The organism is Paraburkholderia jirisanensis (assembly GCF_054782355.1).
The window spans coordinates 539,920-596,323 of the sequence record NZ_BAAGSQ010000025.1 but is presented as its reverse complement, the minus strand read 5'-3'; the positions used below and the strand labels follow the sequence as shown (position 1 = coordinate 596,323).

The 56,404-nt window shown below is 64.2% G+C and carries 51 protein-coding genes (2 of these 51 running past the window's edge); 27 read left to right on the top strand and 24 right to left on the bottom strand.

Translation table 11 applies throughout. The features are described from left to right. From ACYVNQ_RS14430 to gcvA, 6 genes are all read right to left on the bottom strand, one after another. Positions 1-323 carry the 5' end (the start) of an HlyD family type I secretion periplasmic adaptor subunit gene (locus ACYVNQ_RS14430; protein WP_460903173.1) on the bottom strand. It extends 1,057 nt beyond the left edge of the window, so only the first 323 of its 1,380 coding nucleotides appear in the window; it begins with the start codon at positions 321-323; its stop codon lies off the left edge, out of view. Further along, a complete protein-coding gene (locus ACYVNQ_RS14425) occupies positions 320-2,083 on the bottom strand; it encodes a type I secretion system permease/ATPase (protein ID WP_460903172.1) in 1,764 nt (587 codons plus the stop codon). The genes ACYVNQ_RS14430 and ACYVNQ_RS14425 overlap by 4 nt, the downstream gene beginning before the upstream one ends. Continuing rightward, positions 2,083-3,546, bottom strand: coding sequence for a TolC family outer membrane protein (locus ACYVNQ_RS14420; RefSeq protein WP_460903171.1), 1,464 nt, complete (start codon positions 3,544-3,546; stop codon positions 2,083-2,085). Before ACYVNQ_RS14420 ends, ACYVNQ_RS14425 begins: the two co-directional genes overlap by 1 nt. A gap of 206 nt (positions 3,547-3,752) precedes the next feature. Continuing rightward, entirely contained in the window at positions 3,753-4,334 is a 582-nt protein-coding gene (locus ACYVNQ_RS14415) for a VOC family protein (protein ID WP_460903170.1), read from the bottom strand. A gap of 110 nt (positions 4,335-4,444) precedes the next feature. After that, on the bottom strand, positions 4,445-5,740 hold the full coding sequence (locus tag ACYVNQ_RS14410) for a LysR substrate-binding domain-containing protein (RefSeq protein ID WP_460903169.1): 1,296 nt from the start codon (positions 5,738-5,740) through the stop codon (positions 4,445-4,447). Positions 5,741-5,761: 21 nt separating this feature from the next. Continuing rightward, entirely contained in the window at positions 5,762-6,721 is a 960-nt protein-coding gene (gene gcvA, locus ACYVNQ_RS14405; RefSeq protein ID WP_460903168.1) for a transcriptional regulator GcvA, read from the bottom strand. Between the two features lie 427 nt (positions 6,722-7,148). Here gcvA and ACYVNQ_RS14400 point away from each other — a divergent pair, with 427 nt between their 5' ends. After that, positions 7,149-8,564 carry an MFS transporter gene (locus tag ACYVNQ_RS14400; protein WP_460903167.1) on the top strand — a complete coding sequence of 472 codons (1,416 nt, stop codon included), beginning with the start codon at positions 7,149-7,151 and terminating at the stop codon, positions 8,562-8,564. A 64-nt stretch (positions 8,565-8,628) separates the two neighbouring features. Here the strand turns inward: ACYVNQ_RS14400 and ACYVNQ_RS14395 are convergent, their stop codons facing one another. The 5 genes from ACYVNQ_RS14395 to ACYVNQ_RS14375 form a co-directional block, all read right to left on the bottom strand. Continuing rightward, the gene (locus ACYVNQ_RS14395) at positions 8,629-9,210 is read right to left on the bottom strand and encodes a YceI family protein (RefSeq protein ID WP_460903166.1); all 582 of its coding nucleotides are present in this window, start codon (positions 9,208-9,210) and stop codon (positions 8,629-8,631) included. A gap of 349 nt (positions 9,211-9,559) precedes the next feature. Then, positions 9,560-10,630, bottom strand: coding sequence for a 3-isopropylmalate dehydrogenase (gene leuB, locus ACYVNQ_RS14390; RefSeq protein WP_460903165.1), 1,071 nt, complete (start codon positions 10,628-10,630; stop codon positions 9,560-9,562). 97 nt (positions 10,631-10,727) lie between these two features. Further along, on the bottom strand, positions 10,728-11,318 hold the full coding sequence (gene leuD, locus ACYVNQ_RS14385) for a 3-isopropylmalate dehydratase small subunit (RefSeq protein ID WP_460903164.1): 591 nt from the start codon (positions 11,316-11,318) through the stop codon (positions 10,728-10,730). Positions 11,319-11,342: 24 nt separating this feature from the next. After that, positions 11,343-12,773 carry a 3-isopropylmalate dehydratase large subunit gene (gene leuC / locus ACYVNQ_RS14380; RefSeq protein ID WP_460903591.1) on the bottom strand — a complete coding sequence of 477 codons (1,431 nt, stop codon included), beginning with the start codon at positions 12,771-12,773 and terminating at the stop codon, positions 11,343-11,345. 431 nt (positions 12,774-13,204) lie between these two features. Then, on the bottom strand, positions 13,205-13,621 hold the full coding sequence (locus ACYVNQ_RS14375) for an organic hydroperoxide resistance protein (protein ID WP_460903163.1): 417 nt from the start codon (positions 13,619-13,621) through the stop codon (positions 13,205-13,207). A 327-nt stretch (positions 13,622-13,948) separates the two neighbouring features. Here ACYVNQ_RS14375 and ACYVNQ_RS14370 point away from each other — a divergent pair, with 327 nt between their 5' ends. The 3 genes from ACYVNQ_RS14370 to ACYVNQ_RS14360 all read left to right on the top strand — a co-directional run bounded on the left by ACYVNQ_RS14370 (position 13,949) and on the right by ACYVNQ_RS14360 (position 17,701). Next, entirely contained in the window at positions 13,949-14,371 is a 423-nt protein-coding gene (locus ACYVNQ_RS14370) for a MarR family winged helix-turn-helix transcriptional regulator (RefSeq protein WP_460903590.1), read from the top strand. A gap of 815 nt (positions 14,372-15,186) precedes the next feature. Next, positions 15,187-17,283: a phosphocholine-specific phospholipase C gene (locus tag ACYVNQ_RS14365; RefSeq protein ID WP_460903162.1), complete on the top strand. Its 2,097-nt coding sequence runs from the start codon at positions 15,187-15,189 to the stop codon at positions 17,281-17,283. 103 nt (positions 17,284-17,386) lie between these two features. Further along, positions 17,387-17,701 (top strand): hypothetical protein, encoded by a 315-nt coding sequence (locus ACYVNQ_RS14360; protein ID WP_460903161.1) that lies wholly within the window; start codon positions 17,387-17,389, stop codon positions 17,699-17,701. Here ACYVNQ_RS14360 and ACYVNQ_RS14355 read toward each other — a convergent pair. Next, positions 17,698-18,126: a PPC domain-containing DNA-binding protein gene (locus ACYVNQ_RS14355; RefSeq protein WP_460903160.1), complete on the bottom strand. Its 429-nt coding sequence runs from the start codon at positions 18,124-18,126 to the stop codon at positions 17,698-17,700. The genes ACYVNQ_RS14360 and ACYVNQ_RS14355 overlap by 4 nt on opposite strands. A 440-nt stretch (positions 18,127-18,566) precedes the next feature. On the opposite strand from ACYVNQ_RS14355, the gene ACYVNQ_RS14350 reads away from it, so the two are divergent. Together ACYVNQ_RS14350 and ACYVNQ_RS14345 are read left to right on the top strand one after the other, a co-directional pair. Continuing rightward, the gene (locus tag ACYVNQ_RS14350; RefSeq protein WP_460903159.1) at positions 18,567-19,598 is read left to right on the top strand and encodes a response regulator transcription factor; all 1,032 of its coding nucleotides are present in this window, start codon (positions 18,567-18,569) and stop codon (positions 19,596-19,598) included. Positions 19,599-19,752: 154 nt separating this feature from the next. Next, on the top strand, positions 19,753-20,373 hold the full coding sequence (locus ACYVNQ_RS14345; protein WP_460903158.1) for a TetR/AcrR family transcriptional regulator: 621 nt from the start codon (positions 19,753-19,755) through the stop codon (positions 20,371-20,373). A 126-nt stretch (positions 20,374-20,499) separates the two neighbouring features. Here the strand turns inward: ACYVNQ_RS14345 and ACYVNQ_RS14340 are convergent, their stop codons facing one another. Further along, positions 20,500-20,835: a hypothetical protein gene (locus ACYVNQ_RS14340; protein ID WP_460903157.1), complete on the bottom strand. Its 336-nt coding sequence runs from the start codon at positions 20,833-20,835 to the stop codon at positions 20,500-20,502. Positions 20,836-21,278: 443 nt separating this feature from the next. Here ACYVNQ_RS14340 and ACYVNQ_RS14335 point away from each other — a divergent pair, with 443 nt between their 5' ends. Continuing rightward, the gene (locus ACYVNQ_RS14335) at positions 21,279-21,833 is read left to right on the top strand and encodes a glycine zipper family protein (protein ID WP_460903156.1); all 555 of its coding nucleotides are present in this window, start codon (positions 21,279-21,281) and stop codon (positions 21,831-21,833) included. Positions 21,834-22,439: 606 nt separating this feature from the next. Then, positions 22,440-22,955, top strand: coding sequence for an RNA polymerase sigma factor (locus ACYVNQ_RS14330; RefSeq protein WP_460903155.1), 516 nt, complete (start codon positions 22,440-22,442; stop codon positions 22,953-22,955). 16 nt (positions 22,956-22,971) lie between these two features. Here the strand turns inward: ACYVNQ_RS14330 and ACYVNQ_RS14325 are convergent, their stop codons facing one another. After that, positions 22,972-23,982 carry an alpha/beta fold hydrolase gene (locus ACYVNQ_RS14325; protein WP_460903154.1) on the bottom strand — a complete coding sequence of 337 codons (1,011 nt, stop codon included), beginning with the start codon at positions 23,980-23,982 and terminating at the stop codon, positions 22,972-22,974. A 351-nt stretch (positions 23,983-24,333) separates the two neighbouring features. Here ACYVNQ_RS14325 and oxlT point away from each other — a divergent pair, with 351 nt between their 5' ends. Beyond that, complete coding sequence (oxlT, locus tag ACYVNQ_RS14320; protein WP_460903153.1) at positions 24,334-25,617, top strand: oxalate/formate MFS antiporter; 1,284 nt, start codon at positions 24,334-24,336, stop codon at positions 25,615-25,617. Between the two features lie 103 nt (positions 25,618-25,720). Continuing rightward, positions 25,721-27,205 (top strand): amidase, encoded by a 1,485-nt coding sequence (locus tag ACYVNQ_RS14315; RefSeq protein WP_460903152.1) that lies wholly within the window; start codon positions 25,721-25,723, stop codon positions 27,203-27,205. Between the two features lie 9 nt (positions 27,206-27,214). Here the strand turns inward: ACYVNQ_RS14315 and ACYVNQ_RS14310 are convergent, their stop codons facing one another. Further along, complete coding sequence (locus ACYVNQ_RS14310; protein WP_460903151.1) at positions 27,215-29,065, bottom strand: PAS domain S-box protein; 1,851 nt, start codon at positions 29,063-29,065, stop codon at positions 27,215-27,217. A 455-nt stretch (positions 29,066-29,520) separates the two neighbouring features. Between ACYVNQ_RS14310 and ACYVNQ_RS14305 the strand changes: the two genes are divergently transcribed. Beyond that, positions 29,521-29,745: a hypothetical protein gene (locus ACYVNQ_RS14305; RefSeq protein WP_460903150.1), complete on the top strand. Its 225-nt coding sequence runs from the start codon at positions 29,521-29,523 to the stop codon at positions 29,743-29,745. Positions 29,746-29,845: 100 nt separating this feature from the next. On the opposite strand, the gene ACYVNQ_RS14300 is transcribed toward ACYVNQ_RS14305, so the two are convergent. After that, positions 29,846-30,712, bottom strand: a complete 867-nt coding sequence (locus ACYVNQ_RS14300) for an SMP-30/gluconolactonase/LRE family protein (RefSeq protein ID WP_460903149.1) — start codon at positions 30,710-30,712, stop codon at positions 29,846-29,848. 405 nt (positions 30,713-31,117) lie between these two features. Here ACYVNQ_RS14300 and ACYVNQ_RS14295 point away from each other — a divergent pair, with 405 nt between their 5' ends. The 4 genes from ACYVNQ_RS14295 to ACYVNQ_RS14280 all read left to right on the top strand — a co-directional run bounded on the left by ACYVNQ_RS14295 (position 31,118) and on the right by ACYVNQ_RS14280 (position 35,196). After that, a complete protein-coding gene (locus ACYVNQ_RS14295; RefSeq protein WP_460903148.1) occupies positions 31,118-32,440 on the top strand; it encodes an NAD(P)/FAD-dependent oxidoreductase in 1,323 nt (440 codons plus the stop codon). A 42-nt stretch (positions 32,441-32,482) separates the two neighbouring features. Continuing rightward, positions 32,483-33,385, top strand: coding sequence for a dihydrodipicolinate synthase family protein (locus ACYVNQ_RS14290; protein WP_460903147.1), 903 nt, complete (start codon positions 32,483-32,485; stop codon positions 33,383-33,385). A 71-nt stretch (positions 33,386-33,456) separates the two neighbouring features. Then, positions 33,457-34,455, top strand: a complete 999-nt coding sequence (locus ACYVNQ_RS14285; protein ID WP_460903146.1) for a 4-hydroxyproline epimerase — start codon at positions 33,457-33,459, stop codon at positions 34,453-34,455. A gap of 33 nt (positions 34,456-34,488) precedes the next feature. Beyond that, positions 34,489-35,196: a GntR family transcriptional regulator gene (locus ACYVNQ_RS14280; protein ID WP_460903145.1), complete on the top strand. Its 708-nt coding sequence runs from the start codon at positions 34,489-34,491 to the stop codon at positions 35,194-35,196. Positions 35,197-35,238: 42 nt separating this feature from the next. Here the strand turns inward: ACYVNQ_RS14280 and ACYVNQ_RS14275 are convergent, their stop codons facing one another. From ACYVNQ_RS14275 to ACYVNQ_RS14265, 3 genes are all read right to left on the bottom strand, one after another. Next, positions 35,239-35,724 (bottom strand): aconitase X swivel domain-containing protein, encoded by a 486-nt coding sequence (locus ACYVNQ_RS14275; protein ID WP_460903144.1) that lies wholly within the window; start codon positions 35,722-35,724, stop codon positions 35,239-35,241. Continuing rightward, positions 35,717-36,964, bottom strand: a complete 1,248-nt coding sequence (locus tag ACYVNQ_RS14270) for an aconitase X (protein ID WP_460903143.1) — start codon at positions 36,962-36,964, stop codon at positions 35,717-35,719. The genes ACYVNQ_RS14275 and ACYVNQ_RS14270 overlap by 8 nt, the downstream gene beginning before the upstream one ends. Before the next feature lie 67 nt (positions 36,965-37,031). Beyond that, complete coding sequence (locus ACYVNQ_RS14265) at positions 37,032-37,982, bottom strand: LysR family transcriptional regulator (protein WP_460903142.1); 951 nt, start codon at positions 37,980-37,982, stop codon at positions 37,032-37,034. Between the two features lie 113 nt (positions 37,983-38,095). Here ACYVNQ_RS14265 and ACYVNQ_RS14260 point away from each other — a divergent pair, with 113 nt between their 5' ends. Both ACYVNQ_RS14260 and ACYVNQ_RS14255 read left to right on the top strand, forming a co-directional pair. Next, complete coding sequence (locus ACYVNQ_RS14260) at positions 38,096-39,511, top strand: MmgE/PrpD family protein (RefSeq protein ID WP_460903141.1); 1,416 nt, start codon at positions 38,096-38,098, stop codon at positions 39,509-39,511. A gap of 15 nt (positions 39,512-39,526) precedes the next feature. Beyond that, positions 39,527-40,882 carry an MFS transporter gene (locus ACYVNQ_RS14255; RefSeq protein WP_460903140.1) on the top strand — a complete coding sequence of 452 codons (1,356 nt, stop codon included), beginning with the start codon at positions 39,527-39,529 and terminating at the stop codon, positions 40,880-40,882. Here the strand turns inward: ACYVNQ_RS14255 and ACYVNQ_RS14250 are convergent. Next, positions 40,803-41,882: a helix-turn-helix domain-containing protein gene (locus ACYVNQ_RS14250; protein ID WP_460903139.1), complete on the bottom strand. Its 1,080-nt coding sequence runs from the start codon at positions 41,880-41,882 to the stop codon at positions 40,803-40,805. The genes ACYVNQ_RS14255 and ACYVNQ_RS14250 overlap by 80 nt on opposite strands. 420 nt (positions 41,883-42,302) lie before the next feature. Here ACYVNQ_RS14250 and ACYVNQ_RS14245 point away from each other — a divergent pair, with 420 nt between their 5' ends. From ACYVNQ_RS14245 to ACYVNQ_RS14225, 5 genes are all read left to right on the top strand, one after another. After that, entirely contained in the window at positions 42,303-43,943 is a 1,641-nt protein-coding gene (locus ACYVNQ_RS14245; protein WP_460903138.1) for an acetolactate synthase large subunit, read from the top strand. Between the two features lie 92 nt (positions 43,944-44,035). After that, entirely contained in the window at positions 44,036-45,481 is a 1,446-nt protein-coding gene (locus ACYVNQ_RS14240; protein ID WP_460903137.1) for an aldehyde dehydrogenase family protein, read from the top strand. 255 nt (positions 45,482-45,736) lie between these two features. Then, complete coding sequence (locus tag ACYVNQ_RS14235) at positions 45,737-46,918, top strand: ProQ/FinO family protein (protein WP_460903136.1); 1,182 nt, start codon at positions 45,737-45,739, stop codon at positions 46,916-46,918. A gap of 216 nt (positions 46,919-47,134) precedes the next feature. Next, entirely contained in the window at positions 47,135-47,770 is a 636-nt protein-coding gene (locus ACYVNQ_RS14230; RefSeq protein WP_460903135.1) for an MlaC/ttg2D family ABC transporter substrate-binding protein, read from the top strand. Between the two features lie 182 nt (positions 47,771-47,952). After that, positions 47,953-48,504, top strand: coding sequence for a DUF3455 domain-containing protein (locus ACYVNQ_RS14225; protein ID WP_460903134.1), 552 nt, complete (start codon positions 47,953-47,955; stop codon positions 48,502-48,504). A gap of 185 nt (positions 48,505-48,689) precedes the next feature. On the opposite strand, the gene rclC is transcribed toward ACYVNQ_RS14225, so the two are convergent. Together rclC and ACYVNQ_RS14215 are read right to left on the bottom strand one after the other, a co-directional pair. Further along, positions 48,690-49,307 carry a reactive chlorine resistance membrane protein RclC gene (gene rclC / locus ACYVNQ_RS14220; RefSeq protein WP_460903133.1) on the bottom strand — a complete coding sequence of 206 codons (618 nt, stop codon included), beginning with the start codon at positions 49,305-49,307 and terminating at the stop codon, positions 48,690-48,692. 118 nt (positions 49,308-49,425) lie between these two features. Then, positions 49,426-49,764: a DUF4148 domain-containing protein gene (locus tag ACYVNQ_RS14215; RefSeq protein ID WP_460903132.1), complete on the bottom strand. Its 339-nt coding sequence runs from the start codon at positions 49,762-49,764 to the stop codon at positions 49,426-49,428. A gap of 707 nt (positions 49,765-50,471) precedes the next feature. On the opposite strand from ACYVNQ_RS14215, the gene ACYVNQ_RS14210 reads away from it, so the two are divergent. Beyond that, positions 50,472-51,140, top strand: coding sequence for a response regulator transcription factor (locus ACYVNQ_RS14210; RefSeq protein ID WP_460903131.1), 669 nt, complete (start codon positions 50,472-50,474; stop codon positions 51,138-51,140). Here ACYVNQ_RS14210 and ACYVNQ_RS14205 read toward each other — a convergent pair. Then, positions 51,137-51,802 carry a carbonic anhydrase gene (locus ACYVNQ_RS14205; RefSeq protein ID WP_460903130.1) on the bottom strand — a complete coding sequence of 222 codons (666 nt, stop codon included), beginning with the start codon at positions 51,800-51,802 and terminating at the stop codon, positions 51,137-51,139. The two genes, ACYVNQ_RS14210 and ACYVNQ_RS14205, sit on opposite strands and share 4 nt — an antisense overlap. A gap of 119 nt (positions 51,803-51,921) precedes the next feature. Between ACYVNQ_RS14205 and cynR the strand changes: the two genes are divergently transcribed. Continuing rightward, complete coding sequence (gene cynR / locus ACYVNQ_RS14200) at positions 51,922-52,806, top strand: transcriptional regulator CynR (protein WP_460903129.1); 885 nt, start codon at positions 51,922-51,924, stop codon at positions 52,804-52,806. 24 nt (positions 52,807-52,830) lie between these two features. On the opposite strand, the gene ACYVNQ_RS14195 is transcribed toward cynR, so the two are convergent. Further along, the gene (locus ACYVNQ_RS14195; protein ID WP_460903128.1) at positions 52,831-53,202 is read right to left on the bottom strand and encodes a response regulator; all 372 of its coding nucleotides are present in this window, start codon (positions 53,200-53,202) and stop codon (positions 52,831-52,833) included. A 351-nt stretch (positions 53,203-53,553) separates the two neighbouring features. Here ACYVNQ_RS14195 and ACYVNQ_RS14190 point away from each other — a divergent pair, with 351 nt between their 5' ends. The 3 genes from ACYVNQ_RS14190 to sufC all read left to right on the top strand — a co-directional run. Further along, complete coding sequence (locus ACYVNQ_RS14190) at positions 53,554-53,766, top strand: hypothetical protein (RefSeq protein ID WP_460903127.1); 213 nt, start codon at positions 53,554-53,556, stop codon at positions 53,764-53,766. Between the two features lie 430 nt (positions 53,767-54,196). Then, positions 54,197-55,648, top strand: coding sequence for a Fe-S cluster assembly protein SufB (sufB, locus tag ACYVNQ_RS14185; protein WP_460903126.1), 1,452 nt, complete (start codon positions 54,197-54,199; stop codon positions 55,646-55,648). Positions 55,649-55,665: 17 nt separating this feature from the next. Beyond that, positions 55,666-56,404, top strand: the 5' portion of a protein-coding gene (gene sufC / locus ACYVNQ_RS14180) for a Fe-S cluster assembly ATPase SufC (protein ID WP_460903125.1). 44 nt of this gene lie beyond the right edge of the window; only the first 739 of its 783 coding nucleotides appear in the window; its start codon is at positions 55,666-55,668; the stop codon falls past the right edge of the window.

Sequence of the window (56,404 nt, the reverse complement as noted above, 5' to 3'; positions counted from 1 at the left end):
TTGTCTAGCACGATCAGCGTCTGGCCGGCTTTAACCCGGTCGCCGTCTCTGACCAGGATGTCCTTCACGATGCCGCCTTCCTGATGCTGCACCGTCTTGCGTTCGCCTTGTGTGCGCACGGCGCCTTCTGCGACGATGGCGCCGGAGAGTGGCGCAAGTGCTGCCCAGCCCCACAGCAAACCGAGCCCCACGACGACGCCCGCAATACTCACGGCGATCAGCCGGCGCGGCAGCGGCAACGTGTTGGCGTCGGATGTCGCGGAATCGGACCATACGCGCTGCACGATTTCGCGCAGGCGACACAGCGAATTGAACGGTCTCATCGCGTGTCTCCTGTCAGTGGTTCGACACTTGGCACGCGAGCCGCCTGAAGCGAAGAGTGGTTGGCCCGAAGCATGGTGAGATCAACGGCGGCTGGTACGGGCGAACCGCTGCCGACCCGATGCGCACTGGGCGGCGGTCCAAACTGTTCCATTTGGCCCGCCCTCAGCCGCAACAGCCGGTCCGCAAGTTCGATCAGCGATGGCCGGTGAGTCACCGCGATGATGGTCACACCGTCGGCCTTCAACTGCCGGAGTACCTCGTCGAGTGCCGTTTCGCCTTCGGTGTCGAGACTCGCGTTAGGTTCGTCGAGTAACAACACGGCGGGCGCGCCGTACAATGCGCGCGCAAGGGCAATCCGCTGGCGCTGTCCACCGGACAGCAATTCCCCCGCATCGCCGATTAACGTCTCGTAGCCGTCGGGCAGGTCCAGGATCATCCGGTGAACCGCCGCGCGCTGTGCCGCGCGGACGATCGCGGCTGAATCGAGTGGCAGCGGCTTCGCGCTGCGCGCGATGTTTTCCGCAACGGTGCCAGCAAACAGTTCGACATCCTGCGGCACGTAGCCGAGATATCGCCCAAGCGACTGTCTGGGCCACTGCGCCACATCCGCACCGTCTAGCCGCACCGCGCCGGCCTGGGGCCGCCACACCCCGGCGATGACGCGCAGCAAGGTTGACTTGCCGGAGGCGCTGGGGCCCGTGATGACAAGAGTCTGGCCAGCAGCCAGCGTGAAATCGATGCCGCGCAGCAGCAGCCGTCCCATCCCCGGCGTCCGCGAAGGCACGCTGAAGGCAAGCTGCTCGACGCGGACTTCACCGGTCGGTGGCGGTAGTGCAATGGGTTGCGCGTCGATCTGGGCAGCGAGTAACTTATCGAGGCGAGGCCATGCTTCGCGCAATTCGCCGGCCTGTTTCCAGTTGCCGATCAACTGTTCGATCGGCGCCAGTGCCTTGCCAAGCAGGATCGTCGTGGCGAGCATTACGCCTGGCGTCGCGTGGCCGGCTATAACAAGTCCGGCGCCCGCTGCCATCATGATTACCTGAATCGCTTGCCGTAGCCCCTTGGTCACGTCGCGATAGAGCGCACTGCTGTCCGATACGTCGCGCTGCGCGGCGATGTAATCGCGCTTGCGCGCATCCCACGCATCCACCAGGTTATCCACCATGCCAAGCACGGTCGACACGTCGGCGTTGCGCACGATCTGCTGGTAGAACATGTCGCCTTCGCGCTGCCGCGCGAGGTACGACTGGATGGTCTGTCGACTAAGCCGGTCGTTGACCAGCGCGACGCAGACCAACACGCACGCGCTGAGCACCGCGATCAGTGCGAGGATCCAGTGGAAAAGGCCGATGACGATCAGATAGACCAACAGCCAGGGTGCGTCGAAACAGGCGATCACGCCTGATCCGGCGAGAAACGTCCGCAGCAGGTTGATGTCGCCCTGGCTTGCGATAGCCCGTGGCGGCAGCCGATGAGCGTGAGCCGAAATTTGCGCCTGCAATGCCAGCCGATCGAGCCGGTTGCCGATCTGCAGACCCAGGTCAGACAAGATCCGGCTACGGGCGATATCGACGCCCAGATTCAAGCCGAGTGCAATCACCATGAAGGCCATCAGCATCATCAGGGTTTCGAGGCTCTGGCTTGGCAGCACGCGGTCATAGACCTGGAGCAGATAGACGGTCGGCGTAAGCGCAAGCAGATTGGATGCTATGCCGAATGCCGCCGCTACCAGTAGATGGCGTTTGATCAGATGAAGCATCAGTGCACCGCCTGAGCGCTGGGCAGTGGCGGCGAGGCCGGCGGGGCTTCGACCAGCAGCGTGTCGAGGGCGGCCAGGTCGGCTTCAGCGAGATCGGCGGTACTTGCCTTCAGTTTCAGCGCTTGCACGAGCGTCTCGGCACGGGCTCGTGCGAGGTCGCGTTGGGCCCGGTAGAGCTTGTCTGCTGCGTCGAGCACATCTGCGTTCACCCGAACGCCTACCCGGTAGCCGGTCTGGTTCGAGCGCAACGCGACATTGGCGGACCGCACGGCGGTTGCGAGCGCACCCGTATGGGCCAATCCTCGTGTGACGCCCAGATACGCGTCATGGGCCGCTAGCCCGGCACTGCGTTGCGCGTCGTCGAGATCGTCGCGGGCCTTGTCTTCCAGTGCGAGGGCTTCGCGAATCTTGCTGCGGGTCAGCAGGCCATCGGTGAGCGGCAACGAAATCTGGATACCGACGTAGCCGGCCGTGCCGCGTTTCGCACCCGTGTAAAAGTTGGTCTGGCCGTTGATGAACGCCGCGTTGCCGTTACTGACATCGCCGACCAGTGCTACCGTGGGGTAGTCGCCGGCGCGTGCCTTGCCGTGTTCGCGGCTGGCAAGCTGGGTTGCGAGCATTTTTCTGCGGACGTCGTAAGCCGCGGTAGCGGCCATGCTCGTCCACTGTTCCAGATCGGCCGGCTCCACCGGGGGTAGACGCACATCGTCGCGCCATCCGTCGACCCTGTCGACCGGGTGACCGACGATCTTCTGGAGGGCCGCGTAGGTCGTGTCGAGCTGCGTCTGAGCCGCGATCTCATCGGCGTGGGCGAGATCGAAGCCGGCCTGTGCCTCGTTCGTATCGACAATGGTCGCATCGCCCAGCGCGAAGCGGCGCTGAGCGAGCGCGAGTTGTTCTGCGACGGCCTTGCGGTGGTTGATGGCGAGCGCGAGGTCGTCCTGCGCGTTCAATGCATCCAGATAGGCCTGGGAAACGCGCAGCAGCAAGTCCTGTTTCGCTTGCGCCAATGCGAGATCAGCATCCATCGCGAGCAGTTTGCCTTGCTGCCACGCTTCCCAACCGGCCCAATTGAAGAGCGGCTGATTCAGCGTAACGGTGAAGCCGCTGGTCGAATAGCGGGGTATCGTTTGCCCCGGAATGCTGATGCCGTTGCGGTAGAGAACCTGCTGTATCCCGACTTGCGGCAGGAGACCCGCCCGACCCTGTGGGGCTTTTTCGATCCCCGCACGCCAGCTTGCTTCTGCGCTGTTGAAGGTGGCATCTCCGGCGAGCGCGTCGCTTGCGAGACTGGCCAGACTGGATGCCTGCGCGGCGCTCACCCAGGCGATCAGCAGCGTTCCGGCGATCGCCCTCATTGCATTGCACACGGTGCGCCTGCAAAGTGCCGCGTTGCAGTTGGACTGCCAGGACAGGTCCAACGTGTTTCGAATGTGCCTGCTACATCTGCCATCGTTTTTCATCTCTTGTTCGTGCGTGGGACGCAAGAGTATTGAAAAGAGGGGCTAATGCAAATTAGACAAGTCTTAAAGCGCAAGTCGAGCCAAGAAAATTCAAGCCGGTTTCGGGTTCACAAAATGCAACGGCCCGCTGTGGGCGGGCCGCTATCAGGTATTGCAGATGGTACGTATGCCGAAGCTAACTTCGGCCACGTGTGTCAACCAAGGTTTCAGCCGCCAGCGTTTTCACCCGTCACATCCGGCCGCCAACGGTTATTTGGCGTCCGGTCGCCCGCCACCCACTGCCGCAAATCCTGCTGCGCACGCTCGGCCATCTCCGCGGCGATCGCCAGTGCATCCGGGTGATCGACGGTGAACTCCATCAGCAGGCCGTTCGGATCCTTCACATACAGCGATGTGCAAAAGCCATGCTCGAGCACAAACGATCCAAGGCCCGCCGCGGCGATCCGTTCCTTCAGCTCCGCCTGCGTGTCCGCTTCGACAAGTAGCGAAAGGTGAACGAAGATCGACTGCTCGCGTGCCTTCCATGCGCGTTGCTTGTTCTGGTCTGCAAAGTTGAAGAACGCGAGTGCGCTGCCGTCCTGCAGCGCGTAGAACGCGTGGCCCAGTTCGACCCATTCGCCCTGGATGAACTCTTTCTCGATGTACATTGCCGTCAGCGGAATGCCGAGGATGTCTTCGTAGAAGCGCCGGTTGGCCTCATGGTCGTCGGTGGTGAACGCGTGGTGATGCATGCGTAGCGGGAGCTGCTTCAAGGGCGCGCGCTTGCCGTTCGAAAGGGTCGTGTCCATTCGTTCCTCCATTCATTGTTCCGCTCAGGCAGGTGCCTGCACGATTGAAATCCGGTCACTGAACCCTCAACACGTGGGTGCCGGTATTTATTCCTTCGTGTGGCTAGCCTTCAGTGCGCCTTGTGCTGCACTGCAGCGTCGCCCGGCATCGATTGCGCGACGACCTCGCGGATCGCGTCGATCAGCTTGCGCGCGGCCGGCGACGGTTCCGCCAACGCGCGCAGCGTCAGGCCGATGTCGCGCTCCGTGTTCGGCATCGGCACGTCGAGCACCGCGAGCTGGCCCACTTCGCACTCGTACTGCATCTGATGCGCGGATAGCGCCGCGACCATGTCCGACTGCAGCAGCAGCCCGCGGATCATCGCGAGGTCGGCGGTTTCCACGGCCGGCTCCGGCGGCGCGAGCCGGCTGTGCTCGAACAACGCGTCCAGAATAGCGCGGCCCGGCGAATGGCTGCGCGGCAGTACCCAACGTACGTCCGCCATTTGCCTGAGCGTCAGCCTGCGCTGCCCGCTAAGCGGATGGCCGGGCCGCGCCAGCACCACCATCGGCTCGGACATCAGTGTCTCGGTGACGAGGCCGCTGGCCGGATCGGGCTCGCGCAGCGCGCCGAGAATGAAGTCGATGTCGCCCGCGCGCAAGCCGGCCGCAAGCGTTTCATAGGCGCTTTCGTCGGTCACGATGCGCACGCCCGGAAATGCATTGGCCACGCGCGCCACCGCGGCGGGCAGGATCAGCGTGCGGCCGAGCGGCAGCGCGCCGACCGCGACATGGCCGCGAATCGTGCCTTGCAGTGCGGCGACGTCGTCGGGCACGTGGCGCAGCTCGTTCAACGCGCGGCGCACGTGCAGTACGAAAGTCTCGCCGTCCGGTGTCGGCTGCAGGCCGCGCGCGTTGCGGTCGAATAGCGCGAAGCCCGCGCCGGTTTCGAGAATGCGGATCGCGCTGCTGACTGCCGGCTGGCTGATGCCGAGCGCGCGCGCCGCGCTCGGCATGTGCCGGTGGCGCGCGAGTTCGACCAGCAGTTGCAGGCGGCGCGTGTTCAGCAACGACGACGGCACGCCCTGCGGTGCGTTCAGACGCCGCGCCGGCTGACGTGCCGCACACCATGCGGCGAGCGTTTCGAGTTCGCCGAACACGCGTTGCGCGCGTTCCAGCACCGCACGGCCGGTGGCGGTGGGCAGCATGCCGGTGGGATGCCGCTCGAACAGCGGCACGTCGAGCGCGTGCTCGAGTTCGAGGATCGCGCGCGTGACTGCCGACTGCGCGCGATACAGCGCTTCGGCGGCACGCGTCGCGCTGCCAAGCTGCGCGACACGCACGAACACGTGCAGGTGCCCGAGGTTCAGCAGGTCGGAACTCGTGTGCGCAGCGTGCGTAGGCGGGCGGTGGGATTTTGCTGTCATGAGGGGGAAGGCGCGGTTGCGTCAGTGCCGGCCGCGCGTGTCGGACGTTTGCGGCTCAACCGCTTGAAGTTGCGCTGCTTGCAGGTCGGCTGCGTCGCGCGCGGCTTCGTCGAATAGCCAGCTTTCGAAGGCGCTCACGCGCTGTGTATTGCCGCGGTCCGGATGATGCGCGACGCAATACGCGCTGGCAAGCGGCACACGCAGCGCGAACGGCGCGACCAGCCGGCCGCTGCGCAGGTCGTCGGCCACCAGCGCCTGCTGTGCGATCACGATGCCGAGTTCGTCGACGGCGGCCTGATAGGCGAGCGCCGCGTTGTCGAACTGGATGCCGCCCGCCAGCGTGAGATCGGCGACGCCCGCGGCGTTGAGCCACGTGGTCCAGTCGGAGGCGCGATGCAGCGACGACAGCAGCGCATGCGCGGCGAGGTCGCGCGGCACCGCGAGCGGCGGCCCGCGCTTGAGCAGCGCCGGGCTGCACACGGGCACCAGCACTTCGTCTAGCACGCGCCGGTAGCCCGGCGTCACGCTGTCGAGCTGTTCCGAGTGAATCACGACGTCGACGTCTTCGCGCTCGAAATTGGCGGTCTGATGCGAACTGGTGATCTGCACCTCGAGGTTCGGATGCAGCGAATGGAAGCGCGCGAGGCGCGGCACCAGCCAGCGGATCGCGAAGGTCGGCGGCAGCTTCAGGCGCAGCATCGAGTCTTGCGGGTCGTCGCGCAACTTGCGCGTTGCATAGTCGATCTGATCGAGCGCGCCGGTCAGCACGCGCAGATAGCCGGCGCCGCGCTCGGTCAGTTCGATGCCGCGCTGCGTGCGCACCACCAGTTGCACGCCGAGCCATTCCTCGAGGCCGGCGACGTGCCGGCTCACCGCGCCTTGCGTGACGAGCAGTTCTCTGGCGGCAGCAGTGAAGCTCATGCTGCGGCCGGAGGCTTCGAACGCGCGCAGCGCATTCAGCGGGGGAAGCTTTCTACGCATCGTCTGCCATGAGTTTTACGCGGGTCAGCCATGATATATCGGTGGTTGCCGGGCGGCCAGGAACCGGTATCATCGGTTCACATCAGGAGACAGACAAGCGTGGCGGCGCATTGCGCCGCACACTGCATGACAGGATGCCGCTCGCATCGAAGCGGCCCGCGGGGTTCGAAAAAATCATCCCGACATGGAGACACCCATCGCTACCGCCAATCCCGTTTCGCCGTTCGCCGGCTGTTCGCCCGCGCCATGCCGCCGCGGCGTAGCCAAAAACTCATGACTGACTGACCGCGTCGCGCGGTTTCGTGCGGCGCGCCGATTGCTGCCACGCAAAACCGTGCCGCAGCCCGGCGCTCGCGCGTCTGTCGCGAACGCATTCATACGCCCGGCGCATGCGCCGGAACGCTGTCTTCTGCAAGGATGCAAGCGCATGCAAGCACTCGTCAGCAAGCAGTCCGTCGCGGCACCGCAGTTCGCGGCCGAAGTCGCCGCGCGTCTGGACCGTCTGCCGTTCACGCGAACCATCTGGCGAATGGTGTTCCTGATTTCGCTTGGCGGTATCTTCGAGCTCTACGATCTGTTCATGACCGCGTATATCGCGCCGGGCCTCGTGAAAAGCGGCCTGTTTGCGAATTCGCCGGTGGGACTGTTCGGCATCAGCGGTGTCGGCTTTTTCGTGTTCTGCACCTTTGCAGGCATGTGGGTGGGTTGTCTCGGCTTCGGCTTTATCGCCGACCGGCTGGGGCGCCGTTCGATCTTTACCTTCGCGCTGGTCTGGTACTCGATCGCGACCGTCGTGATGGCGTTCCAGCAGACCACGGCAGGCGTCGACCTGTGGCGCTTCATCGCGGCGATCGGCGTCGGGCTCGAGCAGATCACGATCGATACGTTTCTGCCCGAGCTCGTGCCGCCGCAAGGGCGCGGCAAGGCGTTCGCGTTCTATCAGTTCATCGAGTTCCTGATCGTGCCGGTGGTCGCGCTGCTCGGCTGGCTGCTGGTGCCGATCAGTCCGTTCGGCATCGACGGCTGGCGCTGGGTCGCGCTGATTTCAGCGACCGGTGCGCTCGCTGCGTGGTGGATGCGTCTTGGGCTGCCGGAGAGTCCGCGCTGGCTTGCGCTGCATGGCGAAGAACAACGCGCGCGGCGCGTGATCGAGGATATCGAGGCGCGCGTGATGCGCGACCTGAACGGCCAGCCGCTGCCGCCGGTCGTGGTGGTGGCGGTGCCGGAGCGCGCGGACAGCAAATTCAGCGAGCTGCTGAAGGCGCCTTACGGCAAACGCACGCTGGTGCTGTCGATCTTCAACCTGATGCAGACCATCGCGTTTTACGGGTTTAGCGCATGGGTGCCGACGCTGTTGATCGCCAAGGGCATCCACATCACGACCAGCCTGCAGTATGCGTTCATCATCGCACTGGCCAATCCGGTTGGGCCGCTGTTCGGCATCCTGATCGCGGACCGGATGGAGCGCAAATGGCAGATCGTGTGGGCCGGCTTGTGCATCGCGGTGTTCATGTATCTGTTCGCGTTGCAGACCGATGCGGTGGCGATCGTCGCGCTCGGCGTGATGGTGACGCTGTCGGTCAACTGGATCTCGTTCGTGTTTCACGGCTACCAGGCCGAGCAGTATCCGACGCGCATCCGTGCGCGTGCGGTCGGCTTCGTCTATTCGTGGAGCCGTGTGAGTGCGGCGTTCGCCGGCTTGCTGATCGGGTTTTTTCTGCACAAGGGCGGCACGCTCGGTGTCGCGATGTTTATCGGCGCGGCAATGGCGGCGATGATGGTGACCGTCGGGTGCTTTGGGCCGCGTACGTTGAACCGGCGGCTCGAAGAGATTTCGCGCTGACGATACGGTGCTTACGCTGTCACCGCGACAGCGTAAGCGCGGCAAACACCGTAAGCGCCGACACTTATTGCTTGATGCCTTCGGCCTGAATATTCAGCGTGGTCTTCAGGCTAAAGCCATACGTCTTGCCGTAATCCACACCGAAATCGCCACGATCGAACGTGGCAGTCGCTTCGGTGCCGCAATCCTCACGCTTGAGCATCGGGTGTTGATAGCACTTGAACGACTCGAGCTTCAGGTTCAGCGGTTTCGTGACGCCGTGCATCGTCAGCGTGCCGATTACTTCAACGGGTGTGTCGCCGTCGAAGCGGATCTTCGTGCCCTTGTAGACCGCGGTCGGGTACTTCGCGGCGTCGAAGAATTCCGGCGTCTGCAGATGATGGTCCAGCTTGTCGTTGCCGGTGTCGATCGAGGTCATGTCGATGGTCACGTCGACGGTGCCGGTTTTCGCGGCGCGATCGAGCGTGACCGTGCCGCTGCTCTTCGTGAACTTGCCGCGCCATACCGACACGCCGCCGAAATGGTCGGCCGCAAAGCTCGGGTACGTGTGGCTCGGATCCAGCTGATAAGTGTCGGCTGCCGCGGCCGTCGCACTGACGCCGGCCGCCAGCAATGCGGCTGCCATCATCGGGAGCGCTTTTTTCATTGGGTTCTCCTGGGTTTTACGCATCGGGGGTGATCGAGCAGTTGCGCGAATGCCAACGCAAGCAATGAGGCCGAATGGTAGTGGTCGCACCATAGCTTGAATAGCGGTGCGAAAGTGAACAGATCGTTTCGCTGGTGACGTAAATCGTGACTGCGTATCGACATGCGTTGTGGGTCAATTGCCCGAGTGATGCGCGTTGTATCGACAACGCGAGCCGCATCATCCGCCATGCATAATAAAAAACCGCGCTGATGCCAATCAGCACGGTTTTCGATTGCAGCCAACATCTTATGCAAGACGCACACGCGTGGCGATGCGGCAATGGTCCACCTGCGCGGACGTGCGCCTGCTAGCCACGCAGCGCCGCGACCACCGCATCGCCCATTTCCGCGGTTCCCACGCGCTTCATGCCTGCCTCATGGATATCGCCGGTGCGGTAGCCTCCGGCAAGCACCTTGCGCACGGCGCCGCGTACGCGATCGGCGGCAGCGTTCTGATCGAACGAATGGCGCAGCATCATTTCGACGGAGAGAATCGCGGCTAGCGGATTCGCGAGATTCTTGCCGGCGATGTCTGGCGCGGTGCCGTGTACCGGTTCGTACAGGCCTTTGCGATCGTGCGCGAGCGACGCCGACGGCAGCATGCCGATCGAACCGGTCAGCATGGCCGCAGCATCGGACAGGATGTCGCCGAACACATTGCCGGTGACGATCACGTCGAATTGCAGCGGATTGCGCATCAGCATCATCACCGCCGCGTCGACGAACTGATGAGATAGTTCGACATCCGGATAATCGCGCGACACATGCGTCACCACGTCGCGCCACAGTTGCATCGTTTCCAGAACGTTTGCCTTGTCGACCGAGCATACCTTGCTGCGGCGGCGCCGCGCGGTTTCGAACGCAACTCGCGCAATCCGCTCGATCTCGGCCTCCGTGTAGCGCATCGTATTGATGCCGACGCGCTGGCCGCTCGCATCGACGCTGATGCCGCGCGGCTCGCCGAAGTACAGGTCGCCGGTCAGCTCGCGCAGGATCACGAGGTCGAGGCCCGCGACCACTTCGGGGCGCAGCGTCGAAGCACCGGCTAGCTCGGGCAGCAGAAACGCCGGCCGGAAGTTCGCGAACAGGTCGAGTGCCTTGCGTAGCCGCAGCAGACTCGCGCCGGGCCGTTGCATGAACGGCAGCGCTTCGTCGCCGGGTTCGCCGGCCGCGCCGAACAGGATCGCATCGGCGCCGCGCGCGATCGCCAGGGTTTCGTCCGGCAGCGGGTCGCCCGCCGCAGCGACGCCGGCGCCGCCGATCGGCGCTTCGACCAGTTCGAGTCGGGTGGTCGGGTCGACCGCGGCCTTCAACACCTTGACGGCTTCGGCAGTGACTTCCTTGCCGATGCCGTCGCCGGCCAGTATCGCTATCTTCATCGGGGCTCCACGTGAATGAGGCGGTCCCGGCGCTGGCTGGGACGCGCAAAGGTCAGTGATGCAAAGGTGACGGACGCTTTGTTCTGTAACGACTGGTTCAGTATCGATAGCTGCGCTCGAATGCTTCGATGCTCGCCATCTGCGATAACGTGTAGTCGAGCTCGTCGAGTCCTTCCAGCAGGCAGTTCTTCAGATACGCGCCGATCTCAAACGGAAAGTCCGTACCGCCCGGCAACGCGACGCGCTGTGCCGGCAAATCGACGCGCAGGTGCAAGCCCGGCGTGCGCTGCAGCAGCGCGATCAGCGTGCTCACCGCCTGGTCCTCCAGCGCGATCGTCAGCAGGCCGTTTTTTGCAGCGTTGGCAGCGAAAATATCGCCGAAGCTCGGCGCGATCACCGCCCGTATGCCGTAGTCGTACAGCGCCCACACCGCGTGCTCGCGCGACGAGCCGCAGCCGAAGTTGCGCTGCGCGACGACGATGCGTGCCGAGCGGTAGGGCGCCTGGTTCAGCACGAAACCCGGCACTTCGCGGCCGTCGTCGCGAAAGCGCAGGTCGCGAAACAGGAACGAGCCGAAGTCCGCGCTGCGTGGCTTTTGCAGATAGCGGGCCGGCACGATCTGGTCGGTGTCGACGTTGGCGCGCGCGATCGGCAGCGCGACCGCATCCAGTAACGAAAGTTTTTCCATCGATGCTCTCCGCGTGCGGCGTTGCTAGCGCGCCAGCAGTTCGCGCACGTCGGTCAGGTAACCGCTCAGCGCGGCGGCGGCAACCATCGCCGGACTCATCAGATGCGTGCGCGAGCCGGGCCCCTGGCGGCCGACGAAATTGCGATTGGTGGTCGACGCCGAGCGCTGGCCCGGCGGCACCTGGTCGCCGTTGGTGCCGAGGCACATCGAGCAACCCGCGTGGCGCCACTGAAAGCCCGCCTCCTCGAACACGCGATGCAGGCCGCGCGCCTGCGCCGCTTCCTTGACGAGCCCCGAGCCCGGCACGACCCAGGCTTCGACGTGCGGGGCGACCTTGCGCCCGCGCACCACCGCGGCGGCGGCCTCCAGATCTTCGAGGCGCCCATTGGTGCATGAGCCGATAAAGGCGCGGTCGATCTTCACGCTGTTCAACGGCGCGCGCGGCGTCAGGCCCATGTAGTCGAGCGTGCGCGCGATCGCTTCGCGGCGTTCCGGATTCGGCGCGTCGGCGGGGTCGGGAATGCGCGCGGTGATCGGCAGCGCGTCTTCCGGGCTGTTGCCCCAGGTGACCATCGGCGCGAGCGAGCCGATGTCGATGCGTACTTCGCGGTCGAACTGCGCGTCGGCATCGCTTGTCAGCGTGCGCCAGCGCGCAAGGGCTTCGTCCCATGCGGCGCCGGCCGGTGCGAACGGGCGCTGCTCGAGGTACGCGAAGGTGGTGTCGTCGGGTGCAATGATGCCCGCGCGCGCGCCGGCTTCGATCGACATGTTGCACACCGTGAGGCGGCCTTCCATCGATAGCGCCTCGATGGCCGCACCGGCATATTCGATCGCGTGGCCGGTCGCGCCGGCCGCGCCGATGCGCGCGATCACCGCGAGGATGATGTCTTTCGCGGCTACGCCCGCGGCTGGCCGCCCGTCGATGGTGATGCGCAATGTCTTGGGCTTGCGCTGCCACAGCGTCTGCGTGGCCAGCACGTGCGCGACCTCGCTTGCGCCGATGCCGAACGCGAGCGCGCCCAACGCGCCATGCGTCGACGTATGGCTGTCGCCGCAGACGATCAGCATGCCCGGCTGGCTCAGGCCCTGCTCGGGACCGACCACGTGCACGATGCCCTGGCGCGGGTCGTCGAGGCCGAAGAAGCGGATGCCGGCGCTCGCGCTGTCGGTGCGCAGCGCGTCGGCCATGCTGCGCTTCTCCGCGTCGGCGATGGTCGCGAGGTCGCGGTTGGCGGTCGGCACGTAGTGATCGGGCGTCGCGAAGGCGCGGGCCGGCACGCGTGGTGCGAGCTTGCGCTGGCGCAGCATCTCGAAGGCGGGCGCGGAGCCGTCCTGCAGCAGATGACGGTCGACGTACAGCAGGTTCTGGCCGTCGTCGCGCTCGACAATGCAGTGCTGCTGCCAGATCTTGTCGAACAGCGTCGCTGGATGGCGCGCAGATGGGGTGGCGATGATCGTGTCTCCGGACGGTCGAACGGCAGGCGCCGCGTGCGGAATAAATGTGCGGGCGAACCGGAAGCGGGTGTCATTGCGCGACGCCGGCTGCGAGTGCTGCGAGCGCCTGCTGATACGGTCCGATCATACTGATCCGCAGCCGCGTGACAACGACCAATACATCATGGTCGCTATGTGGAAATGTCATGGCAGAGGTGTGGGTGCTCGTGTGCCGATGTGTTTGCATACGCGGCAGCGGGCAGCGGGCAGCGGGCAGCGGGCAGCGGGCAGCGAAATGCAACGCCGGAGCCGCGTTGTCGATGCAGTGGGGCTCCGGCGGATGCTTCAGGTGTCCAGGAAATGGGCCGTGTCGTGCGAGCGGGGTGCGTTACAAAACGCGCGGCGGCCTCACAGTACGCCTGACATCGGCGAACGCAGACCGGCCGCGCTGCTTAAACCACGTTGAGCACGACGTCGATGTTGCCGCGCGTAGCCTTTGAATACGGGCACAACTGGTGCGCGGCTTCAACCACGGCGCGCGCGACATCCGCTGCGAGGCCAGGCAGGCTGACGTTCAGGCGCGCTTGCAGCAGATACTCGCTGCCAGCCGTGCCGAGATCGACTTCGGCATCGACCGCCACGTCTTTCGGCAACGTGACTTGCAGCGACGTGGCCGCGCGTCCCATCGCACCGATAAAGCAGGCCGACCAGCCGGCGGCAAACAGTTGCTCCGGGTTGGTGCCGCTGCCGCTGCTGCCCGGCGGCGACAGCTGGATGTCGAGGCGCGCGTCCGAACTGCGCGATGAGCCGTTGCGGCCGCCCGTGGTGTGGGTCTTGCCGGTGTACAGCACTTTCTCGATACGGGACATGACGGCTTCCTTGTGAAGGTGGACAGTGGGCTTATATTTGAATCGTATCCGATCTAATCGGTTGCGTGGATGATTATCGAGGTGTGACGGAAAGTCAAGCACTTTCGATTTAATCGCATCCGAGATATCATCGCGAGAATGTTGCCACTGATGGCCACCGAGAGAATTCTTATGAAGACCCCACGTCACACCCCACCCGTCACACCGCCCGAACCTGCCGCACGCGGCAAGGCCGCGAAGGCCAGCAGCGCCCGCGGGTCCGTCGAACCGCTCAAGGCCGGTGAGCCGGCCGCCGCAGCCGATGCGTCGGACCCGGCAGTACAGCGGCTGGCCGACTACCTGTGCTTTGCCGTCTACTCCGCCAACCTCGCATTCGGCCGCGCATACCGGCCGATCCTCGACGAACTGGGCCTCACCTACACGCAGTACATCGCCGTCATCGTGCTGTGGGAGAGCGGCAGCCTGACGGTCAGCGCGCTCGGCGAGAAGCTGTTTCTCGAGTCGAATACGCTGACGCCGATCCTGAAGAAGCTCGAGGCGATGGGATATCTGCGCCGGCAGCGCGACCCATCCGACGAGCGTCAGGTGCTGGTGAGCCTGACCGAAGAAGGCCGCCGTCTGCGTGAGAACGCACTGGGCAAGAGCCTGTTCAATGCGACCGGTCTGACTGCGGAGGAGTTTCCGAAGCTGCAGAAGGCGGTAGTCGCGTTGCGCGACAACCTGATCAAGTCGGTCCACCCGGACGAGTGACACCGGTGTGAGCGGGGCGGTGCGCTCGTGTGCAGCGTGCAGCCCCTCGACGCGTATTGCGACACCATCATCGTTTGCGTAGGCAGTCACTGCCTCGCAAGTTGTTGACGCGACCAGCGTGATGCGACCGGTGAGCAGACCTGAGAGCCAGGCTAAAACCGGGCACCAAAACCAGGCATCACGAAGCGTCGATTTTCTTTCCCTCTGCTTTCGATTCATTCGATTGCAATACACCCGCTCGAGGAAAAGCTGCACACCAAACGTGCAAGCGACCTCGACAGCGATGTCAAAAATCCGGTCTGGGAACCGTTGTTCGATCGGTTCACCACCTGCCTTGCCAAAAATCGCCACATAGCGCCAACCGACGTTTAGCCGGCATTTAGCCGCGTGATTCGCCGTGCTTGAAACTGGAATGCGCGCGAATAACAGCAAGCCAATCACACGAACACCAGGGAAAGCACCGAATCTCGATGCGTGCTGGCTAAAAACGCCCGAACAGGCCATTTCGACATGCAAAGCGCATTAAGAAAAACATCGTCGGCTCGGAAGTAAACCTAAACAACACAAGCACTTGCCGTACGCACTCCGTATACCGCAACGCCAGGCACGGCGTGGCTTTGCGCGATTCATCCAATTTTTTTACGTACACAGATTGCCACGAGAAAGTCATTTTTCTCGCCCACCCTTGCGGATGATTTCTCGTGCTCGACCTTGCAGCTCGTCCATGCACAGATGAAAAGCGGTCAGCATGTAAGCCAGGTGCAAAGCCGCATTTCCAGTCGTATCCCTCCCCCCCAAAGGATGCTTGACACAAAATGACTTCAAATAGCCGACGCGACTTCCTGCGTGCCGCTGCTCAAGCAGCAGGCGCCGCCACTGCACTCGGAACCGTGCCTCTCGGAATCCAGAAGGCACTGGCCATTCCCGCGAACAACGCCAAAGGCACGATCGAGGACGTCGAGCACATCGTCGTGCTCATGCAGGAAAACCGTTCGTTCGAGAACTACTTCGGCTCGCTGCGTGGTGTGCGCGGCTTTGGCGACACGCGCGCGATTCCGCTGCCGAGCGGCAAGTCGGCGTTCTACCAGCCGGCCTCGACGCCCGACGGCTATCTGCTGCCGTTCCGCCCGAACCTGCCGAACCTTGGTTCGCAGTTCGTACAGGATCTGGACCATGGCTGGGTCGGTACGCACGCTGCATGGAACCAGGGCCGTTATGACCAGTGGGTGCCGGTCAAGGGCACCACGACGATGTTCTACATGACGCGTGAAGACATCCCGTTCCAGTACGCGCTGGCCGACGCGTTCACGATTTGCGATGCGTACCATTGCGCATCGATGACGCCGACCGATCCGAACCGCTACTACATGTGGACCGGCTGGGTCGGCAACGACGGTAGCGGCGGCGGCCCGGTGATCGACAATGCGGAAGCCGGCTATTCGTGGAGCACGTTCCCGGAAAAGCTGCAGTCGGCAGGCATCACGTGGAAGGTCTATCACGACGAAGGCACGGGCCTGAATCCGTCGACCGGCTGGGGCGACGACGACAATCCGTTCATCGGCAACTTCGGCGACACCTCGCTGCTGTTCTTCAAGCAATACCAGAACGCACAGCCGGGCAGCCCGCTGTTCGAAGCGACGCGCGTCGGCACGCAAGTGGTCAATACCGGCAGCTACTTCGACATCCTGCGTAAAGACGTGATGGACAACAAGCTGCCGCAGGTGTCCTACATCACGGCACCGGAAGCGTTCTCGGAACACGGCAACTGGCCGCCGGCTTATGGCGCGTGGTATGTCGACCAGGTGCTGCAGGCGCTGACGGCGAATCCGGAAGTGTGGAGCAAGACGGTTCTGCTGCTCACGTACGACGAGAACGACGGCCTGTTCGATCACATCGCGCCGCCGTTCGCATCGTCGACGCCGGATACCGGCAAGTCGACCGTGTCGACCGTCAACGAGTTCTACCCGGGCGCCGGCAGCAACCCGGCCGGCCCTTACGGGCTCGGACCGCGCGTGCCGATGATCGCGATCTCGCCGTGGTCGAAGGGCGGTTACGTGTGTTCGGAACTGTTCGATCACACGTCGATCATCCAGTTCATCGAGAAGCGTTTTGGCCGCAACGGCAACCTGCACGAGTCGAACATCTCGCCGTGGCGCCGTACGGTGTGTGGCGACCTGACCTCGGCGTTCAACTTCAAGAACCCGAATCGCAGCTTCCCGCAACTGCCGGCCACCACGTTCCCGGCGGACAAGAACCGTCACCCGAGCGTCGTGCCGGCTCTGCCGGGCACGCAGACGATGCCGGTTCAGGAACCGGGTCAGCGTCCGGCGCGCGCGCTGCCGTACGAGTTCTTCGTGCGCGGCAAGGTGACCGAGGACGGCACCGGCTTCCACCTGCATTTCACCAACACGGGCCATGCCGGCGTGAACTTCCTGGTGTACTCGGGCAATCCGTCGGATCTGCCGCGCAGCTACACGGTCGAGAAGGGCAAGGACCTCGCGGACAAGCTGATGCTCGCGCCGGGCGGCAAGTTCGACTTCTCGGTGTTCGGTCCGAACGGCTATCTGCGCCGCTTTGTCGGTGTGGCCGATTCGACGCGCCGTCATAACGGCGGCGTGCTGCAGATCGCCGACGGCTTCGACGTCGCCAACGGCAACCTGCAACTGCGTCTGAAGAACGGCAGCAACGAGCGTTGCAACTTCAAGGTGGTCAGCGCCTATCACAACGCGAAGATCGACGGCAATCTGCGCGTGCGCTCCGACGACACCGAAACGGTGACGGTCGACCTGCGCAAGTCGGACGGCTGGTACGACCTGACGATCACGGTCGACATCGATACGGATGCGCAATGGCGTATCGCGGGCCACGTCGAAACGGGCCGCGAAAGCATGTCGGATCCGGCGCTGGGCTGATGCAGGAGGCAGGCGGCTGTATCGAGGTTGATGCGGCCGCCTGTGAGGCGGGAGACAGACAGAAGAAGTAATCAGGCCGGCTCGCGGCGCATGGCGTTGATGCGTGAAGCGAGCCGGCCGCCCTTGCAAGGAGAGCATTCTGCGCTACGTATCGTTCAACTGGCGCCGCTTCGCGGTGCTGCTCGCGTGCCTGCTGGTTGCGGCTTGCGGCGATGGCGGCAGCGCGTCGGCCGATAACGCGGCTTCTGACAACGCAGCTTCCGGCGCGGCGGTGCAAGATTCGGGAACCAGTCAGTCCACCATGAACAGCAGCGACACGCCGACCGGTTTGCCGCCGGCGCCGTGGGCCGCTACTTCGTCAGCGCAGCCGGCCTCGGGCGCGCTGCTGCCGCCGGTCATTCATACGGTGGACGACTAGCGGCCCGCAGGTAGTTCATGCTGCTGCGGCGCGGCTGGTGCGATCGCCAGTTCCGCGAAACCCGTCTGCGCATCGAGCCGGCGCGAAAACGCGTGCGCCGGTAACAGCACCACCAGCACTTCGGCTGTGGTGCGCACGATGCAACCCGGCGCCACATGTCCGCCGGACACGTTGCCCTGTGCATCGGCGATCGACATATGTAAATGTGCGCCGTCGGGCGACAGCGAACCGCCAAGCGTCAGGATTTCGTAATCTCCGCCGAAGCGGGTCGGCTCATCGATGCCTGCAAAGCGCAATTGCGCACACGACAGGCTGCCGATTCCCTGCAGCACGAACGCTGCCTGCACATGCAGACGCGCCAGCGATTGTTCGAGTGTCGCGCGCAGGTCATCGCCTGGCGCGAGGCGTAAAGGGCAGGCTTGCATCGTTTGGCTCCACGACAGAGAGCACGCATCCTTACATGTTCATGTACGCCGCGCGAGCCTGCGCGGCGGTGCACTGTCATGCATCGGGAATATTGCGCATGCCCGGTTGTTCTTATTTCCGACAGCGTTTTGCTCAGGCATCAATTCACCACTGTTTTGAGGTGGCGTCCGTTGATGCAGATACTGCGATTCTAGGCATTTCCCGGCATCGGGCAAGCGCGTCGTCCGGCGTGCGCATATAGCGGCGTCGTTGCTCGCGGCAGACTTCGTTAAATTAGGGAAGATGCGTTTCCGTAATGGAAGCGGGCTGTTCGCGGGTGGTAATTCGCACCGGTTCGTATTTGTCTGGATGACCGGATGTATTGGCCCGCTTATACGTGGCCGCAACAGGTTCGGCGCAGCTGCGCCGAAGCGTGGTAGACGAGTGGCGCTTCGCGGATATGGGATCGATTGCAAAAGTTCTGATTGTCGAATGGGATACGGCCGAGGCGGAGGTCTTGTGGAATGAGATGCGCCTCGCAGGCCATGAACCGACTGCGGCATTTTCGATAGAACGGGCGAACCTGATGATCGAGCAGGATCGTCCGGACGCGGTCCTGTTGCGCTGGAAATTGCCCGACGCGTCGGGCATGTCGCTGCTGAGCGAACTGCGCCTGCATGCGGCGACCAGCCGCCTGCCGGTTATCGTGCTCGGCGAGCAGGGCGCAGGCGAAGAAGAATGCATCCGCGCGCTCGACGCAGGCGCGGACGACTATGTACGGCGGCCGTTCGGCATCCGCGAGGTGGTCGCGCGCGTGCAGGTCGTGTTGCGCCCGGTGCCGCGCGCACTGGTGCGCAGCCGCGCCTGCGTCGACGCACTGACGATGGACTTCGACGCGCGCCGCGTACTGGCGGATACCGGCCAGGACGGCGAGCAGACTGAACTGCGCATGGCGCCGACCTGTTACAGGCTGCTGCGTCTGTTCGTCGAGAATCCGTACGAGGTGCTGTCGCGCAAGGAAATCATCCGCCATGTGTGGTTCGGTGCTGCGGTGAAAGACGGTATCGTCGACGTGTATGTGAAGGCGCTGCGCGCAGCGCTCGAGCCGCTGCGCGAGCGCCTCGTAATCGAAACGGTGCGCGGCGAGGGCTTTCGGCTGGCCACTGCCGCTGCGCCGGCCGTTGTCGCGGTGGCGGCGCAACCGGCCGCGTCACATCCGGCGCCGCACCCGACGCCGCACTCGACGCCGCAGCCGGCGTCGCATCCGCCGCGGCGGCCGACGCGCCGCCCGGCGGGCGAGCGGCTGCGTATCAACGGCGCGCATCGCCAGCCGACGCTGGTATCCGATCTAGGCGCAGCGGTCGAGAAGATCCGGCATCTGCAAGCCTTGTTGCAGAGAAAGACCGAGGAAAACCGCGTGCTGCGCAGTGCAATGGAATCGAGCAAGCCGCCATCGCGCCTTACTCCGATCCGGCAAAAAAATAAACGTTGATAATTAGCGAAAACTGACAAATGCCGCACATAGATAAGACAATCAGATTTCATTCTGTGCGATTACATCGGGCATTTGTTGGCAATGGGCTAACTGCTTGAATGGCCAGGCATCCGTCTGGCTAAGGGATCGCGCGATCCCTTATAATTCATGCATGACCGACATCAATGCCAGACGCACGCCGGCAAGAGGCCGTGGCCGTCCTCGCGAGTTCGATATCGACACCGCGCTGGATAAAGCCGCCGAAGTATTTAGTGAACGCGGCTTTCACGCCACCTCGATTGTCGACCTCACCGGGGCGATGGGGCTGGCATCGGGCAGCGTTTATAAGGCTTTCAAAGACAAGCAGTCGGTCTTTACGGCGGCTTTCGATCATCTGCAGTCCGCGCGGGTCGAAAAGTTGCGGCGCGTGGTCAGCAGCGACAAACCGGCGCGCGACATCATCCATGGTGTGCTGACGCATTACGCGGACCTGTCGCACGGCGCCGAGGGCAAGCGCGGCTGCCTGCTGGTGGGCAGCGCCGCCACACTGACCACCTTCGAAGACGACGTCGCGCAGCGCGTCACCTCGGGATTGCGCAATCTCGAAATACTGCTCGCCAATCTGATCCGTGCCGGGCAGAAGGACGGATCGATCCGCAAGAACCTCGACGGCGAAGCCATCGCACGGCTGATGCTGTGCATCGCGCAAGGCATGCGCGTGATCGGCAAGACCGGCCGCACGCGCGCGCAGATGCGACAGGCCGCCGACGCGGCGATGTCGCTGCTCGACTAGGCGCGAGGCGCGCGACGCGCCTCGCCTGACGGCTACCGTTTTACTACGGCTATGGGCTACAGCTACAGCGCCCTTATAACCTGTAGCGACCGCCGCGGCAGGCCGGCAGCCGGTTCCGGTTCGCCTTCATCTAAGCCATTTGCGTACATCCTGTTCCCACGTCGGTTCGCCGCAGCCCTGCGGATTTTCCGGCCCGAGCAGCGTGATATAGCCGCGCGTTTTCATGCAGGCTTCGTAGGCGCGCACCTGCGTGCAGCGTCCCGCACCGGCTTTGCCGGCTTCTGATTTGCACGAGGCAATCGAGTGGTCCATCGGGCCGAAATCGAGGTCGTCGCTGGCGGTGTTCATCGGGGCATCGGCACCGGTGGTCGAAAACTCCACCGGCCCCATCTGCGTGCAGCCGGCAAGCGCGGCCATCGTGCTGAGCGTCAGTGCGGCAAGATACGTGATGCGTGGCTTCATCGTGCGGTCTCCTGGAACCCTTCGGTTCGTAAAACGGCATTCAACCAGCGGCATTTCATCAAGCGGGCGGATCAGTTTCGGGCCTGGCGCACATCCAGTACGGACACTAACAAAATTCTTGCATTCCTCAACGGAAAACGTGTGTTTAGCCCGTTCGACGTAGTGCGCCGCCGGCTGTCGCAGCGGCGGTCGTTGCGCTACGCGAGCGCGGCACGGTGGAAGGCGTGCTACTCTGCGCCCCTTGCGCGCCGCGCGGGTGGTTACATCTGGTAAGCGTCCGTCACCTGACCGCAACCGCGGGCCCGCACGCAGCAGCCCTTGGTGCAAGCACCGTGTGAATTCCGGCGCGCGCGCCGGGTCAAAATATCCAGTAACGATTCGGTAACGTGTGATGGGGCCGATTCGTCTAAGGTTCGTTTATTGCAACCCTGACTTGAACCGGTATGAGTGCCAGAACCAGATCTCTCAAAGTAGTGCTGCCGGCCGCCGCGCTTGCCGTGGTACTCGGCGGTTGCGCAGTGGCTCCGCCCGCCGGCCCGAGCATTGTCGCGTTGCCGCGCCAGGGCGAGCCGCTCGCCCAGTTCCAGCAGGACGATTACGCGTGCCGCGACTATGCGTACCGTTCCAGCAATGCGCCAGGTGCGGCGCAAGGCGCGACGCAAAACAGTGTGAACAGTACCGCGCTCGGTACGCTTGGCGGCGCGGCGGCGGGTGCGCTGCTCGGCGCGGCGGCGGGCAATGCAGGGGTCGGCGCGGCAATCGGCGCGGGTAGCGGCCTGCTGCTCGGCAGCGCTTACGGCGCGAACGGCGCGCAATATGCGCAGGGCGGCTTGCAGGCACAATACGACGCCGCCTACGCCCAATGCATGACCTCGAAAGGCAATACGATTTCACAGCCGCAACCGCAGCCAGCCTATGCACCGGCGCCGGTCTACTATTACCAGGCGCCGCCGCGCGGGTACTACTACGGTCCACCGCCGTACGGGCCGTACTACTGATACTGATCGAAGATCCGACCGGCGCAACCTGCGCCGGTTTTTCCTTGTGCGATACCTCGATGCCGGATACTGCGCGCGGCCTCGGCCGTGGTCGACATCATTCCTGGATCCCAAAGACACTTCAGAATATGGCGGAATAAAAAATCCGTCGGCTCTATTAAAGTGCCTTATTTCATTCAGTCAATTATCCTTTGGTGTAACTGCGACACATCGGGAATGTCTGTTCTGACCGGTTTTCGACATTCACCGCCGATCCTATCGCAATTGGTTCCGTCAATTGCGGCGTTTAATGGAATTTATTAAATGGTCTTTCCCGCTGGAGGATAATGCAGGCGGGCCGCAGCAGGCGTGTCCACGTGTATTCTGGACGTACGGTCAATGTAATTAGATGGAAATTGTCCGGAAATAATAATTTAACCGTCGCTTGTGACGAATTTTTAATTTCGACATTCATTCAGGTGCATAACAGGCTTTTCGTCATTGAATGCACTAAATGAACAAGCATTTTGATGCAAATGGCATAGCCTGATCGCGTCCCGGTGTGTAAGCTCTTGTTGCGCCGTGTGATTACGTTATGGCGGAGTTTCTACAAGCGGAGCATCAGGCATGAATGCAGTTTCCGATCCGGCAGTCCTGCGCGCGTTGGTCACACGGGTATGGTCGTTTGCCTGGCGGCTGACTGAAGACGCACCACTCGCCGAGGCGATGGTGGCCAAGGCGTGCAACGCGAGCTTCGAACCGGCGCAGGCGGCTGGCGAGCGCGAGACGCTGGTGCGCATGCTGGCCGCTGCGCACAGTGTATTGAGGAGCGGCACCGCATACGACCGCTATGAGCGCGCGCGTCGCGCCGCACTCGGCCCTTCGGCATCGGGTCGTGCGCGCCTCAACCGCGCGGCCGACAAACATTCGCGCATTCTTGCGGAGTTCCGCTCGCTTGCGCCGCCCGAACGCGCGTCGCTGCTGCTTGCCGAAGTGGAAGGCCTGACCTACGAGGAATCGGCGGCCGTGCTCGGTGTCAGCGTCGACCGCGCGAAGCTTGCGCACGTCGCGGTGCGCCTGAAGCTCGGGCGCGCGTTCAGCGACCACCCGGCGCGGCAAACCTCGCTGCCCGCGAGCCGCTAGGCGGGCAGCGCCAGGCTTATTCGGCTAGCAGTTGCGCGAACGCTGCACCGATAAACGCGGCATCCTCGAGATTCGCGGTGGGCAGCCCGGCGCGATGGCCCCACACCGACGGAATCGGCAGCAACCGCGCATCGCGCATCTGTTCGACTTCGAGCCGATTGTCTTCCACCTGAAAGTAGAGATCCGTTTCGCTCGGCATGATCAGCGCGCGGGCCGTGATCGCTCGCAGCGCCGCGTTGAAGTCGCCGCGATAGACGTCGTTGGCGGCGATGTTCGCGTGCTGCCAGGTCCACAGATGCGCGAGCAGATTGTTCGCATCGCGGCGCAGGAAGTTCGCTTCCCACGACATCACCAGATAGTCTTCCAGCGAAGAAAAACCGGCGCTGCGCCATAGTTCGTCGCGATAGAAAGTCTGCGACATCGCCATCGCCGCATAGCTGCGGCCCATCGCGCGCAGACCGCGCTCGGGACGCGTGACGAAGGTGCCGTTCTGAAACGCGGCATCGGCGGTCAAGGTTGCGCGAACGCCTTCGAGGAACACGAGGTTGTGCGGCGACGTCTTCGCCGCGCCGCATAGCACCGCAAGCCGTTTGACCATGGCCGGATAGAGCGCTGCCCAGTGATACGCCTGGATGCCGCCCATCGACCAGCCGCAAGCCAGCTGCAACGTGTCCACGCCGAGCTGTTCGAGCAGCCGGCGCTGCACCGCGACGTTGTCCGCAATCGTGAAGTTCGGCCAGCGCGCGCCGTTGAACGGCTCGACCGCATTGCTCGGCGACGACGACAGCCCGTTGCCGAACAGGTTCGGCACGATCACACAATAATGGTTGGTATCGAGCGGCTTGCCGGGACCGATCAGCCAGTCGACGTCGTAGTGATGCGCGGAGAACGACGTCATGTACAGAATCGCGTTCGACTTTGTGGCATCGAGTTGGCCGTAAGTCTTGTAGGCGAGCTGGGCGTCCCTGAAGGTGATGCCGGACTGCAGCACGACATGGCCGGCGTTGAAGATCGAATAGTCTTGCATGGCTTTCGGCGTAACAGGTCAGTGGTCGAAGGGATCGGGTGGAGCGGGGCGGCACCAACCCGGCGCGTGCGCACGCACGTCGTGCGCGTTGCGTGTGCTTATGTGCGCGTTCATGTGCGCTCGCGTGCACGTATGTGCGCTCGTTGCGCGCGCGATGCGGCGTAGGTGTGCTGTTTGCGTCGGCTTGTCGTTATCCCGTCGCGTGCTCACACCGCCTGGCGTGCCTCGCGCATGACGCTCGCGTGCACGCGTCACGCGTCACGCGCCGCACGGCACGCGCCGCGCACCCGCATCATGGCATAGACATTGCGCAGGCGTGGCCCTCCAATATTGCGCGACGTCCTTTTGCCCATGAGCACGCAGCCCCTCGATGCAGCCGCCCGCCCGCAGTTTGCGCTTTCCTTTCACAACCGCTGGTGCCAGCTTGCGTGCGGCGTTGTCTGCGCGATGGTCGCGTCGAATCCGCAGTACATCTGGACCTTGCTCACGCATCCGCTGACGCAACGGCTTGGCGCATCGCTGCCCGCGCTGCAGGTGACGTTCTCGATCCTGATCGTGTGCCAGACCTTTCTGTCGCCGCTCGAAGGCTATCTGATCGAGCGTTTCGGCGCGCGCTGGCTGCTGGCGGCGGGAGGTGCGCTGACCGGGCTCAGCTGGATACTGACCAGCATGGCCTCGTCGCTGACCCAGGTGTATCTAAGCTACGGCGTGGTGGGCGGGATCGGCGTGGGGATCCTCGTGGTCGGCACGATCGGCCTGATGGCGCGCTGGTTTCCGGACAAGCGCGGCCTTGCGATCGGCGTGGTGATGGCGGGCTTCGGCATGGGCTCGATGTTGACCACCTGGCCGGTCGCGGCAAGCGTCGCGAAGTACGGCTATCAGCACACACTGGTGGTGTTCGGCGCGGTGCTTGCGGTGGTCGGCGTGGCCGCGGGGCTCGCGATGCGGCTGCCGCCACCCGGCTATATGGCGGACTGGCGGCCGCCCAGGGCCACCCATGCGGGGCTCGACACACGCACCGGCTCGATGCTGCGCACACCGGTGTTCTGGCTGCTGTTCGCGATGATGTCGATGATGTCCACCTCCGGCCTGATGGTCACGTCGCAAATGGCCGTGTTCACGCGCGACTTCGGCCTCGCCGATCTGAGCGTGTTCGGTCTCGCGGCGCTGCCGCTTGCGCTGACCATCGATCGTGTCGCCAACGGGCTCACACGGCCGCTGTTCGGCTGGATCTCGGATCGCATCGGCCGCGAGCCGACCATGTTCATCGCGTTCGGCATGGAAGCGGTCGCCATGGCATTATGGTTGGCGCTGCGGCACGATCCGCTGCTGTTCGTATTGTTGTCGGGCGTCGTATTTCTCGGTTGGGGCGAGATTTTCTCGCTGTTTCCTTCGACGCTGACCGATACGTTCGGCAGCCGTCATGCGATCGTCAACTACGCCTGTCTGTCGTATGCGCAAGGCGTCGGCTCGATTCTCGGCGGTCCGGTGGCGGCACTGCTGCATCAGCGCACCGGCGGCTGGCATGCGGTGTTCGGCACGGCCATCGCGCTCGATAGCTGCACCGCGCTGCTGGCGCTGGCCGTATTGTTGCCGCTGCGCCGCGCGTTCATCGCGCGGCAGCATGCGCAATGAACGCGGCACGACTGCTTGCGGGTCTTGCATGCACGGCATGCGCGGCTAGCTGCCGGCACGCACATCTACATCGTCAATCTGGTCTATGAGGCTTGCACCTGGCATGGATGAATCACTGGTTTCGTTGTCGGCCGTCACCGCGCGGCGCATGATCGGCAGCCGCGAGCTGTCGCCGGTCGAATTGCTCGATGCGTACATTGCGCGCATCGAAGCGCTGAACCCCGCGGTCAATGCGATCGCGGCCACCGATTTCGAGCGCGCCCGCGCCGCGGCGCGCGAGGCCGAGCAGGCGGTGATGCGCGGCGCGACGCTCGGCCTGCTGCATGGCCTGCCGATCGGTGTGAAAGATCTCGAAGAAACCGCGGGATTGTTGACCACCTATGGTTCGCCGCTATATCGCGCACATGTGCCGCAACGCGACCACGTGCTGGTCGCGCGTCTGCGTGCGGCGGGTGCGATCGTCGCGGCGAAGACCAACGTGCCCGAGTTCGGCGCGGGCGCCAATACGCGCAACGCGGTGTGGGGCGCCACCGGCAATCCGTTCAATCCGCTGCTGAACGCGGGCGGCTCGTCGGGCGGCTCGGCCGCCGCGCTTGCTACCGACATGCTGCCGCTCGCCACCGGCTCGGACACCGGCGGCTCGCTGCGCATTCCGGCGGCGCTGTGCGGCGTGGTCGGCTTCCGGCCGTCGCCGGGGCTCGTGCCGAACGACCGGCGCACGCTCGGCTGGGCGCCGATTTCGGTGGTCGGCCCGATGGGCCGCGACGTTGCCGATACGCGGCTGCAGATGGCGGCGATGGCCGGCTTCGAAGCCAGCGACGCGCTCAGCTACACGAGCGACGCCGTCGCGTTCGCGCAGTGCAATCCAGTCGATCTGTCGACGCTGCGCGTCGCCTATACCGAAGACTTCGGCGTGTGCGCGGTCGACGATCGTCTGCGCGCGACGTTCCGCGAAAAGATCGCTGCGTTGTCGCGCCAGGTGAAAGTGTGCGAACCACTGGCACTCGACGTCGGTGAAGCGGACCGTTGCTTCGACATCATCCGCGCGCAGAACTTCGTGGCGGGCTTTCAGGAAATCTACGAGCGCGACCCGCAGTCGCTGGGTCAGAACACGCGCACCAACTATGAAATGGGCCGAGCGATGACGCTGGCCGACGTGGTCTGGGCGCATGCGGAGCAAACGCGGCTGTTCACGCGCTTCCAGGCGGTGTTCGAACAGTACGACGTGATCGTGTCGCCGACCTCGCCGATCACGCCGTTCCCGTGGTCGCAACCGTATCTCGCCGAGATCAACGGCCAGCCGCTCGCGAATTACTACCGCTGGCTTGCGCTGACCTACATCGTCACGCTCGCGACCAACCCGGCGCTCGCGTTGCCGTGCGGCACCGATCATGCGGGCATGCCGTTCGGTTTGCAGGTGGTCGGCGCGCATCGCGGCGATCTGCGGCTGTTCGACATCGCGCAGGCATTCGAAGCGGCATGGCAGCGCGACCCGGCGTTGCGTCGCGTGCAGCCTGAACTCGCAAAGCTGTCGCAGCCGGTGGCGGAACTGAAATCGCTGGTGACGGCGCCGCCGGTGTTTGGCTAAGGTCGCGCGTCAGGACGCCTGCGGCTGCGGCGCCTGCGCGTGTTCGGCCAGCTCGGCTGCGCTGGCGCGCGGCAACGCGCATTCGAAGGTCACGCCGTAGTCGTCGTTGTCGAGCGTGCGGATCGTGCCGCGGTGCGCATCGACGATCGAGCGGCAGATCGACAGCCCCATGCCCATGCCTTGCGGCTTGGTCGTGAAGAACGCGTTGAAGAGCCGCTCGCGGCTCTCGGGTGCGATGCCGGCACCGCTGTCGCGCACCGCGATTACCACCGGCGCGTCGGGCCCGGCGCCGGTGCGGGTCGCGACGATCAACTCGCGCGGCCGGCCGGTGACGCCGTCCATCGCCTGTACGCCGTTGATGATCAGATTGATCAACACCTGCTGCAGCTGGATGCGATCGGCCATCACCAGTGGCAGCGAGCCTGCCAGCTGCAGGCGCAGCGTGGCCTCGTGGCGCAGGATCTCGCGCTGGATCAGCACCAGCACTTCCTTGACCACGTCGTCGACGTCGAGCAGCGTCTTCAGGCCGGTGTCTTTCGTCGCGAGTGTGCGCACCCGGCTCACGATCTGGAACGAACGCCGCGCTTCGCCGATGATCCGCGTGAGGCCCGCGCGCACTTCGTCGAGGCGCGGCGGGTCGCGTTCGAGCCAGCGTAGCGATGCCTCGGCGTTGGTTACGGTCGCCGCAATCGGCTGACCCACTTCGTGAGCGATCGACGTGCTCAGCTCGCCGAGCATCGTCACGCGCGTGACGCGCGCGAGCTCCGCCTGCGCATCCTGCAGCCGCTGTTCGGTGCGGCGTTCGGTGGTGATGTCCATGGTCGCGCCTGCGTAGTGCAGCTGTTCCGCATCGGTTGCGTGGCCAACGATATGCAGATATTTGACCGTACCGTCCGGCATCAGCAGCCGGTGTTCGAAGTCGAACGGCAGCCGGTCGGCAGCGGCTGCGCCGATTGTCTGGCGCACGAACTCGATGTCGTCGGGGTGGATGCGCTGCATCACGGCGGCGAGCGTCGGTTCGATATGAAGCGGGTAGCCGAAAATGCTGAAACTCTGCTCGGACCAGGTTATCCGGCCGCTTGCGACTTCCCAGCCGAAGCTGCCGGTGTCGGACAGGCGCTGCGCCTCGGCCGCATAAGTCGCTTCGCTCCGGCGCAGCGCATCCTCGGCGCGCGTGCGCGCGGTGATGTCGTTGCCGCTTTCGAGGACTGCGAGCGGTGCGCCTTGCTGCGTGCGTTGCAGCGACCAGCGGCTGGCGATCACCAGTTCCGTGCCGTGCCGCGTCTGGCGCATCAGTTCGCCTTCCCAGTGGCCGGTTTCGATCAGCGTGGCGGCGATCTGGTCCGGCGATTCCGGAAAACGCGTCAGCAGTAGTTCGTCGATATCGCGACCGAGCGCTTCGTGCTTCGGCCAGCCGTATAGCCGCTCGGCGCCGCGGTTCCAGTAAGTGATGCGGCCCGCCGGGTCATGCACGACGATGGTGTCGTGCGTCAGGTCGAGCAGGCGTGCCTGATCGCGCTGCGCCTGCGCGAGCGAGCGCGTGTGCCGTACCAGCGTGGTGACGACCAGCGACGCGATCAGGAACGTCGCGAGGTCCATCAGATACATGCCGGTCGGAATCTGCAGACTGAACAGCGGCTTCGTGAAGAAATAGTCGATCGACAGGATCGCGAGAATGCAGAACAGGATCGACGACACGAAGCCATCTGTCAGCGACAGCAGCACGATCACGGTCAGGAACACGCATTTCGCCGCGGATTCGTCGAGCCCGAGGCGGAAGCAGCACCACGTGACGGCGGCAAGTGCCGCGATGCCTGCGAGCCAGACCAGCAGCAGGCGGCGCCATCCGGTGTGTTTCACGCGTGGCGTGGCCGCGCGTGCACCGTTAGGGCCGTGTTTGCCATGCGTGCGGCGTGATGCGGAAAGTAGCGGGATCATGTCTTATGTTGCGTGTGCCATGCGTTCGGCCTGCATGTGTTTCGCATACAGGTGCTGCCCGCAGGCTCATCGCGATGGATGAATGCCGCATCCGGCGGGCGCTCGTGCATCGACGGGACGAGCGTACTTCAGTGATGAATACGGGCGATGGGTGACGCGGGCCCGACGATAACGGAATTATTGCAGCGGAGCGCATTTTTCCGCCAGCGAACTGTAAGCGCCGTGCGAATAAGCGACGCACGCGCGGCCAGAGCGGCGCAGATGTGCGATGGCGGTGGTTTTTTTCGGTGCGCAAGGAATCCCGCCAGTCTTGCGGAGTCGAAGCGTCACGCGCGTGGGCAGAAGAAGCCGTATGCGCGCATGAATCGACGACAACGATGGAACGCATGTTTTTGACGCGCCCGAGCGCGATAGAACGGATTATGCTGCGCCGGCGCGAGGTGGCCGACGCGCTGGAGGCCCGCGACGTCAGCGGTGCGGATGCGCTGAACGCCGAACTGGCGGAACTCGAGCGGCTGCTGCTCGATGTCCGCGCAGGGCGCGCGATCGAATTCGTGCTGCAAGGCGCCGCGCCGCTGCATTACTTCGTGACGGCGGGGTAGCGCGGCACGACGTATGACGCGTGCGTATCGAGGTGCATGGCTTGTGTCGGTGGCCAGTGCCGGTGGCCTGCAGCGCTGCCGGCCACCGCGGTAAATCCGTTTATCGAGGGGCAAGCGGATTGCGCACCTTCAGCAGGCCGCTGCGATAGTTTCCGCCTGGTTCTTCGTCAATCGACGTGACGAACAGGAATCTACCGTCCGGCGAGATGGCAAGGTTCGAATGATGCTGCGCGGGTAGGGCGATCTTGTTGAGCAGCGTCGCGCGAGACGAGAACACGGCAACGCCGCCGCCATCGTATAACGCCACGAACAGATTGCCGTTGCGGTCGGTGCGTACCGCATCGGGCGTATATTTCGCGCTGCCGTCGGCGCCGGGCTCGCCCAGTTCGACGAACGTATGGCGCGCGCCGAGCGTGCCGTGCGCGCCAATGGTGAAGCTCAGAATGCGCGCCGCCGCGCTTTCCGCAACATAGAGCGTGTTGCCGTCCGGCGCAATCGCGAGCCCATTCGAGTAGCGAATGTCGGTGGCCACCTCGCGCACCGTGCGATCGCCGGCGATGTAGTACACCTTGCCGGGTGTGTCCGCCGAGCCGGATGCGCTGAAGTACACGCCGCCCTGGGTGTCGGCGGTCAGGTCGTTCGGATGCACGAACGGCTGAGCGTCGGCGTCCGTGCGCAGCGTGCCGACCAGCCTGCCGTCGAGCGCGATCTCGGCGATCGAGCCGCTGTCGTAGCACGCTACCAGCAAGTGCGTGCCGCGCGCCACCAGCCCGTTGGCGCCGCATCCATCGCCATGCCAGACCTTTTGTACGCTGCCGTCGCGGGCAATACGCAGCACGTCCGATGCCGCGTAATCGACGAAGTACAGCACGTCGGCTACGAACACCGTGCCTTCGGGAAACTGCAGGCCGCTCGCGATCGTTTCGCTGCTTGCTGCGCCGGCGGTATCGGCTTGTGCGCTCGCCATAACGGTGCACAGCGCTAGCGCGGCGGCGAAGCGGCACGTTAGCCGCATGCGTGACAGGACCGAACGGATGGATGAAGCGGAACGGATCACCAGGCGGTACCTCGCAAGACCGGAACAGTCATGCCCATCTCCGATGTTTTTATTACGGTAGGTTTGTACTCTATCGGAAAAGCACTTTGCGGACCTCTGGCGTCCGCTCACCTGGGGAAAATCGGTGTTGACGCCGGATATTGGATCCAAGATATTGTTTGCGCGTCGGCTGGAGAATTCTGGGCCGATCTCGCGACATCATCGCTGCATACGACGCGGTGACGAGGCATTTGAAGGGGCATCTGACGGGGAATTCGCATACGTGATCGTGATGGAACGCTGCAATATGGCCCGCGCCTGTGAGGTCCCCGGACGATGACCGGCATCGCACAGACGCCACGCACGACGTCGGTGACACCCGACGTCGTTGTGATCGGCGGCGGAATCGTCGGTCTCGCCTGCGCATGGTCGGCGCTGCGCGACGGTGCGAGCGTCACGATAATCGACCGCGATTTCGCCGGCGATCGCACGTCGCACGGCAATGCGGGCGGTATTGCAGTAACCGAATGCACACCGATCGCCGTGCATGGCCTGTTCTGGAAAGCGTTGAAATGGCTGGCCGACCCGCTCGGCCCGCTTGCGCTCGACTGGAAGCATCTGCCGGCTGCGCTGCCGTGGCTGATCGAATTCGGCAAGGCCGGCCGCGAGCCGCGTTTTCAGGAGATTTCGCAGACCCTCGCGCAACTGAACAGCCGCGTTTATGACGACCTCCTGCCGCTCTTCGACGACGTCGGCGCACGCGACATGCTGTATCGCCGCGGCGCATTGACGGTCTACGAAACCCAGCAGGCATTCGCGGCCGATGCGCGCGAATGGGCGTTCAAGCGCGAGCTCGGCGTGCGCTGGCGCGCGCTGTCGGCCGCCGAGGTACGCGACTGCGAGCCGGCGCTGGCGCCGGTGTTCGCGTGCGGCGTGTTCCTCGACGACTGGTCGCACATCGGCGATCCGAAGCGCCTCGTCACGCAGTTGCGCGAGCGTATCCGGCAGTTGGGCGCGCGCTTCGTCGAGGCGCGCGTGACGGCGCTCGACGCTTCGGATGCGCTGGCGCCAGCCGCGTTGCTGGCCACCGGTGAACGGGTGCGTGGCCGCCGGCTGGTGGTGGCGGCCGGCGCATGGTCGGCGCAACTGGCCGCGACGCTCGGCGAGCGCGTGCTGCTCGACAGCGAGCGTGGCTACAACACGACCTTGCCCACGCCTGGCATCGCGCTGTCGCGCGAGGTGATCTTCGCCGAGCGCAAATTCGTCGCGACGCCGCTCGATATCGGTTTGCGGATCGGCGGCGCGGCGGAATTCGCCGGTTTGAACGCGGCGCCGAACTACCGTCGCAGCGAAGCACTGCTGAAGCTCGGCAGGCGTTATCTGCCGCACCTCGATGAAACCGGCGCGGTGCCGTGGATGGGCCATCGCCCCGCCACACCCGATTCGCTGCCGGTGATCGGCCCGTCGGCACGCGTGCCGGCGGTGCTCTATGCGTTTGGCCACGGGCATCTCGGTCTAACGCAGGCAGCCACTACCGGTGCGCTGATTGCCGATTGTCTGGCCGGCCGCAAACCCGCATTGGCACTCGATGCCTGTTCGGTCGCGCGTTTTTCGCGGGCGCGTACCGCGCTCGATGCACGGCGGCCCGCGCCTGAATGATCGATGTCCGTTCCATCTGCTGGTACTGAATGAGGGGGAGTCATGCAAGTCAACTGGAAAGGTGTTTTTCCCGCGGTCACGACCAAGCTGAAAGACGACGGCTCGCTCGATCCGGCTGCCATCGCAAGCGGGCTGAACCGACTGCTCGACAATGGCGTCGGCGGTGTCGTGATGATGGGGATGGTCGGCGAGAATGCGCAGCTCACACCCGATGAAAAGCGCACCGTGCTGAAGATTGCGGTGGAGACCGTCGCAGGCCGCGTGCCGGTGCTGTCCGGTTGTGCGGAAACGAATACCGCGAGTGCCGAACGCTTCGCGCAAGATGCCGAAGCGATCGGCGTGCAGGGGCTGATGGTGTTTCCGGGGCTCACGTACCGCTCGGACGATCGCGAGACCGTCGCGTTCTATCAATCGGTTGCGCGCGCAACCAGGCTTGGGCTGATGCTGTATAACAATCCGCGTGGCTATGGCGTCGATCTGCGCCCGGATCTGCTGGACGAGTTGCAGCACGAAGCGAACATCGTCGCGATCAAGGAAGAGACCTACGACACGACGCGCGTGACCGACCTGTATGCGCGTTTCGGCGCGCGTTTTCTGGTGTTTTGCGGCGTCGACGATCTGGTGCTGGAATCGGCTGCACTCGGCGTGACCGGCTGGGTATCGGGGATGGCGAACGCGTTGCCGAAGGAATCGGTGCAATTGCTCGAACTCGCGGTGAGCGGCGCATTCGACGAAGCGCGGCCGCTGTATCGCGCATTGATCGATCTGTATCACCTCGATACGCATGTGAAGCTCGTGCAATACATCAAGCTTGCCGAGCACATAACCGCCGGCTACGCGGAAAACGTCAAGGCGCCGCGGCTGAAGCTGGCAGGCGAAGAGCGGCAGCGCACCATTGCGATCGTCGAGAAGACGCTCGCGGCATTGAAGGCGCTGCAGAGATAAAGCTGCGATAACGTCTCACAGGCCGCGGCGACGTATGGCAAGGACCCGTATCGGAAATCCGGAGCAGTGTTATGAGAGCAACCTTTTTCTGCATCGACGGCCACACGTGTGGCAACCCGGTGCGGGTAGTGGCCGGCGGCGCGCCGCTGTTGCACGGCGCAAACATGATCGAGCGGCGCGCGCATTTCGAGCGCGAATTCGACTGGATCCGCACGTCGTTGATGTTCGAGCCGCGCGGCCACGAGGTGATGTCCGGCAGCATCCTGTACCCGCCGACGCGCGCCGAGTGCGACGTTGCGATCCTGTTTATCGAAGTGAGCGGCTGTCTGCCGATGTGCGGGCATGGCACGATCGGCACCGTCACCGCCGCGCTCGAACACGGCCTCGTGCGCCCGCGCGAGCCCGGCGTGCTGCGGCTCGATACGCCAGCCGGCGTGGTGGTGGCAACCTATACGATGGACGGTCCGCACGTCGCGGCGGTGAAGCTGGTCAACGTGCCTTCGTTCGTGCACTCGACGGGTCTGAGCGTCGACGTCGAAGGCATCGGCGAGATTCGCTTCGACGTTGCGTATGGCGGCAATTTCTATGCAATCGTCGAGCCGCAGCAGAACTATGCGGGATTGCAGGCGCTGCAGCCTGCCGATATCCAGCGTGTTAGCCCGATCCTGCGCAGCAAGGCGAACGACAAATACACTTTCGTGCATCCGCAACAGCCGGAAATCCGCGGGCTATCGCATGTGATGTGGACCGGCACGCCGACGGTTGCCGGCGCCAGTGCGCGCAATGCGGTGTTTTACGGCGACAAGGCGATCGACCGCTCGCCGTGCGGAACCGGCACTTCGGCGCGGATGGCGCATCTGGCCGCGCGCGGCGAACTGCGCATCGGCGAGCGCTTCGTGCATGAAAGCATCATCGGCACGCTGTTTACGGGTGTGCCGGAACAGCAGACAAGGGTTGGCGAATTCGATGCGATCGTGCCGAGTATCGAAGGCTGGGCACGTGTAACGGGCCACAATACGATCTTCGTCGACGATCGCGATCCGCTTGCCAAAGGCTTTCTGCTCAAATGATCAACCTTCAATCCTCATTGCAAAAGCAAGCTCATGTGTCCGGTCGCCGCCAAATCGCGTCGTAAAGAAGTGCCTGTCGCCGAACTGGCGCCGCGCAAGATCGTCCGCACGACCACCGTCGAACTCGTTACCGACGCAATCCGCCAGCGGATTCTGAGCGGCGAGCTCGCGCCCGGCGAAGTGCTGCGCCAGGAGGCGCTCGCCGACGAACTCGGCGTGAGCCGGGTGCCGATCCGCGAGGCGATCACGCGGCTCACCGGCGAAGGATTGTTGACAGTCGTGCCGCATAAGGGCGCATACGTATGCGAGCTGTCGATCGACGAAGTGGAGGAGAGCTTCGACATCCGCTTGCGCCTCGAACCCTGGCTATTCGGCGAAGCGATTGCGCGCATTACGGAGGCCGAGATCGGCAAGGCCGAAAAACTCGTGAAGGAAATGGACAAGGCGACCGAGGCGCAGTGGGGCCAATTGAACTGGCGCTTTCACGAAACGCTTTATCGGCCGGCGCGGCGCGACATCACGCTGCAGATGCTGCGCGTGCTGCACGATCGCAGCGACCGCTATTTCCGCTTCCAGGTGGTGAAGGTGCCGATTCGCGAGCAGTCGCACGACGAACATATGGCGCTGGTCGAAGCATGCCGGGCACGCGATGCGAAACGCGGCGCGAAGCTGCTTGAACAGCACATCCGCACTGCCGCGCAGCAGATCGTCGCGGCGGTGGAATCGGCGATTGCGCCTTGACGCATTGCGAGCGCGTTGAGCGAAACCGCGTCGGCGCAGCGCCTATCCGATCCGAACCGTAGCTTGCGCGCCGTCGCGAGGGGCGTCGACATACAACGGCGAACCCGCCGCGCACAACGCAGCGAACGCGGCGCCATCGACGGTTACGAGCGGCACGTTCGCGCGGTACATCTCCTGCGCGACGATCACGCCGATCGCGACGATCAGATCCGCTTCGCACAACACGATCGCGGCCGGCCCGGTGCCGTTGCGGATCGCTTCGGCAAGTACGCTGCTGCTCGAGCTGGAGCCCTTGGCGCGCGACATCAGCATCACTTTCCCGGCGAGCGATAGCCCGCATTGCGGATGCGCCGGTTCCACGATAAGCCCGCGCCCGGCATCGTAGCCGCCCCAGAAACTGAGTGGTTCGACGGCAAGCGGCTCGCCGCCTGCGCTACCGGCGGCGAGCGTATGAGCGGCGAACTCACACGTTGCACACGCTGCACACGCTTCACGCGCTGTGCTACAAGACGAGTCGGGTCTATTCATCGAAGCACACGCTCCCCTCGAATGCCGAGCGCACGCATTCATGCATACTGCCATACGCCACCGTTACGCCGATGTTCGCCGGCGCGTAGTGCGCCCATTTACCGGAATTGGTCATCACCACGCCGCGCGTCTCCTTGATGATCGGTGTGATGTACGTGCAGGTATCGGTGACGATCTGCACGCCGCGTGCCGCAAGTTGCTGCGCGAGCCCGCTCGCTTCGAGTTGCCACAGGATAAAGCGGCTCGTGTTCACGTAAAAACCGCAACGCGGCGCGCCCGTGTAGTGCGCAAACAGCTGCGCAAGCCGCTCGAATTCGCTAACCGAAAAATGCGGTGTGCCAAGGCTTACCGCTGCCAGTTCAGCGCCGGGCTGCGCATGATTCAATCTGCTGCGCACCTCAGCCAGATCGTGCATCGTTACACGCAGTGTGCGCAGCGGCGGCATGCGTTGCGTCGCATCGTCGAGCGTGCGCGCTTCAGGCGTGATGCCGACCGCGTGAAACAGTGCGACCGCACCGCTCGACGCAGCCGCGGCGCCAAGCGCCTTCAGTTCGTCTTCGCTGGTATCGGCGGGCAAGCCGGTGATGGCCGCCACCGTGGTGCCGGCTTCCTTGCCGAGCAGCAGGCCGAGCGCGGCGAACCAGACGTCGCGCGCGTCAGTCGCCGCGAAATCGGGCGCTTCGATCACGATGCGCGCCGCGCGGTTTGCCGTGACGTGCAAACCCGCAAACGGCACGCGGCCCGTCACCGCGGCGGCCAGATCGAGAAAATCGCCGTAGCGGCTGGTGCGCGCGCCGAGTACCGAGTTCGCGAACACGATCGCGTTCGATTCGGCCCACGCAATCTGCTCGCCAACCTGGGGCCGATGCTTCAGCTGATACGGCGCACAGGTGAAGCTCGCTTCGCAGCCGAGTTCGAGGTGTGCCTGCATCAGGCGCTCCGCCGCTTGACGCAATGGATCGCTGCCGCGAAACAGTTCTGGGTGAATCAGGTCGAGCGAGCCGACGTTCAGCGTTGTCGGCACCGCGACGCGCGTGCCGCTGGTCACGAAGCGCTCGACGAAATCGAGGCTGGCGGGACCGTGGTACAGACAGCCGTCGATATGCGCGGAGCTCACGTCGATCAACTGCGTCGCGCTCATGACGTTGGCCGTGCGCGTGACGATGCGCATCGCGAGCGCGACGCCGTCGCCATGCGCGCCGTCGAGCATCGCTGTGTCGCGTTCGGTGAGCTTCAGCATGATGGTTGCATTGAGCCAGGCTGACGCGTGCCCGGCGTGTGGATGGAAACGGACATCGTGCGCGCAGTCACGTGGGTTCGCCCGCGCCCGCCACCGCATCAAGCGGTGCGAGCCTGCGCAGCGCGAGCCTGAAATCGCGCGCCACCGGCGAGAGCCGCGCATCGCGGCGGCGGATCAGGCCGATGGTGCGCGCCACCGTAGGCTCGACCAGCGGCCTGATTGCTACCCGCTGCCGGATATCCCGCGGCACCGCACAGCGCGGAATGATCGAGATGCCGAGTCCTGCTTCGACGAGGCCGAGCGAGGTGGTCAGGTGTTCGATCTCGATCAGCCGCTCGGGGCGCCAGTCGATGTCGCGCAGCGCGGCATCGAGCATGCGCCGGTTACCGCTGGTGGTGCCCGACACGATCAGCGGCCAGGGCCGCAATTCACGCCACGCGACTTGCGCGTGCGCAGCGAGCGGGTGGTCGGTTGGACACGCAAGCATGTACGGATCGACCAGCAGCTCGTCGATCGCGAGTTCTTGCGTGTGATTGACGAGAAACGCGATACCGAAGTCGGCGTCGCCATCCGCCACGCGCTGTGCGACCGTGGCGAGGCCCGCTTCGATCAGTTTCAGACGCACTTCCGGGCGCCGCCGGTGATAGCTGCCGACGATCCCCGGCAACAGAAACTTCGCCACAGTCGGAATGCACGCAATGGTCAACTGGCCCGCACGGCTCTGCGTCGCCTCGGACACCGCATGCAGCGACGCATCGAGCTCGTGCAACACGTTCAGCGCATGCGGCAGCAGCATATCGCCGGCGGCGGTCAACGCGACGAAGCGGGTGGTGCGTTCGAACAGCGCGACGTCGAGCGCGTCTTCGAGCCGCTTGATACGCCGCGTGAGCGCCGACGCAGACAACGCGAGCTCGAGTGCGGCGCCGTTGAACGACGTATGCGTGGCGACCGCGACGAACGCGCGCAATGCATCGAGATCGACGCTCGGGAAACGGTTCGCAGGCGCAGCACCGCGCATTCGGGCTCCAGGGGTTCTTGCGTGTCACGCAATAATAATCACGTGCGCTGCAATTCACAAACCGCACGACGCTGTCGATACTGGGCGCCTGTTCTCGATACCTCACCGGCACCATGAATCAAGTCAAGGAAGTAGGGTCAAACCCGTACACCGGCGGCATCGCTGCGTTTGTCGCGGACTTGCGTTACGAAGCGATTCCCGATGAAGTGCTGGCCCGCATCAAGCTGCTGATTCTCGATTCGCTTGGCTGCGCGATCTACGGTGCGAGCTTGCCGTGGAGCCGGATTCTTGCGCAGACCTTGAGCCGCGTCGATGAAACGCGCCGCTCTGCGGTGTGGGGCACGCCGCTAAAATTGTCTGCACCGCACGCAGCGCTGGTGAACGGCACGCTGGTGCAGAGCTTCGAGCTCGACGACGTACATCGGGTCGGCGTGCTGCACGTCGGCGCGGTGACCCTGCCAGCCGTGCTCGCGGCGATCGACACTCATGCGCAACACACGCGTGTGAGCGGCCGCGATTTTCTGCGCGCCTGTGTAGCGGGATATGAAATCGGACCGCGTGTCGGCATGTGCATGGGCCCCGAACATATCGCCCAAGGCTGGCATTCGGGTGCGACGGTCGGCGTGTTTTCCGCCGCGGCCGGTGCGGCTGCCGCGCTGCAACTCGACGCGGCGCAGACAGTGCACGCACTCGGCATTGCCGGGACCCAGGCGGCCGGGCTGATGGCCGCGCAGTTCGGCGCGATGGTCAAGCGCATGCATGCGGGCCGCGCCGCGCAAAGCGGGCTGTACGGAGCGCTGCTCGCGCAACAGGGTTTCACCGGCATCGTCGATGTCTTCGAGAATCCCTACGGCGGTTTCTGCAGTACGTTTTCGCGTTCGACCGACCGTTTCGATCTGACGAAGCTGGTCGAAGGCCTCGGCGAGCGCTTCGAGACGATGCGCATCGCGCTGAAATTCTATGCGTGTGTGGGCAGCAACCATACGACGCTCGACGCACTGCGCACGCTTGCCGCGCGCCATCCGTTCGGCCCGGACGACGTCGAGCGCATCGTCGTGCACGGCTCGCGCGTGACGGTCGACCATGTCGGCTGGAAATACGTGCCGCAGGGCCTGACGGGCGCGCAGCTGAATCTGCCGTATTGCGTCGCGACGCTGCTGCTGGAAGGCGATGTATTCGTCGACCAGTTCAGCGAGGACAAGGTTGCCGATCCGCAGCGTATGGCGCTGGCCGAACGCGTTCAGGTAATCGAAGATCCGGCCATCACCGCGGGCGGCCCGGCGCTGCGCCACAAGGTGCGCGTGCAGGTGCGGCTGCGCGACGGCACCGAACTCGAAGCAACGCTCGAAGCGCAGCGCGGCAGCGAGCACGCCTTCGCGAGCGACGCCGACATCGTGCACAAGATGACGAACCTGGCCGGGCACCGCTTTACGCAACAGCACGTGGAGCGCATCGTCGACTGGGTACTGCACGCCGAACAGCAGGCGGATGCGGGCGAACTCGCGCGCCTGCTCGCAGCACACGGCTGAGTACTGAGTATCGCCATGGCCGCCGCCACGCCCGACAAACTCGCGATAACCGCAGCGCCTGCAGCGCGGCGCCACAGGCTGCGCTCGATCATCGGCGGCGCGGCGGGCAATGTGATCGAGTGGTACGACTTTCTCGCGTATTCGATTTTCTCGATCTATTTCAGCCACGCGTTCTTCCCGGGCGGCAATCAGACCGCGCAGTTGCTCAACGCAGCGGCGGTCGCGGCGATCGGCTACGTGGTGCGGCCGCTCGGCAGCTGGGCGATCGGTGCGCTGGCCGACCGGCGCGGCCGGCGGGTCGCGTTGAGTTTGTCAGTGGCGATGATGAGCGCGGGCTCGCTGATCATCGCGCTGACGCCAACCTACGCGACGATCGGCGTGGCCGCACCCGCGGTGCTGGTGTGCGCGCGATTGCTGCAAGGCTTCAGCATGGGGGGCGAAGCGGGCACCAGTGCAACCTACCTGAGCGAAATGGCGCCGACCGGGCGGCGCGGCTTCTTCGTCGGCTTCGTGCAGGTGACGGTGGTGCTCGGACAACTGCTGGCGCTCGCGCTGATGCTCGTGCTGCAGCAGTTCGTGCTGAGCCCGCAGCAGCTCGAACAGTGGGGCTGGCGCATTCCGTTCGCGATCGGCGGCGTGCTGGCGGTGTTCGCGCTGTATTTGCGGCGCGGCATCGCGGAGACCGATGCGTTCGCGCGCAAAGCGTCGCACCACGCGCCGCACAGCGAATCGGGCAGCCTGCTGACGCTGCTGGTGCGTCATCGCAAGCAGACGCTGTGGACCATCGGCATCAGCATCGGTGGCACGGTGGCGTTCTACACGTTCACGATCTATCTGCAGAAGTACATGGTCAACACGTCGGGCTTCAGCCGCAGCCAGGCCACGCAGATCACGACCGCCGCGCTGGCCGTCTACATGCTGTGCCAGCCGCTGTTCGGCCTGCTGTCGGACCGGATCGGGCGGCGGCCTGTGCTGCTGATCTTCGGCTTCGGCGGCACCTTTCTGACGGTGCCGCTGATGCATGCGCTTGGCGCGACGCATCAGGCGTGGACCGCCTTTGCGCTGAATCTCGCCGCGCTCGGCATGCTGAGCGGCTTCTCGTCGATTCACTGGCTGGTCAAGTCGGAGCTGTTTCCGGCGAACGTGCGCGCGCTCGGCGTCGGGCTGCCGTTTGCGGTCGTGACCTCGGTGATGGGCGGCACCACCGAATTCGTCGCGCTGCATCTGAAGCATGCCGGGCACGAGACGTGGTTCTTCTATTACGTCAGCGCGTGCGCGGCGGTGTCGCTGATCACGTATCTGCTGATGCCGGAAACCCGACACCGCTCGGTAATCGACGCCGAGGCGCGCCAGCAAGACGCGTGGCGTTGAGCGTGGCGCGCACGCCGGTTGTCGTCTCGTGCGGCGCGGCGGCATGCCCAGCTGCCCGCTGATCCGGCTGCCCATGACGCGCACGCCACTGGTTCGGGGTCGCGCTCTCGTGCCGGCCGAACACTGTCGTGAAATGCGACTGGGTCCGAAAGCCGACCTGCAATGCGATGTCGAGCATGCTCATCCGCGTCGTTTCGAGCAGCACCTTGGCGCGCGCCAGCCGCCGCTGCACCAGAAAGAGTCGCGGCGAGATGCCGGTGGCGGCGCGAAAGCGCGTCGCGAAGTAAGTGGGCGACAGCCCCGCAGCGTTCGCGAGATGCGCCAGCGCGACCGGCTGGTCGAGATGATCGTCGATGAACGCGATGGTGCGGCGAATCCGCCAGCTGTCGAGCGGCGGCGGTTTGCCGGCCTCCGGCGGGCGCGCACAGGCAGGTAGCAATGCCACTTCGAGCGCGCGCGCGGCGAGCGCCCGCGCGACGTGATCGATGCATGCGCGCTCGGTCGGATCGATACTGTCGAGCGCATTGGCCAGCACATGCGTGAGCTGCCTGACAATGCCGTCGCGCATGAACGGGTAGCCGCCGCTCTGCGCGGTGGCGATCTTGCCGGCGAGCTCGCGGTCCGCGCCGTGTGCGAGGTACTCATGCGACAGATAGATATGCAGAAAATCGCACGGCGCATCGGCGTGATATTCGGCCAGCGTGGCGGGCGTCGAAACCTGCACCATGCCGCGCTCGAGCGGGCCGGCATGCAGCGTGCGGTCATTCGATGTGAGCCGCAATGGCGCGGTGGCACGCAGCGCAACGGCGATCACGTAGTAGCCCGCGGGGCCGCAGGCGGCGCCGTGCGCCGGTCCCGACGTGATCCAGCGGCCGAGCAGCAGCGGCGCTTCGTGGCCGGTTCGCACGCTTTCCGCAAGGTCGCGCAGGATGCCGCGCCAGTGGGTCTCGTAGCACACCGCATTGCGCGCGCGTGCGGTGAGCGTGGCGGCAGCGGGCATGGATGTGTCTGGCCGGATGTCAGCCGGACTTTCAGATCGACTGCAGTCGGGTGTCGGTGTGAGCATGGGGGAGACCTTGTGTGATCCGGCTGGCATAGGGCGCCTGCGCACGTGGACATAACAGTGGCGACGACGGCGATGGCGGCGACGAACAACCATATCGCTCGCGCTCCACGCTGAACAGTGTGCTGCGGTGTACAACTTCTAAACTAGCGCTGCATCCGCTATACCAAGGTATGGAGGTTGTCGCGCGCCGCGTTGCATACTGCTGCTACGTGCCCCATGTTCGCGCACGAATGCTCACCAGGTAGTAAGCTCTCAGTCGTCGCCGCCGGGTGGCGCTTCCGGTCCGCGGAGCGCGGCGCGCAACAGGTTCTGCACCTCTCTCTTCTTTCCCAATACCACGCGGGGCTCTTTCCCATGAAAGCATCGGATCTGTTCGTCAAATCGCTGGAAGCGGAAGGCGTCGAGTACGTGTTCGGCATCCCCGGCGAGGAAAATCTCGACCTGCTCGAATCGCTGCGCCGCTCATCGATCAAGCTCGTGCTCACGCGTCACGAGCAGGCCGCCGGTTTCATGGCGGCCACGTACGGCCGGCTGACCGGCCGCACCGGCGTCTGTCTGGCGACGCTCGGGCCGGGCGCCACCAACTTCGTCACCGCGGCCGCGTATGCGCAGCTAGGCGGCATGCCGATGCTGATGGTGACCGGCCAGAAGCCGATCAAGTCGAGCAAGCAGGGCCACTTCCAGATTGTCGACGTGGTGCGCATGATGGAGCCGCTCACCAAGTACACGCGGCAGCTGGTGTCGGTCGGCAATATTCCGGCTGCGGTGCGCGAAGCGTTCCGCCGCGCCGAAGAAGAGCGGCCCGGCGCCACCCACCTCGAGTTGCCGGAAGACGTCGCGCATGAAGAAGGCGACGGCAAACCGATTCCAAAGAGCTACAGCCGCCGGCCGGTGGCCGAAGAAAAAGCGGTCGCGCATGCGGCCGAGGCGATCGCGTCCGCGAAGCATCCGTTGCTGATGATCGGCGCGGGCGGCAACCGCAAGACCACGCGCAAGGTGCTGCGCGAATTCGTCGATCAGGTCGGCATGCCGTTCTTCACCACGCAGATGGGCAAGGGCGTGATCGACGAATCGCATCCGCAGTGGCTCGGCAACGCAACGCTTTCCGATGGCGACTTCGTGCATCGCGCGATCGATCACGCGGACTGCATCATCAACGTCGGCCACGATGTGATCGAGAAGCCGCCGTTCTTCATGCGCGGCGACAAGACGGTGATTCACGTGAATTTCCTCGGCGCCGAAGTGGATGCCGTGTATTTCCCGCAGATCGAAGTGGTCGGCGACATCGCGAACGCGGTATGGCAGCTGAAAGAAGCGCTGAAGGGCCGCGGCGAGCATTGGGATTTCGCGCGCTTCATGGAGATCAAGCAGCATTTCGAAGCGCATCTGGCCAAAGGCCAGCACGACGAGCGCTTCCCGATGTACCCGGTGCGTATCGTCAACGATCTGTACGAGGCAATGCCGCAGGACGGCATCATCTGTCTCGACAACGGCATGTACAAGATCTGGTTTGCGCGCTACTACCGCGCGCACGAGCCGAACTCGCTGCTGCTCGACAACGCGCTCGCGTCGATGGGTGCGGGCTTGCCGTCGGCGATTGCGTCGAAGATCGTGCATCCGGAGCGCAGGGCGATCGCGGTATGCGGCGACGGCGGCTTCATGATGAACTCGCAGGAACTCGAAACGGCGGTGCGCCTGAAGCTCGACCTCGTCGTGCTGATCCTGCGCGACGACGCGTTCGGCATGATCCGCTGGAAGCAGGAAAACATGAATTTCCCGGACTACGGCATGACGCTCGCCAACCCCGACTTCGTCGCTTACGCGCAAAGCTATGGCGCGCATGGGCATCGCGTCACGTCGGCCGACGAATTCGCGCCGCTGTTGCACGAGTGCTTCACGACGCCGGGCGTGCACGTGATCGACCTGCCGATCGACTACTCGGACAACGAACGGGTACTGAATCGCGAAATCAAGCGGCTTTCGGCCCAGTTGTAAGCCACGCTCGACAAACTCACTCTGCGAGGCGGCAAGGGAATGGTCCTTGCTGCCCTGTTGCGGTTTACAACCGCCTCCAAGGAGAACATGCGATGTTGCAGAAGACTTACCCGTACTACCTCGCTAACGAAGCAGTCGCGGCCAACACCGATCTGGAGGTGACCGACAAGTTCAGCGGTGAAGTCGCCACGCGCGTTGCGATGGCCGATGCAGCGGCCATCGACAAGGCGATCGGCCTTGCCGCCGCCGCGATGCCGGCGATGCGCGCGTTCCCGCCGTTCAGGCGCCAGGCCGTGCTCGAACATTGCGTGAAGCGCTTTCGCGAACGTTACGACGAGCTTTCGATGGCGCTGTGCATCGAGGCCGGCAAACCGATCAAGGACTCGCGCGGCGAAGTCACGCGCCTGATCGACACCTTCAAGGTTGCCGGCGAGGAAGCGGTGCGCCTGAACGGCGAAGTGCTGAACCTCGAAATCTCCGAGCGCGCGAAGGGTTACCACGGCTACGTGAAGCGCGTGCCGATCGGCCCGTGCTCGTTCATTTCGCCATTCAACTTTCCGCTGAATCTGGCCGCGCACAAGATCGCGCCGGGCATCGCCGCCGGCGCGCCGTTCGTGATGAAGCCGGCGAGCCGCACGCCGGTGGGTGCGTTGATGATCGGTGAGATTCTCGCGGAGACCGATCTGCCGAAAGGCGCGTTCTCGATCCTGCCGGCGCATCGCGATGGCGCAGACCTGTTCACCACCGACGAGCGTTTCAAGCTGCTGTCGTTCACCGGTTCGCCGGCGGTGGGCTGGGACCTGAAGGCGCGGGCCGGCAAGAAGAAGGTGATTCTCGAGCTGGGCGGCAACGCAGCGGCAATCGTCGACGGCGATCAGGGCGACAAGCTCGACTACGTGGTCGAGCGGCTCGCGTTCGGCGCGTTCTACCAGTCGGGGCAAAGCTGCATCGGCGTGCAGCGTATCCTGATCCACGCGAAGCTGTACGATGCGCTGCGCGAGAAACTGATCGCGAAGACAAGGTCGCTGAAAATGGGCGATCCGAAACATGAGGACACCTTCGTCGGGCCGATGATTTCGGAATCGGAGTCGCGACGGCTCGCGGGCTGGATGGACGGCGCGGTGAAGGCGGGTGCGAAAATCGTGGCGGGCGGCAAGGTCGACGGCGCGAATTTCGAGGCAACGCTGCTTGAAAACGTCGGGCGCGACACGGACCTGTACCGCAAGGAGGCGTTTGGGCCGGTGGCGATACTCGAGCGTTTCGAACGCTTCGAGGATGCGCTCGCCACCGTCAACGACAGCGATTTCGGCCTGCAGGCAGGGGTGTTTACCGATTCACTCGCGCATGCGCATCAGGCGTGGGATGAACTCGACGTGGGCGGCGTGGTGATCAACGATGTGCCGTCGTTCCGGGTCGACAACATGCCGTACGGCGGCGTGAAGGACTCGGGTCTCGGTCGCGAAGGCATCCGCTATGCGATCGAGGACATGACCGAATTGCGGCTGATGGTGATGCGCGAAACCTGGCAGGCACGCTAACTGCGCCGCGCGTCGTCAAGACGTTGTGCAGGCGCGCATGACAGACAAGCTGTACGGAGTTTGACACCGCGAATTGCCGCGGTGATATGGGGGCGCCCGGTGCAGGTGGATCGGGTGCCGGAAGAGGGTGGCTCAGGCCGTCGCGCATTGCGCAAAGGCGCGCTGCGCAACCCCGAAAATGGCGTATATGACCGGCGCACACCGGTGTGTCACGCGAGGCTGGTAAAATCGTGCGTCACTTTTGCAGGACATAGAATGGGTTTCGAACAACTGGCTGAGTTGAAGAAGCAACTCGCAAAGCAGGCTCGCGATGTAAAACAGGCACAACGGGAGGCCGAGGCTGAGCGTGCGAAGCCATCGACAGCGCGCCGCGGCGGCTCGGACGGCCGCCCCGCGGACGCCCGCCCGGAGGGGCGCAGACGTGAAGATCGCCCCGCCGCGCAACAGGCGGAGGGGACGACCGGCGGCGCGCCGGCCAACCGGCAGCGCGCCGCGCATGACGGGTCGCGTCAGGCCGCACAGGGCGGTGCGCACCCGGGTAAGGGAGCGGACAGGCGCCAGGGCGGTCAGGGTGGGCAAGGCGGTCAAGGCGGTCAGCATGGCGACCGTGGCGACCGCAGCGCCGCGCCACACGGCCGGCAGCCGCGCCAGGGGCAGCGCCCGGGCCAACAGCAGGGCCAGCAGGGCAAGCAGCCGGCACGCGAGCCGGTCGATCCGGTGGTGCATGCGATCGGCAAGCTGCAAAAGCGCTTCCCTGCGGCATTTCCGAAGAAACCCGAACCGAAGCTCCCGCTGAAAGTAGGCATTTTCGAAGATCTTCTGCCGCATGCAGAGCAACTGGGGCTTTCCGAAGCGGAGATCCGCGAGGCGATCGCCACCTGGTGCCGCGGCAGCCGCTACTGGACCTGCCTGACCGACGGCGCCGCACGCGTCGATCTGACCGGCGCGCCGGCAGGTCTCGTCAATGCGCGCGACGTTGCGTTCGCCCGTAATTCGCAGCGCGGCGGCCCGCGGCGGCCGCGTGCAGAAGGCGCTGCCGGGGCCGGCGGTCCCGCCGCCACGGCAAAGGGTGATGCGGCACACGGGACGGCTGCTGAAGGGGCGGCGGACGGCAATGCGGCACCGGCAATCGAAGCGCCGGTGCTCGCGCAGCCCGATGCGGCGCCCGGCGCTACCGCAGAGGTGCAACTCGCGGGCGACGCGACGGCAGCCGCCAGCGCGCCGGAACAACCGCAAAACCACGCTGCAACGGGTGTCGAAGCCGGCGCCAGCGCCGAAGCAGAAACCGAAGCTAGCGCAGAAACCGAAGCCAAAGCTGGCGCCGAAGCCGGCATCAGTGGCCAGGCCGCATCGGCAGACGCTGTCGGAGCATCAGACCCGGCCGCACCGCAAGCCGCCGCACCCGCATCGGCGGAAAAAGCCCACGCCAACTCCTGATCGACGCGCCGCGCTCTGCCCGCCGCTTCGCGCAACCGCGGAGCGCGGGGATTGCGCGGCGCGTTCGCCTCTGCGCAGACCTCTTTCGCAAAGCTTGCTGGGCGATGCTAACCTACGCGAACCCCGACGTTTCCCGTCGCGGGCCGCCACCGGGGCACACGCGCCACTGCAAGGCGCATGCCGCCGCACGGCGAAACTCGTGAAGGATTCGCGTCTATGAAAAAGCTCTTCCTCGCCGCTATTTTCTTGCTGACATTCGCGTACGGCAGCAGCGCGTTCGCGCAGATCGACGACCGGTCCGATCCGCAGGCGCTGATCAGAACCGCGACCCAGCAGGTGCTCGACGAGGTGCGCACGCGCGCGATCGACCCGAACGATATCCCGCGCATCATGGACATCGTGAACCGCGACATCCTGCCGTACGTCGATTTCCACTACACGACGCAGCTCGCGGTGGGGCGCTACTGGCGCACGGCGACGCCGGAACAGCGCGAGCGTCTTTCGCGCGAATTCCAGACGCTGCTGATCCACCTGTATTCAGGCGCGCTTGCGCAGCTGCGCCCCGACCAGAAGATCGAATATCCGCCGATGCGCGTGTCGCCCAACGATACCGACGTGGTGGTGCGTACGATCGCGGTGACCGATACGCAGCCTGTCGAAATCGACTACCGTCTGCGCAAGACCGCGCAAGGCTGGCGCCTGTACGATCTGAACGTGGTGGGTGCGTGGCTGGTGCAGACCTATCGTCAGCAGTTCGGCGAAAAGATCGCACAAAGCGGCGTGGATGGCCTGATCCAGTTCCTCACCGAACGCAACCAGCAGCTCGCCGCCGGCAAATCGCCGCAATCGTAGCGGCGCGCGGCTGAAAGCGCGGTGCAGGCGTGGTGCAAGCCTTTCCATCGTTGCGGCACGTGCGAGCCGCGGAATCCAGAGGGCAGCGCGACGCTGCCTTTTACCGTTGATGCTTGCATCGACTGGAATAGAATCGACCCGTCGAATGTTTCCGAAGCGCACCTTTGCCGGAGACCACGACCATGTACCGCTTTTCAGCCCCCCGTTTTTCATCCCGCGTTGCCATGCTGCGCGCCGCGCTTGCCGCCGGCGCCGCGGCCAGCTTTTCCAGCTTCGCCTTATGCGCCACGCCGCTGCCGGCCGCGCCGCCTGCCGCGCTCGTGCCGCCCGATGCGCAGCCGGTCATGTCGCTCACCGCAACCGGCGTGCAGATCTACAACTGCGAATACGACAGCGCGCATCGGCTCGGCTGGGTTTTCAAGAGCCCGAAAGCCACGCTATACGACGAGCACGGCCACGTAGCGGTTCAGCACGACGCCGGCCCGACGTGGCAGGCCGAGGACGGCAGCAAGATCGCCGGCCACATGCTCGCGCAGGCGGCCAGCGCATCGCCGGGCAGCATCGCGCAGTTGTTGCTGAGCGCCAGCAGCACGGGCAGCCAGGGCCAACTGTCGGGCATCCGGTACGTGCAGCGCCTGAACACGGTCGGCGGCGCTGCGCCGGCGGCGCCCTGCACGACGGAACATGAACCCGGGTACTCGCCGTACTACGCGAACTATGTGTTCCTGAAGTAAGGGCCTGGCCATCAGGTTCCCACCGTAAGGTCCCTGCAGCGAGCCACGGCGTGCCCGGGCCGGGCCGGTGCCGCTTCGCGATGGTCGTAGACGCAAGGACGCCGCGCGCCGTGTAGCGCGCGGTAAACCTGCCGCCGCGTGTCGCCGCCTACGCGCTGCGTTGACGGCGGCACGGCTGACGAATCTTACGATTGTGCGTGCCCCGTCGCGAGTTTTCGCACGCTCGCAGGCAGCGCCTCGCGTTCGCGCAGCAACTGCTTGGCCGAGTCGGCCATTACCACCACCGCTCCCGCGATAATCATCGTGTCCTTGATGATCAGCCTGCCGTGCTCGGACAGGAACGGGAAGCCGTGCTGTGCGTCGCCGAGCGCGGGCACCCAGGTTTCAGGGGTGGTAATCAGAAACGACAGCGTGACGAATGGCGTAACGAAGGACAACAGGCCGCCGAGCAAGCCGAGATTGCGCGAAAAGAAATTCGACAGCACCAGCAGGCCGATGATGATTTCGAGCGTGCCGAGTCCGCGCGAGAACGCATACGTGTCGTTGTCCTGTTGCCATTTGCGCTGTTCAGGGACCAGTTGGCCTTCCTTGGTCATATGCTGCGCATACTCTTTCGGGTGCTTGTAGAAGAACTCCATCACGGGGCTTTGCGCCACCAGCGGCGTAATGCTGTCCGCCTCGTACGGAACGAACTTCAATGCGCCGATCCACAGGAATACGATCGCGAACGAAATGCGGATCAGGTTGACGCCGAAGCTGCCGCCGCGGCTCGTCACTTTCAGAAAGTCGGTATAGAGATTCATGGTGTGCTCCAGATGATGCTTTGAGATCGGCGCCGTCGCAGTCTGCTTCTTCAGCACGCTCCATATGCGCGCCATCGCGCTGCTGCCGCGTGCCTGACAAAACCGCTCGCGCTTGCGCTTACTGACCGAAATACACCGGCTTCATGCCGTCGTTCGCGCTTGCCTTGCCGTCGGCCGCCGATGTGCCGGCCGGCACACCGCCATAGCCGGATGAACCCTCCACTGCGCGAGCGGCTTGCTGCGTCGCGGACACGCGCGCCTGTGCGGCTTGCAATTGTTCCGGATAGTGGATGTCCTCGCCGCTCGACTGGTCGTAGCCCGCGGCACGCAGCTGTCCGAGTTCGGCGCGGACCTGGGCCCGCGTCAGGGGGCCGGTTTGCGCGTGCGCGGCGCTGGCTGCAAGGCCGAACGCGAGCGCGGTCGTAGCAATCAAAGTGGAGGCGAAGCGGTTTTTCATGGTGTTTCTCCAAAAAGCAGTTAAGTTGCATATGCAAGCAAACACCTTGCATATGCAACTATCCGGATAGTGGCCGGTATGTGTTTCAGCCCAGCTAACCGGTGCAGGTCGTTGCGTTGCTGTGTCGCAGCGCCATCAGCGATGGCGTACGTCCACTCTAGGAGGTGAGCGGTCTTCACCTGAAGCTCGCGCGACTCAACAACATGCTCATTCGGCTCACCCGGGCGGCGCGATATGTAAGGAGAACGACGCCGTTGCAACGCACCGTCAAAGGCTTCCTATGGATATCGTTTTTGCACGCTGTGTGCACGGCCACATGTGAATAAAAGGAGAAAATCAGGTGTTTTTTGGAAAGTACCCTTCGCGAAGAGCGGACGATCGGACAAGCAAACGGGCAGCGGAATTTCGAACGCCGCAGCATCGCGATTGTCGAAGCGCAGGTGGAGCGGGGCTGACGGGTTTGACGGCAATGCCTGTAGCACGCCGTTTTTGATGGCGTCCGCATCTTCCAGTACGTTGGCCGGAAGCCTTGTTTATACTGGCGCCAGTATCCCGAATGGCGTCGCATGCCGCGGCCGGCCGGCAATTGTTATACATCCGTGACAAACATGTGTACGCCACGGCGGCGTACAACGCAGCCTTGATACCGTTCACGCGGTGCAAGGCGGGTGCGGTCGAGCCGTCATTCGGCAACAAAGGAAGTATCGATGCAGTCAGCCATGTCGCCGCACAGCAAGGCCGGCGCCGAGCACAAGCCGCTTGTCTATATCGTCGACGACGAAGTCTCGGTGCGACGCTCGCTGGCTGCGTTGCTGCGCGCCGAGGGCTGGTCGGTCGAAGCCTTCGCGACACCGCAGGCGTTCCTCGATTTCGCGCGGCCGCAAACGCCGAGCTGTCTGATCCTCGACGTGCGCTTGCCCGGCACGAGCGGTCTTGCGTTTCATGCACAGATGCGCGAAGCCGGCTTGTACATGCCGGTATTGTTCGTGACCGGCTATGGCGACATGGAGATGTGTGCGAAGGCACTGCGCGCCGGCGCGCTGAACTTCTTCCCGAAACCGTTTCGCAATCAGGACATCGTGGCCGGCGTGATCGAGGCGCTGACGAGCGACGAGAAGCGGCTCGAGGCCGAACGCGAGGTAGCGCTATTGCGCGCCGATTTCGCGTTGTTGACGTCGCGCGAACAGCAGGTGATGGCGTACGTGGTCGCGGGCCTGCTGAACAAGCAGATCGCATTCGAACTGAATCTGAGCGAAATCACCGTCAAGATCTACCGCGGGCAAGTCATGCGAAAAATGAAAGCCCGCTCGGTGCCGGACCTCGTGCGCAAGGCCCAGGCGCTCGATCTCGCGCTGCCGGCGCACGCGTCGCGCTAATTCCCCGGCGCCCCGCGATATTCGACCGGAGTTGCGGTCACGCCCGGGTGCTCAGCCAGCGACACGAACTGGCGAGTGGCGCTGTCGAGTGCCTCGATCGAGCCGGCTCCGATGTCGTACACCCAGCCGTGCAGCTTCAGGCGCCCTTGTGCAAGACCCAGTGCAACCGATGGGTGGGTGCGGATGTTGTTCAGTTGCGCGATTACGTTTTCGCGCACCAGCGAATTGACCCGCTCACGGTCCGACGCATGCTCGCGCGATTCGTTGACGAGCCTCGCCGCATCGGAATAGCGCAGCCAGTTGGCCACCGCGGGCATATGGTCCAGACATGTGCAGGTGGCGATCGCCGTCATCGCGCCGCAATCGGAATGGCCGCAGATCACGATGTCGGACACGCCGAGCGCCGCCACCGCGTATTCGACGGTGGCTGACACGCCGCCGGGCTCGGGGCCGAACGAGGGCACGATGTTGCCGGCATTGCGGATTACAAACAGGTCGCCCGGCTCGCGCTGTGTTACCAGCTCGGGAACCATCCGGCTGTCCGAGCACGAAATGAACAGCGTGCTCGGCGCCTGGGCGGTGGCCAGCTTCTCGAACAGCGCCTTGCGCTTCGGAAACTCGTCCCGCTGAAACTTCAGGAAACCGTCGATGATGTCCTTCATATCCTGCTCCGCACTGGGTTAGGGTTCGATGGAGCAAGGATGGCCACGTTGAGCCATAGCGTCCAAGACTGATTTATGATGCTTTCTATAGGCGCGACCAATAGAAAGGGGGGCCTGCCATGCTGCTGCGCCATATCCGCTATTTTCTTGCAGTTGCCGAGCACGAGAATTTTACGCGGGCCGCCGAGGCTCTGCACGTGTCGCAGCCCACGCTGTCGCAACAGGTAAGGCAACTGGAAGAAACCTTGAACGTGCAGTTGTTCGACCGCACCGGCCGCGTCGTTCAGCTGACCGACGCAGGCATCGTGTGGCTGCACTACGCAAAGCTTGCGCTACGCGATCTGGAGGCGGGTGCGCGAGCGATTCACGACGTCGGCGAGCTGAGCCGCGGTAACCTGCGGATCGCCACTACGCCCACCTTCACTGCGTATCTGATCGGTCCACTGGCCGATCGTTTTCATCGCATGTATCCGGGCATTACGGTCGCGATTCATGAAATGCGGCAAGCCCGGTTAGAGCAGGAGATTGCCGATGGCGAACTGGACCTCGGCATTGCCTTCGATCCGCCGCGCAGCGCCGAGCTCGAGAGCCTGCCGCTCTTCGAGGAGCAGCTCAGCCTCGTGGTCGGGCACGGGCACCGGCTGGCGGCCCGCAAAAAGCCGTTGGGTGCGGCACAATTGAGCGACGAAGCGCTGGTACTGCTGAGCAGCGATTTCCTGACGCGCGTGCATATCAACGGGTATTTCGCGCAGCATCGCATCACGGTGCCGGTGTCGCTCGAGACCAACTCGATTGGCGCGATCGTCGAAATCGTCCGGCGGGGCCGGCTTGCCACGATCATTCCCGAGCAGGTGACCAACGCGCATCAGGACTTGCATGCGGTGCCGCTGGTGCCGGCCATTGCGCCGCGTACCGCGACACTGCTGCAACGTAAGGACGCATACCGCTCCGCCGCGGCACGCGCTTTCGTCCAGCTGCTGCTGAAGACGATGGCGGCGAGCTAGCCGGGCGCGGCGGGCCTGGGCCGCCTAGCCTTCGCCTAGCGCGACCGTGAGCCAATGCGCAATCGCCGAAGGCGCGCAGGGTTTTTCCAGCAGAACCAGCGCGCCCTGGCGCTCGAGTCTGGCTTGCAGCGCCTCGGTGGGAAACGCGCTGACAAAGATGGTGGGACAGGCGTTGCCTTGCGCACGCAGCCGTGCGTGCATCTGGTCGCCGGACAGACCGGGCATCAGAACATCGGAGATCACGCACGAGGTCTGCGCGATCTGGCCGGACGCAAGATAGGCTTCCGCGGACTCGAACATCATCGCGCGATAACCCATCGAGCGTACCAGATTGCCCAGTGAGACACGCACGGCAGCATCGTCTTCGACGATCGATATAACAGGGGAGATACGCATGCTGGACGGAAGCCTTTCAAGGTGAGCGGGTTTCGACATGCGAGTTCGAATGCTGCGTATGGCACTTCGCAAAAATGAAAAACAGCGAATCCAGCGAGGCCTGGGGTACCTTGCGCATTACGCATTGTCAGGTACACGGCCTGCTCGCCAAACGCCGTTCTGCGCAAGCTTGCGACAACATGCAGGTGCGGTACTGCACACGATGCGATGACAGCGTGCGCGAGCCGAAGCGACAAGCGGAAACACACACTAAGGTATGTTGTCCGCACGTGGCGCGCTCACTACCATCAGGGGCGAAATCAACGTGCGGGCAATCCCTGTCCGAACGATGTTCTCGGCCTGAATTTCAGAATGACGATGCTAAGCCCGCACGAATACTCGACCCTGATGTTGATCAAACACGCTGCGTCGCCTGTAGATTTCACGCGTGACGAAGTTCATCCGCTGATGCAGCGCCAGCTGGTTGTCTACGATGAGCAGAAGCGGTCGATGCGGATTACCGCGCTAGGCGAGCACATCCTGCACGCGCTTGCCGCGATGATGTGCGAGCCGCGTCGCTATTGATTCAATAGCGGGCCGGCAAGCACGCTGGTGTTTACCGCGGCCGCTACCTGCGGCCGCGTTTTGCGGCCGCCGCTCTCTCACGGAGCGCTGCTGCGGCAGTGTCCACTGCGGCAGTATCCACTGCGGCAGCATTCACATTGCCATTGGCACAAATCGACGTAGGCCGCTACGTTGAAAGCATTGCCTACCTCCCCAACTGTCTTTCTATACGACGCGCCGATAGCGAAGCGTTATGCGCCCGATTTAAAGCTTTATGGCAATCGCCTTTAAAGCCTTATCGGTCGCGCAGCCTTGCGCGGCGGCGTTGCGCTGAACCAGCGGCACAAGACCCTAAAACCGTATCGACATAAAGGTATCCTGATAAAGCATATGCTTGTGTCATGACGGTGCGGCGGCAGTGTCGCGTATCGGCTAACACGGAGAGCAAAGCATGACAGACACGATGACTGAACGCGACCTCGACCACTTCGTCAACCGCGAGTATCAACACGGCTTCGTGTCGGACGTCGAAGCCGATGCGCTGCCGCCCGGCCTCAGCGAAGCGGTGGTCCGCGCCATTTCGGCGCGCAAGGGCGAGCCTGCCTTCATGCTGGAATGGCGGCTTGAAGCGTACCGTCACTGGCTGACCCTGACCGAGCCGCAATGGGGCGCGCTCGATCGCGAGCCGGTCGATTACCAGTCGATCGTCTATTACTCGGCGCCCAGACGCAAGCCGGGCCCGAAGAGCCTCGACGAAGTCGATCCCGAACTGCTGCGCACGTATGAGCGGCTCGGCGTGCCGTTGAAGGAGCGCGCGATGCTGGCGGGGGTGGCTGTCGATGCGGTGTTCGACAGCGTCTCGGTAGCGACCACCTTCAAGGACAAGCTCGCGTCGCTCGGCATCATTTTCTGTTCGTTTTCGGAATCCGTACGCGAGCATCCGGAACTGGTGCGCCAGTATCTGGGCAGCGTCGTGTCGTACAAGGACAATTTCTTTGCCGCGTTGAATGCGGCGGTGTTCAGCGACGGCTCGTTCGTCTATGTGCCGCCCGGTGTGCGCTGCCCAATGGAGTTGTCCACCTACTTTCGCATCAATGCGCAAAACACCGGTCAATTCGAACGCACGCTGATCATTGCGACCGAAGGCGCGCAGGTCAGCTATCTCGAAGGCTGTACGGCGCCGATGCGCGACGAGAACCAGCTGCATGCAGCGGTGGTCGAGCTGGTCGCGCTCGACGATGCGCAGATCCGTTATTCGACGGTGCAGAACTGGTATCCGGGCGACGCGAACGGCAAAGGCGGCATCTACAACTTCGTCACCAAGCGCGGCGACTGTCGCGGCGCCAACTCGAAAATCTCGTGGACCCAGGTCGAAACCGGTTCGGCGATCACGTGGAAATACCCTAGCGTGATCCTGCGCGGCGACAACTCGATCGGCGAGTTCTATTCCGTTGCATTGACCAACAACCGTCAGCAAGCCGATACCGGCACCAAGATGATCCATATCGGCAAGAACACGCGCAGCACGATCGTCTCGAAGGGCATTTCGGCGGGGCGTGGCAGCAACGCGTACCGCGGCCTCGTGCGCATCGCGCGTGCGGCAGAAGGCGCACGCAATTTCACGCAGTGCGATTCGCTGCTGATGGGCGATCGCTGCAGCGCGCATACCTTCCCGTACATCGAGGTGAAGAACCCGAGCGCAAAAGTCGAGCACGAAGCGTCGACCTCGCGGGTCGGCGAGGACCAGTTGTTCTATTGCAGGCAGCGCGGCCTTTCCGCGGAAGACGCGGTATCGATGATCGTCAACGGGTTCTGCAAGGAAGTTTTCGACAAGCTGCCTATGGAGTTCGCCGTCGAGGCGCAGAAGCTGCTGGGCATCAGTCTCGAAGGCAGTGTGGGCTAACAGGAGCACTCAAAATCATGCTTAAGATCAGAAATCTGCAGGCAACCGTCGAAGGCAAGGAAATTCTGCGCGGCATCGACCTCGACGTGCGGCCCGGCGAAGTGCACGCGATCATGGGGCCGAACGGCTCGGGCAAGAGCACGCTGGCCAATGTGCTGGCCGGCCGCGACCAGTTCGAGATTACCGGAGGCTCGGTGTCGTGGTTCGGCGCGGACCTGCTCGAACTGGAACCGGAGGAGCGCGCGCGCGAGGGTATCTTTCTGGCGTTCCAGTATCCGGTGGAGATTCCGGGCGTAAGCAACGTTTATCTGCTGAAAGCGGCGCTGAACGCCAAACGCCGCCATCGCGGCGAACCGGAACTCGACGCGATCGATTTTCTCGAGCTGCTGCGCGGCAAGATGGCCGCGATGCAGATGAACGACGACCTGTTGCATCGAGCGGTAAACGAAGGCTTTTCGGGCGGCGAGAAGAAGCGCAACGAAATCCTGCAGATGGCCGTGCTCGAGCCGAAACTCGCGATTCTCGATGAAACCGATTCCGGCCTCGACATCGATGCGTTGCAGCTGGTGGCGAAGGGCGTGAATGCGATGCGCAGCCCCGAGCGTGCGATCGTGATGGTCACGCATTACCAGCGGCTGCTCGATTACATCGTGCCGGATTATGTGCACGTGCTGTCGCACGGCAGGATCATCCGCTCTGGCACGCGTGAACTTGCACTCGAGCTGGAGCAGCGCGGCTATGGCTGGCTGGAGGAGC

Excerpts from the sequence above, each read along its gene's own strand:
- ACYVNQ_RS14270 (WP_460903143.1), bottom strand. The coding sequence starts at position 36,964 with ATGCTGAAGCTCACCGAACGCGACACAGCGATGCTCGACGGCGCGCAT.
- ACYVNQ_RS14275 (WP_460903144.1), bottom strand. The coding sequence starts at position 35,724 with ATGAATAGACCCGACTCGTCTTGTAGCACAGCGCGTGAAGCGTGTGCA.
- ACYVNQ_RS14245 (WP_460903138.1), top strand. The coding sequence starts at position 42,303 with ATGAAAGCATCGGATCTGTTCGTCAAATCGCTGGAAGCGGAAGGCGTC.
- ACYVNQ_RS14210 (WP_460903131.1), top strand. The coding sequence starts at position 50,472 with ATGCAGTCAGCCATGTCGCCGCACAGCAAGGCCGGCGCCGAGCACAAG.
- leuB (WP_460903165.1), bottom strand. The coding sequence starts at position 10,630 with ATGAAGATAGCGATACTGGCCGGCGACGGCATCGGCAAGGAAGTCACT.
- ACYVNQ_RS14215 (WP_460903132.1), bottom strand. The coding sequence starts at position 49,764 with ATGAAAAACCGCTTCGCCTCCACTTTGATTGCTACGACCGCGCTCGCG.
- ACYVNQ_RS14340 (WP_460903157.1), bottom strand. The coding sequence starts at position 20,835 with ATGAAGCCACGCATCACGTATCTTGCCGCACTGACGCTCAGCACGATG.
- ACYVNQ_RS14420 (WP_460903171.1), bottom strand. The coding sequence starts at position 3,546 with ATGAAAAACGATGGCAGATGTAGCAGGCACATTCGAAACACGTTGGAC.
- ACYVNQ_RS14250 (WP_460903139.1), bottom strand. The coding sequence starts at position 41,882 with ATGCCCGCTGCCGCCACGCTCACCGCACGCGCGCGCAATGCGGTGTGC.
- gcvA (WP_460903168.1), bottom strand. The coding sequence starts at position 6,721 with ATGCGTAGAAAGCTTCCCCCGCTGAATGCGCTGCGCGCGTTCGAAGCC.
- ACYVNQ_RS14395 (WP_460903166.1), bottom strand. The coding sequence starts at position 9,210 with ATGAAAAAAGCGCTCCCGATGATGGCAGCCGCATTGCTGGCGGCCGGC.
- ACYVNQ_RS14190 (WP_460903127.1), top strand. The coding sequence starts at position 53,554 with ATGACGATGCTAAGCCCGCACGAATACTCGACCCTGATGTTGATCAAA.
- ACYVNQ_RS14205 (WP_460903130.1), bottom strand. The coding sequence starts at position 51,802 with ATGAAGGACATCATCGACGGTTTCCTGAAGTTTCAGCGGGACGAGTTT.
- ACYVNQ_RS14315 (WP_460903152.1), top strand. The coding sequence starts at position 25,721 with ATGGATGAATCACTGGTTTCGTTGTCGGCCGTCACCGCGCGGCGCATG.
- ACYVNQ_RS14415 (WP_460903170.1), bottom strand. The coding sequence starts at position 4,334 with ATGGACACGACCCTTTCGAACGGCAAGCGCGCGCCCTTGAAGCAGCTC.
- ACYVNQ_RS14235 (WP_460903136.1), top strand. The coding sequence starts at position 45,737 with ATGGGTTTCGAACAACTGGCTGAGTTGAAGAAGCAACTCGCAAAGCAG.
- ACYVNQ_RS14350 (WP_460903159.1), top strand. The coding sequence starts at position 18,567 with ATGGGATCGATTGCAAAAGTTCTGATTGTCGAATGGGATACGGCCGAG.
- ACYVNQ_RS14330 (WP_460903155.1), top strand. The coding sequence starts at position 22,440 with ATGAATGCAGTTTCCGATCCGGCAGTCCTGCGCGCGTTGGTCACACGG.
- ACYVNQ_RS14400 (WP_460903167.1), top strand. The coding sequence starts at position 7,149 with ATGCAAGCACTCGTCAGCAAGCAGTCCGTCGCGGCACCGCAGTTCGCG.
- ACYVNQ_RS14295 (WP_460903148.1), top strand. The coding sequence starts at position 31,118 with ATGACCGGCATCGCACAGACGCCACGCACGACGTCGGTGACACCCGAC.
- ACYVNQ_RS14355 (WP_460903160.1), bottom strand. The coding sequence starts at position 18,126 with ATGCAAGCCTGCCCTTTACGCCTCGCGCCAGGCGATGACCTGCGCGCG.
- ACYVNQ_RS14195 (WP_460903128.1), bottom strand. The coding sequence starts at position 53,202 with ATGCGTATCTCCCCTGTTATATCGATCGTCGAAGACGATGCTGCCGTG.
- rclC (WP_460903133.1), bottom strand. The coding sequence starts at position 49,307 with ATGAATCTCTATACCGACTTTCTGAAAGTGACGAGCCGCGGCGGCAGC.
- ACYVNQ_RS14365 (WP_460903162.1), top strand. The coding sequence starts at position 15,187 with ATGACTTCAAATAGCCGACGCGACTTCCTGCGTGCCGCTGCTCAAGCA.
- ACYVNQ_RS14325 (WP_460903154.1), bottom strand. The coding sequence starts at position 23,982 with ATGCAAGACTATTCGATCTTCAACGCCGGCCATGTCGTGCTGCAGTCC.
- ACYVNQ_RS14240 (WP_460903137.1), top strand. The coding sequence starts at position 44,036 with ATGTTGCAGAAGACTTACCCGTACTACCTCGCTAACGAAGCAGTCGCG.
- sufB (WP_460903126.1), top strand. The coding sequence starts at position 54,197 with ATGACAGACACGATGACTGAACGCGACCTCGACCACTTCGTCAACCGC.
- ACYVNQ_RS14265 (WP_460903142.1), bottom strand. The coding sequence starts at position 37,982 with ATGCGCGGTGCTGCGCCTGCGAACCGTTTCCCGAGCGTCGATCTCGAT.
- ACYVNQ_RS14290 (WP_460903147.1), top strand. The coding sequence starts at position 32,483 with ATGCAAGTCAACTGGAAAGGTGTTTTTCCCGCGGTCACGACCAAGCTG.
- ACYVNQ_RS14305 (WP_460903150.1), top strand. The coding sequence starts at position 29,521 with ATGGAACGCATGTTTTTGACGCGCCCGAGCGCGATAGAACGGATTATG.
- ACYVNQ_RS14255 (WP_460903140.1), top strand. The coding sequence starts at position 39,527 with ATGGCCGCCGCCACGCCCGACAAACTCGCGATAACCGCAGCGCCTGCA.
- ACYVNQ_RS14300 (WP_460903149.1), bottom strand. The coding sequence starts at position 30,712 with ATGGCGAGCGCACAAGCCGATACCGCCGGCGCAGCAAGCAGCGAAACG.
- ACYVNQ_RS14375 (WP_460903163.1), bottom strand. The coding sequence starts at position 13,621 with ATGTCCCGTATCGAGAAAGTGCTGTACACCGGCAAGACCCACACCACG.
- leuD (WP_460903164.1), bottom strand. The coding sequence starts at position 11,318 with ATGGAAAAACTTTCGTTACTGGATGCGGTCGCGCTGCCGATCGCGCGC.
- ACYVNQ_RS14225 (WP_460903134.1), top strand. The coding sequence starts at position 47,953 with ATGTACCGCTTTTCAGCCCCCCGTTTTTCATCCCGCGTTGCCATGCTG.
- ACYVNQ_RS14335 (WP_460903156.1), top strand. The coding sequence starts at position 21,279 with ATGAGTGCCAGAACCAGATCTCTCAAAGTAGTGCTGCCGGCCGCCGCG.
- ACYVNQ_RS14410 (WP_460903169.1), bottom strand. The coding sequence starts at position 5,740 with ATGACAGCAAAATCCCACCGCCCGCCTACGCACGCTGCGCACACGAGT.
- ACYVNQ_RS14280 (WP_460903145.1), top strand. The coding sequence starts at position 34,489 with ATGTGTCCGGTCGCCGCCAAATCGCGTCGTAAAGAAGTGCCTGTCGCC.
- ACYVNQ_RS14345 (WP_460903158.1), top strand. The coding sequence starts at position 19,753 with ATGACCGACATCAATGCCAGACGCACGCCGGCAAGAGGCCGTGGCCGT.
- ACYVNQ_RS14230 (WP_460903135.1), top strand. The coding sequence starts at position 47,135 with ATGAAAAAGCTCTTCCTCGCCGCTATTTTCTTGCTGACATTCGCGTAC.
- cynR (WP_460903129.1), top strand. The coding sequence starts at position 51,922 with ATGCTGCTGCGCCATATCCGCTATTTTCTTGCAGTTGCCGAGCACGAG.
- ACYVNQ_RS14425 (WP_460903172.1), bottom strand. The coding sequence starts at position 2,083 with ATGCTTCATCTGATCAAACGCCATCTACTGGTAGCGGCGGCATTCGGC.
- ACYVNQ_RS14260 (WP_460903141.1), top strand. The coding sequence starts at position 38,096 with ATGAATCAAGTCAAGGAAGTAGGGTCAAACCCGTACACCGGCGGCATC.
- oxlT (WP_460903153.1), top strand. The coding sequence starts at position 24,334 with ATGAGCACGCAGCCCCTCGATGCAGCCGCCCGCCCGCAGTTTGCGCTT.
- ACYVNQ_RS14285 (WP_460903146.1), top strand. The coding sequence starts at position 33,457 with ATGAGAGCAACCTTTTTCTGCATCGACGGCCACACGTGTGGCAACCCG.